The sequence below is a fragment of the Candidatus Nitrospira neomarina genome (assembly GCF_032051675.1).
In the GTDB taxonomy this organism is placed as follows: domain Bacteria; phylum Nitrospirota; class Nitrospiria; order Nitrospirales; family UBA8639; genus Nitrospira_E; species Nitrospira_E neomarina.
Genome location: NZ_CP116968.1, coordinates 806,220 through 863,890 on the forward strand (window position 1 = coordinate 806,220; position 57,671 = coordinate 863,890).

55 protein-coding genes and 1 tRNA gene (2 of these 56 cut by a window edge) are annotated in these 57,671 nt (G+C 50.5%); 38 read left to right on the plus strand and 18 right to left on the minus strand.

Annotated features, from left to right (window positions below; genetic code table 11):
- The 22 genes from bamA to rfaQ form a co-directional block, all read left to right on the plus strand.
- Positions 1–690, plus strand: partial view of an outer membrane protein assembly factor BamA gene (gene bamA, locus PQG83_RS03625; protein ID WP_312746868.1) — the 3' portion only. Its footprint begins 1,647 nt before the window's first position; the window shows 690 of its 2,337 coding nt (coding positions 1,648–2,337); its start codon lies off the left edge, out of view; the stop codon is at positions 688–690.
- Between the two features lie 54 nt (positions 691–744).
- A complete protein-coding gene (locus tag PQG83_RS03630; protein ID WP_312746870.1) occupies positions 745–1,317 on the plus strand; it encodes an OmpH/Skp family outer membrane protein in 573 nt (190 codons plus the stop codon).
- Positions 1,318–1,387: 70 nt separating this feature from the next.
- The gene (gene fabZ, locus PQG83_RS03635) at positions 1,388–1,843 is read left to right on the plus strand and encodes a 3-hydroxyacyl-ACP dehydratase FabZ (protein WP_312746872.1); all 456 of its coding nucleotides are present in this window, start codon (positions 1,388–1,390) and stop codon (positions 1,841–1,843) included.
- 71 nt (positions 1,844–1,914) lie between these two features.
- Complete coding sequence (lpxA, locus tag PQG83_RS03640; protein WP_312746874.1) at positions 1,915–2,724, plus strand: acyl-ACP--UDP-N-acetylglucosamine O-acyltransferase; 810 nt, start codon at positions 1,915–1,917, stop codon at positions 2,722–2,724.
- A 27-nt stretch (positions 2,725–2,751) separates the two neighbouring features.
- Positions 2,752–3,618, plus strand: a complete 867-nt coding sequence (locus tag PQG83_RS03645) for an LpxI family protein (RefSeq protein WP_312746876.1) — start codon at positions 2,752–2,754, stop codon at positions 3,616–3,618.
- 90 nt (positions 3,619–3,708) lie between these two features.
- Entirely contained in the window at positions 3,709–4,665 is a 957-nt protein-coding gene (locus PQG83_RS03650; protein ID WP_312746878.1) for a Gfo/Idh/MocA family protein, read from the plus strand.
- A gap of 48 nt (positions 4,666–4,713) precedes the next feature.
- Complete coding sequence (lpxB, locus tag PQG83_RS03655; protein ID WP_312746880.1) at positions 4,714–5,844, plus strand: lipid-A-disaccharide synthase; 1,131 nt, start codon at positions 4,714–4,716, stop codon at positions 5,842–5,844.
- Positions 5,841–7,595, plus strand: a complete 1,755-nt coding sequence (msbA, locus tag PQG83_RS03660) for a lipid A export permease/ATP-binding protein MsbA (protein ID WP_312746883.1) — start codon at positions 5,841–5,843, stop codon at positions 7,593–7,595. Before lpxB ends, msbA begins: the two co-directional genes overlap by 4 nt.
- Positions 7,596–7,614: 19 nt before the next feature.
- The gene (locus PQG83_RS03665; RefSeq protein WP_312746886.1) at positions 7,615–8,163 is read left to right on the plus strand and encodes a lysophospholipid acyltransferase family protein; all 549 of its coding nucleotides are present in this window, start codon (positions 7,615–7,617) and stop codon (positions 8,161–8,163) included.
- Between the two features lie 183 nt (positions 8,164–8,346).
- The gene (locus tag PQG83_RS03670; protein ID WP_312746888.1) at positions 8,347–9,708 is read left to right on the plus strand and encodes a 3-deoxy-D-manno-octulosonic acid transferase; all 1,362 of its coding nucleotides are present in this window, start codon (positions 8,347–8,349) and stop codon (positions 9,706–9,708) included.
- 55 nt (positions 9,709–9,763) lie between these two features.
- Positions 9,764–10,864 (plus strand): tetraacyldisaccharide 4'-kinase, encoded by a 1,101-nt coding sequence (gene lpxK, locus PQG83_RS03675; protein ID WP_312746890.1) that lies wholly within the window; start codon positions 9,764–9,766, stop codon positions 10,862–10,864.
- Between the two features lie 68 nt (positions 10,865–10,932).
- The gene (gene waaF / locus PQG83_RS03680) at positions 10,933–12,021 is read left to right on the plus strand and encodes a lipopolysaccharide heptosyltransferase II (protein WP_312746891.1); all 1,089 of its coding nucleotides are present in this window, start codon (positions 10,933–10,935) and stop codon (positions 12,019–12,021) included.
- Positions 12,018–12,620: a D-glycero-alpha-D-manno-heptose-1,7-bisphosphate 7-phosphatase gene (locus PQG83_RS03685; protein ID WP_312746893.1), complete on the plus strand. Its 603-nt coding sequence runs from the start codon at positions 12,018–12,020 to the stop codon at positions 12,618–12,620. Before waaF ends, PQG83_RS03685 begins: the two co-directional genes overlap by 4 nt.
- Before the next feature lie 75 nt (positions 12,621–12,695).
- Positions 12,696–13,796 (plus strand): glycosyltransferase family 9 protein, encoded by a 1,101-nt coding sequence (locus PQG83_RS03690; protein ID WP_312746896.1) that lies wholly within the window; start codon positions 12,696–12,698, stop codon positions 13,794–13,796.
- A 30-nt stretch (positions 13,797–13,826) separates the two neighbouring features.
- On the plus strand, positions 13,827–14,594 hold the full coding sequence (locus tag PQG83_RS03695; RefSeq protein ID WP_312746898.1) for a glycosyltransferase family 2 protein: 768 nt from the start codon (positions 13,827–13,829) through the stop codon (positions 14,592–14,594).
- Positions 14,595–14,679: 85 nt separating this feature from the next.
- Positions 14,680–15,804 (plus strand): glycosyltransferase family 4 protein, encoded by a 1,125-nt coding sequence (locus PQG83_RS03700; protein ID WP_312746901.1) that lies wholly within the window; start codon positions 14,680–14,682, stop codon positions 15,802–15,804.
- Positions 15,805–15,861: 57 nt separating this feature from the next.
- The gene (locus PQG83_RS03705) at positions 15,862–16,632 is read left to right on the plus strand and encodes a polysaccharide deacetylase family protein (protein WP_312746903.1); all 771 of its coding nucleotides are present in this window, start codon (positions 15,862–15,864) and stop codon (positions 16,630–16,632) included.
- A gap of 160 nt (positions 16,633–16,792) precedes the next feature.
- A complete protein-coding gene (locus tag PQG83_RS03710; RefSeq protein WP_312746905.1) occupies positions 16,793–17,614 on the plus strand; it encodes a glycosyltransferase family 2 protein in 822 nt (273 codons plus the stop codon).
- A gap of 56 nt (positions 17,615–17,670) precedes the next feature.
- Positions 17,671–18,807: a glycosyltransferase family 4 protein gene (locus tag PQG83_RS03715; RefSeq protein WP_312746907.1), complete on the plus strand. Its 1,137-nt coding sequence runs from the start codon at positions 17,671–17,673 to the stop codon at positions 18,805–18,807.
- Between the two features lie 13 nt (positions 18,808–18,820).
- Positions 18,821–19,153 carry a hypothetical protein gene (locus PQG83_RS03720; RefSeq protein WP_312746910.1) on the plus strand — a complete coding sequence of 111 codons (333 nt, stop codon included), beginning with the start codon at positions 18,821–18,823 and terminating at the stop codon, positions 19,151–19,153.
- A gap of 89 nt (positions 19,154–19,242) precedes the next feature.
- Positions 19,243–19,881, plus strand: a complete 639-nt coding sequence (locus PQG83_RS03725; protein ID WP_312746913.1) for a hypothetical protein — start codon at positions 19,243–19,245, stop codon at positions 19,879–19,881.
- Positions 19,882–19,962: 81 nt separating this feature from the next.
- Entirely contained in the window at positions 19,963–20,961 is a 999-nt protein-coding gene (rfaQ, locus tag PQG83_RS03730; protein ID WP_312746916.1) for a putative lipopolysaccharide heptosyltransferase III, read from the plus strand.
- A 238-nt stretch (positions 20,962–21,199) separates the two neighbouring features.
- Here the strand turns inward: rfaQ and PQG83_RS03735 are convergent, their stop codons facing one another.
- The 6 genes from PQG83_RS03735 to PQG83_RS03760 form a co-directional block, all read right to left on the minus strand.
- The gene (locus tag PQG83_RS03735) at positions 21,200–22,261 is read right to left on the minus strand and encodes a hypothetical protein (protein ID WP_312746918.1); all 1,062 of its coding nucleotides are present in this window, start codon (positions 22,259–22,261) and stop codon (positions 21,200–21,202) included.
- 131 nt (positions 22,262–22,392) lie between these two features.
- Positions 22,393–22,483, minus strand: a tRNA-Ser gene (locus PQG83_RS03740).
- 1,035 nt (positions 22,484–23,518) lie between these two features.
- The gene (locus PQG83_RS03745) at positions 23,519–23,959 is read right to left on the minus strand and encodes an STAS domain-containing protein (protein ID WP_312746920.1); all 441 of its coding nucleotides are present in this window, start codon (positions 23,957–23,959) and stop codon (positions 23,519–23,521) included.
- Between the two features lie 1,052 nt (positions 23,960–25,011).
- A complete protein-coding gene (locus PQG83_RS03750) occupies positions 25,012–25,341 on the minus strand; it encodes a hypothetical protein (RefSeq protein WP_312746922.1) in 330 nt (109 codons plus the stop codon).
- Between the two features lie 137 nt (positions 25,342–25,478).
- On the minus strand, positions 25,479–25,694 hold the full coding sequence (locus PQG83_RS03755) for a hypothetical protein (protein ID WP_312746924.1): 216 nt from the start codon (positions 25,692–25,694) through the stop codon (positions 25,479–25,481).
- A 54-nt stretch (positions 25,695–25,748) separates the two neighbouring features.
- A complete protein-coding gene (locus tag PQG83_RS03760; protein WP_312746927.1) occupies positions 25,749–26,384 on the minus strand; it encodes a DsbA family protein in 636 nt (211 codons plus the stop codon).
- 528 nt (positions 26,385–26,912) lie between these two features.
- On the opposite strand from PQG83_RS03760, the gene PQG83_RS03765 reads away from it, so the two are divergent.
- On the plus strand, positions 26,913–27,185 hold the full coding sequence (locus PQG83_RS03765; RefSeq protein WP_312746930.1) for a cupin domain-containing protein: 273 nt from the start codon (positions 26,913–26,915) through the stop codon (positions 27,183–27,185).
- 299 nt (positions 27,186–27,484) lie between these two features.
- On the opposite strand, the gene PQG83_RS03770 is transcribed toward PQG83_RS03765, so the two are convergent.
- Positions 27,485–29,341 (minus strand): transketolase, encoded by a 1,857-nt coding sequence (locus PQG83_RS03770; RefSeq protein WP_312746933.1) that lies wholly within the window; start codon positions 29,339–29,341, stop codon positions 27,485–27,487.
- Positions 29,342–29,529: 188 nt separating this feature from the next.
- Between PQG83_RS03770 and PQG83_RS03775 the strand changes: the two genes are divergently transcribed.
- Positions 29,530–29,724 carry a hypothetical protein gene (locus PQG83_RS03775; RefSeq protein ID WP_312746935.1) on the plus strand — a complete coding sequence of 65 codons (195 nt, stop codon included), beginning with the start codon at positions 29,530–29,532 and terminating at the stop codon, positions 29,722–29,724.
- A gap of 123 nt (positions 29,725–29,847) precedes the next feature.
- Here the strand turns inward: PQG83_RS03775 and PQG83_RS03780 are convergent, their stop codons facing one another.
- From PQG83_RS03780 to PQG83_RS03795, 4 genes are read right to left on the minus strand one after another with little or no spacing between them, the layout of a single operon-like run.
- Complete coding sequence (locus PQG83_RS03780; RefSeq protein WP_312746937.1) at positions 29,848–31,221, minus strand: DUF4340 domain-containing protein; 1,374 nt, start codon at positions 31,219–31,221, stop codon at positions 29,848–29,850.
- Position 31,222: 1 nt separating this feature from the next.
- Positions 31,223–32,731, minus strand: a complete 1,509-nt coding sequence (locus PQG83_RS03785; RefSeq protein WP_312746939.1) for a GldG family protein — start codon at positions 32,729–32,731, stop codon at positions 31,223–31,225.
- A 5-nt stretch (positions 32,732–32,736) separates the two neighbouring features.
- Positions 32,737–33,507, minus strand: coding sequence for an ABC transporter permease (locus PQG83_RS03790; protein ID WP_312746942.1), 771 nt, complete (start codon positions 33,505–33,507; stop codon positions 32,737–32,739).
- A gap of 27 nt (positions 33,508–33,534) precedes the next feature.
- Positions 33,535–34,503, minus strand: a complete 969-nt coding sequence (locus tag PQG83_RS03795; protein WP_312746944.1) for an ABC transporter ATP-binding protein — start codon at positions 34,501–34,503, stop codon at positions 33,535–33,537.
- Between the two features lie 243 nt (positions 34,504–34,746).
- Here PQG83_RS03795 and PQG83_RS03800 point away from each other — a divergent pair, with 243 nt between their 5' ends.
- From PQG83_RS03800 to PQG83_RS03855, 12 genes are all read left to right on the plus strand, one after another.
- Positions 34,747–35,358, plus strand: coding sequence for an OmpA family protein (locus tag PQG83_RS03800; protein ID WP_312746948.1), 612 nt, complete (start codon positions 34,747–34,749; stop codon positions 35,356–35,358).
- Positions 35,359–35,546: 188 nt separating this feature from the next.
- Positions 35,547–35,918, plus strand: coding sequence for a hypothetical protein (locus tag PQG83_RS03805; protein WP_312746950.1), 372 nt, complete (start codon positions 35,547–35,549; stop codon positions 35,916–35,918).
- 352 nt (positions 35,919–36,270) lie between these two features.
- On the plus strand, positions 36,271–37,062 hold the full coding sequence (locus PQG83_RS03810; RefSeq protein WP_312746953.1) for an ElyC/SanA/YdcF family protein: 792 nt from the start codon (positions 36,271–36,273) through the stop codon (positions 37,060–37,062).
- A 1,392-nt stretch (positions 37,063–38,454) separates the two neighbouring features.
- Positions 38,455–39,042 carry a KdsC family phosphatase gene (locus PQG83_RS03815; protein ID WP_312746956.1) on the plus strand — a complete coding sequence of 196 codons (588 nt, stop codon included), beginning with the start codon at positions 38,455–38,457 and terminating at the stop codon, positions 39,040–39,042.
- A 140-nt stretch (positions 39,043–39,182) separates the two neighbouring features.
- Entirely contained in the window at positions 39,183–40,631 is a 1,449-nt protein-coding gene (locus tag PQG83_RS03820; RefSeq protein WP_312746959.1) for a mannose-1-phosphate guanylyltransferase/mannose-6-phosphate isomerase, read from the plus strand.
- A 23-nt stretch (positions 40,632–40,654) separates the two neighbouring features.
- On the plus strand, positions 40,655–42,052 hold the full coding sequence (locus PQG83_RS03825) for a phosphomannomutase/phosphoglucomutase (protein WP_312746962.1): 1,398 nt from the start codon (positions 40,655–40,657) through the stop codon (positions 42,050–42,052).
- Between the two features lie 265 nt (positions 42,053–42,317).
- Positions 42,318–43,325 carry a class 1 fructose-bisphosphatase gene (gene fbp / locus PQG83_RS03830; RefSeq protein ID WP_312746964.1) on the plus strand — a complete coding sequence of 336 codons (1,008 nt, stop codon included), beginning with the start codon at positions 42,318–42,320 and terminating at the stop codon, positions 43,323–43,325.
- Positions 43,326–43,341: 16 nt separating this feature from the next.
- On the plus strand, positions 43,342–44,367 hold the full coding sequence (locus tag PQG83_RS03835; protein ID WP_312746966.1) for a PIN/TRAM domain-containing protein: 1,026 nt from the start codon (positions 43,342–43,344) through the stop codon (positions 44,365–44,367).
- Entirely contained in the window at positions 44,360–45,064 is a 705-nt protein-coding gene (gene ispD, locus PQG83_RS03840) for a 2-C-methyl-D-erythritol 4-phosphate cytidylyltransferase (RefSeq protein WP_312746968.1), read from the plus strand. The genes PQG83_RS03835 and ispD overlap by 8 nt, the downstream gene beginning before the upstream one ends.
- A gap of 55 nt (positions 45,065–45,119) precedes the next feature.
- Positions 45,120–45,602 carry a 2-C-methyl-D-erythritol 2,4-cyclodiphosphate synthase gene (gene ispF, locus PQG83_RS03845; RefSeq protein WP_312746971.1) on the plus strand — a complete coding sequence of 161 codons (483 nt, stop codon included), beginning with the start codon at positions 45,120–45,122 and terminating at the stop codon, positions 45,600–45,602.
- 47 nt (positions 45,603–45,649) lie between these two features.
- Complete coding sequence (gene cysE / locus PQG83_RS03850; protein ID WP_312746973.1) at positions 45,650–46,300, plus strand: serine O-acetyltransferase; 651 nt, start codon at positions 45,650–45,652, stop codon at positions 46,298–46,300.
- Between the two features lie 122 nt (positions 46,301–46,422).
- Positions 46,423–47,346, plus strand: a complete 924-nt coding sequence (locus PQG83_RS03855; RefSeq protein ID WP_376753568.1) for a class I fructose-bisphosphate aldolase — start codon at positions 46,423–46,425, stop codon at positions 47,344–47,346.
- 64 nt (positions 47,347–47,410) lie between these two features.
- Here the strand turns inward: PQG83_RS03855 and PQG83_RS03860 are convergent, their stop codons facing one another.
- The 3 genes from PQG83_RS03860 to PQG83_RS03870 form a co-directional block, all read right to left on the minus strand.
- Positions 47,411–48,685: a Glu/Leu/Phe/Val family dehydrogenase gene (locus PQG83_RS03860; protein ID WP_312746978.1), complete on the minus strand. Its 1,275-nt coding sequence runs from the start codon at positions 48,683–48,685 to the stop codon at positions 47,411–47,413.
- Between the two features lie 249 nt (positions 48,686–48,934).
- A complete protein-coding gene (gene truA / locus PQG83_RS03865) occupies positions 48,935–49,669 on the minus strand; it encodes a tRNA pseudouridine(38-40) synthase TruA (protein WP_312746980.1) in 735 nt (244 codons plus the stop codon).
- A 143-nt stretch (positions 49,670–49,812) separates the two neighbouring features.
- Positions 49,813–51,057, minus strand: coding sequence for an N-acetylmuramoyl-L-alanine amidase family protein (locus tag PQG83_RS03870; RefSeq protein ID WP_312746983.1), 1,245 nt, complete (start codon positions 51,055–51,057; stop codon positions 49,813–49,815).
- Between the two features lie 139 nt (positions 51,058–51,196).
- Here PQG83_RS03870 and PQG83_RS03875 point away from each other — a divergent pair, with 139 nt between their 5' ends.
- Complete coding sequence (locus PQG83_RS03875) at positions 51,197–51,742, plus strand: NYN domain-containing protein (RefSeq protein ID WP_312746986.1); 546 nt, start codon at positions 51,197–51,199, stop codon at positions 51,740–51,742.
- Here PQG83_RS03875 and PQG83_RS03880 read toward each other — a convergent pair.
- Positions 51,726–52,508: a TatD family hydrolase gene (locus PQG83_RS03880; RefSeq protein WP_312746988.1), complete on the minus strand. Its 783-nt coding sequence runs from the start codon at positions 52,506–52,508 to the stop codon at positions 51,726–51,728. The two genes, PQG83_RS03875 and PQG83_RS03880, sit on opposite strands and share 17 nt — an antisense overlap.
- A 105-nt stretch (positions 52,509–52,613) precedes the next feature.
- Here PQG83_RS03880 and PQG83_RS03885 point away from each other — a divergent pair, with 105 nt between their 5' ends.
- On the plus strand, positions 52,614–53,156 hold the full coding sequence (locus tag PQG83_RS03885) for a phosphatase PAP2 family protein (protein WP_312746990.1): 543 nt from the start codon (positions 52,614–52,616) through the stop codon (positions 53,154–53,156).
- On the opposite strand, the gene PQG83_RS03890 is transcribed toward PQG83_RS03885, so the two are convergent.
- The 3 genes from PQG83_RS03890 to treY all read right to left on the minus strand — a co-directional run.
- A complete protein-coding gene (locus tag PQG83_RS03890; protein ID WP_312746992.1) occupies positions 53,153–54,106 on the minus strand; it encodes a cation diffusion facilitator family transporter in 954 nt (317 codons plus the stop codon). The genes PQG83_RS03885 and PQG83_RS03890 overlap by 4 nt on opposite strands.
- Positions 54,107–54,262: 156 nt before the next feature.
- Positions 54,263–54,571, minus strand: coding sequence for a YtxH domain-containing protein (locus PQG83_RS03895; RefSeq protein ID WP_312746995.1), 309 nt, complete (start codon positions 54,569–54,571; stop codon positions 54,263–54,265).
- A 290-nt stretch (positions 54,572–54,861) separates the two neighbouring features.
- Positions 54,862–57,671, minus strand: the 3' portion of a protein-coding gene (gene treY / locus PQG83_RS03900) for a malto-oligosyltrehalose synthase (protein ID WP_312746998.1). The gene runs 97 nt beyond the window's last position; only the last 2,810 of its 2,907 coding nucleotides appear in the window; the start codon falls outside the window, past its right edge — the gene reads right to left on this strand; the stop codon is at positions 54,862–54,864.

Sequence of the window (57,671 nt, forward strand, 5' to 3'; positions counted from 1 at the left end):
ACCTTTACTCTTGTAGCTGAAAAAATCAAAATTGATGATGTGGAATCTGATGCCAACGATCTCATTAAAGATCAGGAAGGCACGCAGTCCACGACCGGGTTCCGTGCCTCTTTATTCAGGGATTCGCGTGATTATTATTTAGACCCCCGTCGTGGCACTCGAATCGGTGTCATCGCGAGTTTTGGAACGGATGTCCTTGGGGGGTCAAATAATTTTTATAGCATGTCGTTGGATGCCATGAAATTTACCCCCTTGCCCTTTTGGGATTTTCGTCATTCCATTCGGGGACGGATTGGATATGGAGACGGATTTAATGGAGAGGAATTCCCTATTCCTGAGTTTTTTTACGTTGGAGGCATCAACACTGTGCGAGGATTTAAATTTGGCCGTGCCGGGCCCGTGACCTCCGGCAATGATCCTGAAGGGGGCAATAAACAAATCATTATTAATAATGATTTGATTTTCCCGGTGTTGCCAGATGCCAAGTTGAACGGGGTCATTTTTTTCGATTATGGAAAAGGATTTTCTGAAGGAGATAGTTTAGATTTTGATCTTCGAATGGCTGCAGGCATGGAGGTGAGATGGATTTCACCATTTGGTCCTCTTCGGGCGGCGTATGGCCGTCCTATAGATGGACCAAAGGATGACAGAAAGTGGGTATTTGAGTTTTCCGTGGGATCGGTCTTTTAGATGGGATTTGCAACAAGACCATGCGTGATGGCGAGGGAGAGGAGAGAACATATAATGAGGAAGATAGGTGTTGGGGGTGTCGGCGGGTGGATGACTATGGGAAGTCTGGTTCTGACTTTCGCCTGGGGCTGCACGGCGATAGGGCCAACCAATCCATCGGATCTCCCGGTCGGTGTCGTTGATCCTCAGCGGATATTGGCTGAAACGGTCAAGGGAAAACGGCTGTCGGATGCGCTGAATGCCTTTATGAAGGATCGGCAGACACTGGTGGAATTAGAGCAAAAGGAATTACGTAAGTTGGAAAGTGAATTGATGGCCCAAAGTACGGTGTTGAGTCAGGAGGCCAGAGATCGGAAGGAAGAACAGTTCAGAGAAAAAATGGCCGGATATCAGCAAAAGGTAGCCGATTTAAACAGAGAAGTCCAAGAAAAACAACGCGAATTGCAAAACGAATTTCGTCTCCAGGTGCAAAAGGTGGTAACGGAAGTTGCCGGTCAGCGTGGCCTGGGCCTGGTCTTGGAATATGGTGTGAATTCAGGCACGTTGTTTTATCAACCCGGCCTGGATATTTCGACTGAGGTTATTCAGGCACTGGATCGGGAGAGCGGAGAAATCCGTATACCCTAGCCAAAGGGTGGCTCATGGTCATTCATAAGGACCAATGGTGTCAGAGTAACATTGAGAGAAAGGGGTCGGTATGGCTGAGAGCGAGTTAGATATTCTCCAGATTCAGGCATTACTTCCGCACAGGTATCCCTTCTTGTTAGTGGATCGGATCCTTGAATTCGAAGGTGGGATGCGGATTGTGGGCATTAAAAACGTCACGGCCAATGAACAGTTTTTTCAAGGGCATTTCCCCGGGTACCCCATTATGCCTGGTGTGTTACTTCTAGAAGTGATGGCACAGGTTGGCGGGGTATTGGCCAGAAAAACGGCGATGGGGACGGGGCGCCCCACCGTTTTTCTCACCGGAATTGAAAAAGCCAAGTTTCGTCGACCGGTCGTTCCCGGCGATCAATTGCGGGTTGAGGTTGAGGTGATCAGGAGAAAAGATCCATTTTGGAAAATGGCCGGGAAGATCTTGGTCGAATCTTCCTTAGTCTGCGAAGCCGAAATGACCGCCATGGTCAAAGTCGAAGAAAGTGAGGCCTAGCTACAGGCAACAGGATTGTTGCGCGAAGTCTGGCTGTAAATTCATGTTCAACGCAATAAAGTGAGAATTTGATGAATATTCATCCCACAGCAATTGTCCATCCCAAAGCTACAATAGGTGAAGATGTCGTCATCGGGCCCTATTGTGTCGTGGGTGAACATGTCACGATTGGAGATCAAACCGAATTAGTGGCTCATGTGTGTATAGAGGGGCATACGGACATTGGCCGGTGTTGCCGGTTTTTTCCATTTGCGTCTATTGGAACCCCTCCGCAGCATTTGCAATATAAAGATGAGCCCACCAGAGTCTGTCTCGGGGATCATAATATTGTTCGTGAGAATGTGACAATTAATCGAGGGACAGCTTTTGGAAGCGGAGTGACCAGAATCGGGCACCATAATTTTTTCATGGCCTATACTCATGTGGCTCATGATTGTGAGCTGGGTAATTATATTGTGATGGCCAATGCGGCAAACTTAGCCGGCCATGTCTCCGTGGGCAATTCTGTCGTGATCGGAGGCTTAGTCGGGGTGCACCAATATGTACGGATTGGTGAATATGCGATGGTGGGAGGGTGTTCCGCCCTAGGACGGGATGTCCCGCCGTTTGTTCGTGCGGCAGGAGGATATCGTGCACAAATGTTTGGGCTGAATACGATCGCGTTGCGACGCCATGGGTTTTCCGGAGCACGCATGAATACCTTAAAGGCCGCATTTGAACTCCTATTCCGACAGGGACATCGCCTGCAAGAAGCCATTAAACTGGCTCGTAACGAGTACGGGGAAAGCACAGACGTCATGACGTTACTCACCTTTCTGGAGAGTACCAGTCGGGGGATCTGCCAAGTGTCTTCACGGGAGTTGGATGATGAAGAGGAGTAAGGCCGTAGTTGATTTGGTGCGAAGGGTATGATTTCTCCTGAGCAAGATGAGCGGATTGGACTGATTGCGGGTAACGGGCGTTTTCCGATTATTTTTGCCGATAATGTCCGGCGGTTGGGGTTTTCGGTTTCCGCCATTGCGCATGTGGGTGAGACACTTCCGGAACTTGAATCCCATGTTGATCGCATTCATTGGCTCAAGGTCGGGCAGTTTAGCAAGGCCTTGGCGGCATTAAAGGGTGATGGCATCCGCCAGGCCGTCATGTTGGGTGGTATCCATAAAACGCATGTTTTCACGGCACTTCGGCCGGACCTCCGGGCCTTGGCCATTTTTAGCCGTTTGAAACATTGGAAGGATGATGCGATTCTCAGGGCGGTGGCTGGAGAATTAGAGCGGGAAGGGATTCAGATCCGGGAGTCCACGTTTGGCCTGGAAGGCATTCTGGCGAGAGAGGGCAATCTCGCCCATAGGAAACCAACGAGCAAAGAGTGGGACGATATTCAATTTGGTTGGGATACTCTGGAAACCTTGGGTAAGTTAGATATTGGGCAATGTGTCCTGGTGAAAAATCGGGTGATTGTTGCCGTTGAAGCCGTTGAGGGAACGGATGGGACCATTACTCGTGGAGGGACACTTGGTGGCAAGGGAACCGTGGTGGTCAAACGCACGAAACCGCACCAGGATCTTCGGTTTGATTTGCCGGCTGTTGGTCCTCAAACCATTCAGTCCATGGTCGCGGTTAAGGCTTCAGTTCTCGCGATTGAAGCCGGGCGCACGGTCATTCTCGATCGAGAAGAGATGTGTGTAAACGCCAGATCAGCAGGTATCGCGATCGTGGGAATTGCTCCAACAGGCCCTTTACAGCATGCCGCGTCTTCCGATGCTTCACCATAGTAAGGGGACGGATCCCCCATCGTGGTGTTTCGTGTGGTGTAACTGGAACCGCTGTCTCTATTCTCCAATTCCGCGACGACCGATCCCTACATGACACAATCCTTACGAGTTGGGGTGATTGGTGTTGGTCATTTGGGCCGACATCATGCTCGCATATATGGAACCCTGCCTTCTGTGACCTTAGTTGGGGTTTCTGATACCGATACCTCACGCGGGCATCTGGTAGCGGATGAATGTAAAGTACCGTATTTTCAGGATGTGGACGAGCTGCTGTCTTTGGTCGATGCGGTGAGTGTGGCGGTCCCGACCTCGGCACATGGTGTTGTGGTCACGACATGTTTGCAACGCGGATGCCATGTTCTGGTCGAGAAGCCAATTGCCAGCCATGTGTGGGAAGGTGAGCAGTTAGTCGAGCTGGCGAAAGTCCGGGGGACCATACTGCAGGTTGGACATATTGAACGATTTAATCCGATCGTAGAAGTGATGCGTCCTCTCGTGAGTCAACCTGGCTTTATTGAATGTCACCGTCTAAGTCCTTTTCAGCCTCGAGGAACGGATGTCGATGTGGTACGGGATCTCATGATTCATGATTTGGATCTGTTGTTATCCTTAGGGTTGGGTCCTATCCTGCAGGTGGAGGCGAGAGGTATGCCGGTGTTTACCGATCTGCCCGATATTGCCAATGTGCGGATTTTCTTTGAAAGCGGGTGTCTGGCGAATTTGACTGCCAGCCGCATCTCGACTGGACGCCTGCGAAAGATCAGAGTCTATCAACGGGATCGCTATCTCTCGGTTGATTTTGGTGGAAAAGAGGCTGTGATGAACACCAGGAGAAGTTTGGAAGGTGGAACGTTTGAAGTTGAAACGCAACATATCAAGGGTGATGAAGGCGATGCCCTGACTCGTGAATTGGGTTGCTTCGTTCAATCGATTCTGGGAAATCCTTCCGCCCGAGGTGTCTCAGGAGAAGAAGGGGTGGAAGCTCTGCGAGTCGCAACTCAAGTGGTCTCGCTCATTCAACAACATGCCGGGCACTCGCCACGGTAATCCGCGTCAGGGCGGACTAATTGCTATGAGCGGTCTGTTAGAGTCCCGATGCCAAAAATCTTCTTAGTGACCGGTGAAACATCTGGCGATATTCACGGAGCGCACTTAGCCCTGGCACTTCGGGAACTGAATCCCGCTGTGGAATTAATCGGTGTGGGTGGGAGTCGGATGTTGGCAGCCGGGGTCTCGCTTCTTCCCCATGTCAAACGGGTAGATGCCATGGGCGTTCCGGGGATCCGGCAGCTCATACAGGGGTGGAAGACCCTACGAACGCTGACTCGTTACCTCCAACGTGAACGGTTTGACGTCATTATCCTTATCGACAGTCCGGGATTGAATCTTCGCCTGGCCAAGGCCATCGCACAACGGTCATGCAAAATTATCTATTACATTGCCCCTCAGGTGTGGGCATGGGGAAGCCGTCGTATCACAGTCATTCGAAGAGTGGTCAGCCATGTGTTAGCGATTCTTCCATTCGAAGAGGCCTATTTTCAAAAAGCCGGCATTCCCTGCACGTATGTTGGCCATCCATTATTGGATGAGCTAAAGCCTGCCTATGATATGGTGCATGAGCGTCAGGAATTAGGTTTGAACAGAGAGGATCTGGTGATCGGTCTGCTGCCCGGGAGTCGTGTCCGGGAAGTCCGGGAGGTGTTGCCGGCCTTCCTCCGTTCGGTTGAACAGATTCGGAATCAATACCCTAGAGTTCAAGTCCTTCTTGCGCAAGCGCATTCACTGTCCGATTCGATGATGAATGAGTTCCTTGGACATTGTAGAGAACAGGTCAAGGTAGTCAAAGGTCTGTCCAATGAGGTGATGGCGGCGTCAAATCTTTTACTGGTGACCTCTGGGACGGCGACGTTGCAAGCGGCACTGATTGGAACACCGATGGTCGTGGTCTATCGAACATCTCCCTTGACCTATCATATTGCCAAACGGCTGGTTAAAATTCCTTATATTAGTCTAGTGAATATTTTAGCCGGTCAAGAAATTGTTCCGGAGCTAATACAGGATCGTATGACCCCGGATGATATCGCCCACGAAGCCTTAGGCATTTTGCAAGACGCTCGCCGCCAACACGACATGACCCAGGCTTTCCACACCATTCGGACTGCTCTGGGGGGGGCGGGAGCGTCGAAACGGGCTGCAGCATGTATCCTTGCTGAGGCGACCGTATGAAGACCTTCTGGCGAATCGTGTCTTATCTGAAGGGGTACCGCCTGCGGTTGCTTGGCGCGTTTGTCTGTTCTGCCGGGGTGGCAGGATTATCAGCGGTCTATGCGTGGCTTGTCCAACCGGTTCTGGATGGAATTTTCATTGAGCGCAATCAAGAGATGTTGCTCATCCTTCCGTTGGCTGTCCTGGGTGTCGCAATTTTGAAAGCCTCTTTTGCCTATGGACAGGGTTATCTCATGAGTTATGTGGGCCACTGGCTGGTGTCCGATATTCGCCAACAATTGTTTATTCATATCGTGCGCCTGCCTATTCGGTTTCACGATGCGAATACGTCAGGACGGTTGATGGCCAGGGTGATTAGCGATGTCAACGAAATGGCAAATGCCATTCCCAGTGTGTTGAAGGATATCTTTCAACAGGGGCTCACGTTTGTGGCGATGCTGTCCGTGGTCTTTTATCAAAATTGGAAACTCGCGACGATTGTGTTGGTCGTATTACCCTTCTCTTCATTGGTGTTGATCCGCGTCGGCCGGCGGATTCGAAAACTTTCAAAGCGTGGTCAGGAATCCATTGGAAGAATGGCTTCCGTCTTAAAAGAAGCGTTTTCCGGTATCAAGATCGTGAAGGCCTACGGTCAGGAAGAAAAGGAGGCTGACCGATTCTCGTTGACGAATCAAGCCTTTCGGACAGCAAAAGTGAAGTCGTCTCAAACCTCAGCGATGGCCTCTCCACTTCTTGAAGTCATTGGAGTCTGCGGTGTGGCCTTTATTATCTGGTATGGGGGAGGATTAGTCATTGCCGGAGAGATGAAGCCGGGAGAGTTCTTTTCCTTTTTGGCTGCCATGTTCATGGCGTATGCCCCTCTCCGGAAAATGTCCGGGGCCAATGAGTCGGTTCAGCGTGCGCTTGCGGGGGCTCAGCGAGTGTTTCAAGTCCTGGATCTGGAAAGTGAATTAGCGAAAGACGAGGGCAAAAAAATTCTTCCTCCCATGACGAAAAATTTGGAATTTTCCGGTGTCAACTTCAGGTATGAGGGCTCTGACGAGGCGGCCTTGCACGGGATCAATTTCACGATCAACGTCGGGGAAGTGGTGGCCTTCGTCGGGGCCAGTGGTAGTGGAAAAACCACTCTCGTGAGTTTGGTCCCACGGTTTTATCGCCCGACAGAAGGAGCCGTGAAAATTGATGGTGAGGATATTCGCCTGGTTGATCGATCGTCGCTGAGGCGGCAGATTGGCATCGTGTCTCAAGAAACCGTGTTATTTGATGATACGATCAGAAATAATATCGCCTATGGCCGTCTGGATGCGAGTGAAGAGGCGGTCATTGAGGCGGCTCGCGCCGCCTTTGCCTGGGAATTTATTGAGCGGCTCCCTCAGGGGCTGGATACGCTGGTTGGTGAAAATGGACTACGATTATCGGGAGGACAACGTCAACGACTCGCGATTGCCAGGGCCATTCTGCGGGATCCCCCGATTCTGATTCTGGACGAGGCGACGTCCGCTCTGGATTCGGAATCTGAGAAGTTGGTGCAAAAAGCTCTGGCAAATCTGGTAAAAGCCCGAACGACCCTGATCATTGCCCACCGATTGTCCACGGTGCAACATGCCGATCGTATTGTGGTGATGAATCGCGGAAAAATTGAAGAGATCGGCACTCATGCCACCTTGCTTCAACAGGGAGGCCTCTATACTCGATTGTATCAAACGCAATTTTTACTAACTCAACCCGAACCGTTACCGACGACCTCCTAAATTGAAGGGCGCCGTTTCTATGTTGAATTGGATCAAACTGTCCGTCGCTCCGCCATTGGCCGCACACATGATTCGCATGTTGGGGCATACGATGCGTATATCCACTGTCGGTGGGGAAGCCGTGGACGAGTTGTATCGCCAAGGCCGAAAGATCATTATTGCCTTTTGGCATGGCCGTCAGTTGATGATGCCGTTGGCCTACCGTGGGCAACAGGCCTCAATTTTGATTAGCCAACATCGGGATGGAGAAATCATCGCGCGAATCATGGGATATTTCGGATTTCAGTCCATTCGCGGGTCGAGCACACGCGGGGGAATTCGAGCGACCAGGCAATTGTTGAAGGCTGGCCGGAATGGCGGGGATCTGGTTGTGACGCCCGATGGCCCGAAGGGACCGGCCTGCACGGTACAATCGGGAGTGATTTACCTGGCAAAGGCAACGGGATTGCCCATCATTCCTTTAACCTTTGCCTGCTCAAAAAAAAAGTTTTTACGAGTTGGGATCGTTTCCAGATACCCTATCCCGGTGGGGTCGGGTTGTTTGTATGGGGCCCACCCATCTGGGTAAGCCAGGATCTTTCGAACGAGCAGCTGTCCGGTCCGGGGTTGGAGCTGGAAGGTTCGCTGAACCGGCTCACGGCTCAAGCGGAATTGGCTGTTCAGGATTCGGACCCGGTTGAATCATTTCTCCGCCGAATGTCTTCCCGGAATCTGATTGATATAAATGAGACCTTCGATCGGTGACCGAATCATGTATTATGTAATATATAATGTGCTGCTGGTTCTGGCCTTTCCCATTATCATCGGTCTTCTGCTGACAAAAAAACGCAGTCAACGCGGCCTATGGTGCCGGCTTGGGGCCGTTCCTGCCGAATTGCGGGATCTGCAAAAACCGGTCATCTGGATTCATGCCGTCTCCCTGGGCGAGGTGGCCACAATCGTTCCTCTGCTCCACGCGATGAAAGCACGGTATCCTCAATGGCCGTTGGTCGTGTCCACGGTGACGGAGACCGGTCGGGAAGTTGTGATCAAGCGTTTGGAGGGTGTGGCTGTCCATTGTTATGCTCCCGTTGATTTTTGGTGGGCGGTTGACCGGTATATCCGTATACTTCAGCCTCAGCTCTTTATTTTGGTCGAATCCGAATTCTGGCCCAATCTGCTGAAAAATCTTGAACGGCATCGGGTGCCGATCTGTCTTGTCAACGGGAGAATCTCTTCACGATCCTTTGCCAGATATCGCTGGGTCAGAGGTATGATGAAGCAGGTGTTGAGCTGTCTCGATCTGGCCTTAATGCAATCGGAACACGATGCTGAGCGCATCGGCCGGTTAGGGGCCGAGCCAAATACTATTCATGTCACCGGGAATATGAAGTTTGATCAAGGGCTTGGGCAAGGACATTCTGCCGATACTCATGTTTCTTTCAGAGCACTCTTCGCGTGCCAAGCTGCTGAGGTACTCATTGTGGCCGGGAGTACGCACCCTCAGGAAGAAGAGTGTTTGTTGGATGCGTACCGGCAGGTGATTGCCCAACACCCACAGGCGGTACTGGTGATGGCTCCACGCCATATCGAGCGTGCGGCTGCGCTTGAAAAGGTTATTCAACAGTATGGATTCGCTTGTGTCCGTCGCAGCCGGTTGGTGAAGGATGTCGGAGAACAGGCTTTTCAGAAGGGCCCCCGTGTCATTGTGTTAGACACCAGAGGGGAGTTGGCCTTTGTCTACCGGGAGGCCTGGGTCACTTTTGTGGGAGGTACACTGGTTCCGGTTGGCGGACATAATTTGTTGGAACCTGCACAATGGGGTCGCCCCGTTCTATTTGGTCCCTATGTCGATCATTGCCGGGACATTGCCGGACGGCTTCTGAGAGCAGGGGGAGGCATACAAATTCAGAATCAGGAGGATTTGGCCTCTCAATGGGTTCGTTTGATCGCGCATCCTTCAGCAGCCGAAGAGATGGGCCAAAGGGCGTTGGAAATGGTCCGGACCCATGGGGGCGTCATCACCAGGAATCTTCAATGGATTGATCAACTCTTGAACAAGGACAATTCGGCCTTTTTTTCTTTGTCGGCGAAAGGGCCTTCTTCACGCAAATCTCAAGAAGTGCTCCGATAAGCTGCCGTTAGAGCCCAGAATAAGGAGAGAATATGATCTCCGCCATGTGTCCTTCGTGAACACAACGTCTCCTTCCCTTGATGTGAACCCGGAACGGCTCTGGCGTTGGTTGGACCGGCGTTGCCCATGGATTCTCCGGTGGTGTGCCGTTCCCTATGGTGCAGTCGGTCATTTGCGGAGGACGGCCTATCAACGTGGCTGGTTTCCTCAACATCGACTGCCAAAACCGGTGATCAGTGTGGGCAATATGACCGTGGGGGGTACCGGGAAGACTCCATTGGTGATGTGGTTGGCCGCCAGACTTCATGAGCGGGGCAAGCGGGTGGCGATTTTAAGCCGAGGGTATGGAAGGGAATTTTCGGCAGTGAATAGGCTGGTCTCTGACGGGGTTTCGCTGAAGGAAGATTGGCGATCGGTAGGGGATGAAGCCATGCTGATGGCGCGCAAGTGCCCATGGGCGATTGTGGCTGTGGGAACCGATCGGTATCGTCTGGGACAGTGGGTGTTAGAGCAGGCCTCATGCGATTGCTTTCTTCTTGATGATGGCTTCCAGCATCTTTCTCTCTACCGTGATCTGGACGTGCTCGTATTTGATGTAACTGATGTTGAGGGCTTAAGGGGAGTCGTGCCCGCCGGTCGAATGCGTGAACCGCTGTCCGCAGCTAAGTGGGCCACAACATTCGTTTTCAGTCGCACGGAACAAGTTATATCTGTCGCATCACTTCAGAATCGAATTGAACAGAGCGTGGGAACGTCGATTGTTCCCATACGTCTGGAAACCGGACCTGGAATATTCACGCATATTGCGACAGGGAAATCTCAACCGGCCGGGGCCTTCAAGGGGACATCCTGTTTGCTCTTTAGCGGGATAGGCAATCCCGCCTCCTTTCGAACGAGTGTGGTCTCCTGTGGGTTGACGGTGGGTGAGGAGATTCGGTACCCCGATCATTTTGCCTATTCAGAAAAAGATGTTGAAGCGATTCGTGTAAAGATGCGACGTGTAGGGCTCGCTCTGGCGATCACAACAGAAAAAGATGCTGTGAAAATTCGAGAGCACCTGAAATGTGATGATCCTCTATGGTCGTTGGATGTGCAAGTCCGGATAACTCAAGGGGAAGACCAGTTACGTGAACAGGTCCATACCATCTGCCCATAGGACTCGGATATGGTAGGACAGATAGGGTCAAGAAGGTCGGTTCATGTGAGAGGGCATATCGTGTTTCGATGAACATTCTCGTCCGCGTCCCCAACTGGATCGGAGATGCCGTGATGTGCTTGCCGGCACTCATGGATTTACGGAATCATGATCCGCATGCCAAGATCACGGTGTTAGCCAGGCCGATCATCGGAGAATTGTTGGAAGGACATCCGGGCGTGGATGAGGTCATGATGTATATCCATCAAGGGGAACATCAGGGCCTTTCCGGGCTTTGGCACCTCATTCAACTTGTGAAAAGAAAGAAATTTGATCGTGCGGTATTATTCCAAAATGCCTTTGAAGCGGCCCTCATTGTCTGGGTGGCCGGCATCCCATCCCGCATCGGATATGCGACGGACGGACGGCGTTGGCTTCTGTCCGAACCTGTGCCCAGACCGGATCGGGCTCCCCTGCATCATACGGCGTATTATCAGGAACTCGTGAAAACCATCACCCACTCTCCCGGGAAAAACGACGGGACCCCTCAACTTTTTCTCTCTCCTGAGGTGAAGCAGGCATGTGCCAGACAGTTTCCTGAGCTATTTCTTCCATCAGACGGTATGGTCATTGGGATCAATCCCGGTTCGGTGTATGGATCAGCCAAGCGATGGATACCGGAACGTTTCGCGGAGGTGGGTGATCGGCTGGTTGAACAGCTGACAAAAGAATTTCCGGGGGCTCCGTGTGTCCGCTGTGTCCTGATTGGAGGCAAAGGAGAAGAAGTGCTTGCGCAGGACATTGCCAGACGAATGCGGAATGAGCCGGTTGTCCTGTCAGGAAAAACCACCATACAGGAGTTAATGGGAGTGTTGACACGCTGCTCCGTCTTGATTACCAACGACACGGGACCCATGCATGTGGCACAGGCTCTTGGGGTACCGGTCGCGGCGATTTTTGGTTCAACGGATCCCTCCACGACAAGTCCTCATGAGCAATTCAGTGGCGTGGTGACGGGATCGGTCCGTTGTGCACCCTGTTTATTGCGCGCCTGCCCGATTGACCATCGTTGCATGACCCAAGTGTCCGTTGAGCAGGTTGTGGACGTCGCGCTGTCTCAAATCAGGATGTCATCGGGCTATCGGAATGAGGGTCGGATCAGAGGGCATGTTGGATGAGAAATGATTCTGCCGCGCGGGGGAGGGCCGTGTTTTTGGATCGGGATGGCACCTTGAACCACGATACGGGGTATGTCACTTCTCCCCAACAATTGATGTTGTTTTCCGGAGTCCCTGAAGCCATCGCTCGATTAAATGACTTAGGAGTTATGGTGCTTCTGGTCACCAATCAATCGGCTATTGGTCGAGGGATGATGACCATCGAAGGGTTGGAATCGATTCATGACAGGCTGGAGGAGTTGATTCGTCCCTATGGAGCCAGGATTGATGGTATTTTCTTTTGCCCTCATCATCCTCAAGACGGATGTGGATGTCGAAAGCCCAAGGCGGGATTAATTCAACAAGCGGTCACTCGATTTGCTCTCGATGCATCGCAGTGTTATCTGGTCGGGGACAAACGCAGTGATTTAGAGGCGGCTCGCACCGCCTCGGTACCCGGTGTCCTGGTCATGACGAGTTCGTATAGTGCGGATGTGGTGAAGGCGAGAGATGCCGGACAGGTGCCGATTGCCTATGTCGCGGACAGCTTTGTGCATGCCGTTGACTGGATAGAACAGCAGATAATGAACCGTGACAACCGAATCAGACAAAACCGTTGAAGCCGCTCATCCATTCATGCGCGTTATTGGGGTATCGTTTGTTGTCGATGGGCTAACTGTTTCTCGCGGGTACGTATGGACATCACTCCACAGCGCATCCTGGTCATCAAATTAAGTTCGCTGGGCGATATTGTTCATGCTCTTCCAGCAGTGGCTGCGTTGCGTCAGCGGTTCCCGTACGCCCGTCTGACCTGGATGGTTAAAGAGATCTGGGCGCCGATTCTGGAAGGGAATCCCGATATTGATGACATTTTGTCTGTAAATGTGTCTTGGCAGAATTGGCCGCATATCTTTCGTACACTCCGGAGAGGGAAGTTCGATCTGGTTGTGGATTTTCAAGGGCTGTTTCGTTCAGGGATCTTCGGCGGGATGACGGGAGCTCGAACCCGTGTGGGTTTTGCGCGAGCCAGGGAAGGGGCGACCTGGTTTTATACACACCAGGTGCCTTTGCCTGAGACGAAACCTTCCCCCTGGCGTTTGTTGGAGGTTCATGCCGTTGACCGGAATGTCGCGATTACCACTTTTCTGGGCGCACCCTCATCTACTCCGGTGTTCCATCTGCCTCAATCGTCTACCGATTGTTTCACAATCGAAACGATGCTTCAGGATGCACGCGTCCTGGACCATGAATATTTGATTGCTTTGGCACCTTGGACACGGGCTGCCATGAAATCCTGGCCGTTTGAACGGTTTGTGGCCCTGGCCATCGAATTGGTGCAGTGGCCCGATGTTCGTGTTGTACTTTTGGGTGGGGCGTCAGACATTTCTGCTGCCGGTGAATTTGACCGTCTTGTGCCTCAGGGTCTGATCAATCTGGTCGGGCGACTGTCTCTTTCTCAATTACCCTCACTCATGCGAAGAATGCACCTGCTCATTGGAAACGATTCGGCGCCCATTCACCTTGCAGCGGGAGTGGGCATTCCTGTGGTCGCAATCTTTGGCTCCACCCATCCCAAAGCCACAGGTCCCTATCCCTTGGGAAAGCATGTTATCGTACGCACGGAATTGCCCTGCAGTCCCTGTGGAGCACGAACATGCAGAAATCCCAATTATCTGGAGTGCATGGAATCGGTCTCGCTCACGGATCTCCTTCGTGAGATCAAAAAAATCGTCGGGGGCTTCTCTCGTCGAAAAGACGATCGCGTGGCGGCAACCCCATTCCCGGCGAAACCGTAAATCTGTGAGGAGGACGAAGGAAAAAACCGCATGACGGAACAACGCACGAGAGAAAAAGTTTCCGCTGTGGTGATTGCCTATAATGATGCACCGAACATGCGGAAATGTTTAGAGAGTCTTCATTGGGTGGATGAATTGGTCGTGATCGATTCTCATAGCACGGATGGGACCACTGATATCTGCCGTGAATTTACCTCCAAGATTTTCCACTATCCCTTCCAGGGGTTTGGGGTGCTTCGGAATCACGCCCTGACCCATGCCGCGCATGATTGGGTGCTGAGCCTGGATACGGACGAACGAGTGACGCCAACGGTGCAGGAGGAAATCGAACAGTTGCTTCTGGAGGGGCCTTCGGCACAGGCGTATAAGATCCCCAGAAGAAATTTCTTCCTTGGGCGGTGGATTAAGCATTGTGGCTGGTACCCTGATTACCGGCAACCCCAGCTTTTTCATAAGGGACATATGCGATATCGAGAGGAGCTGGTCCATGAGGGCTATGAGCTGAAGGGGAAACTTGGATATCTTCATGCCAGTCTGGAGCAGATACCCTTTCGGGATATCGATCACTACTTTCGCAAAATGGATCGGTATTCCAGCTTGCGGGCGGAGGACATGCATCGTGAAGGCCGGACATTCCGCCCCCATCAGTTGGTGCTTCGTCCTTTATTTACCTTTCTGAAAATGTATGTGTTTCGGGGGGGGATGTTGGACCGAAAACCGGGGCTGATTTTATCCATGTTGTATGCCTATTACACCTTTGTGAAATACGCCAAGTTGTGGGAAATGCAAAAAAGTTGATTCTATGGACCTCCTCTGCGATCCCGTTGATTCTCCAATGACTATGCCGAAGGTAAGCCCAATTTTCTCTCGTCATCAGAGACCCATGCGCATTCTTCACACGGAATCTTCGTCAGGGATAGGAGGGCAGGAATATCGCGTGTTGGAGGAAGCGAAAGGGATGGAGAAGCGTGGCCATACGGTGATCGTGGCTGCCCCTCATGGGAGTCAATTGGCCGCCCTTGCCGAACAGCGAGGACTCCAGGTCAAAACAACCACGGCCGGCAAGCTTGGGTGGTTCACCTTGGTCCCCTCCTATTTGCGAATCCTGAAACACTATGAAATTGATGTGGTCAATACGCATGGGTCTCTTGATAGTTGGACGGCGTCGATTGCCGGACGGATCTCATCCCTACGGCCCATTATTGTCCGGACCCGCCATAAAAGCACACCGGTCTCACGGACCTGGCGGCACCGACTCCTCTATGGGAAATTGCCGCACGTCGTCACCACCACCGGTGAGGCAGTCAGACAAGGATTGATGACACGGACCCGGTTGAACCCTTCCCGGGTCATTTCGATTCCCACGGGAGTTGATTTGGACCGGTTCCATCCTCAACCCCCGGATGCGTCCTTACGAAAGAGCTTGGGGCTTGGAAGCCAAGGTCCTCTGATCGGTGCCGTCACCTTTCTGCGCCCGGAAAAGGGCATGGCGGTCTTGATCGAGGCCGTCCGGTGGCTCACGCAACGCTTTTCCACCGTCCAGTGCCTCATCATCGGAGATGGCGGAGAACAGCCGGCACTGTTGGGTCGCATTCGAGAGCTTGGCTTGGAGCACTGTGTGCATCTCATCGGGTTTCGGCAGGATGTGCCGGCTCTGCTGGCGATACTTGATGTGGTGGTCATTCCTTCCTTTGAAGAAGGGATTCCTCAATCTCTCACTCAAGCCTTAGCCATGGAACGTCCTGTGGTCGCTTCTGCGGTGGGAGGAGTGCCTGAAGTGGTGCAGGACGGCCGGAGCGGACTGTTGGTCCCTCCACGAGCCCCCGAGATCTTAGCCGAGAAAATTGCCTGTCTTCTTTCCGATCCCATTGCCGCGACCCGAATGGGGAAGATCGGGCGACAGATTATTCACGAACGATTTTCCCTGGATCACATGCTGACTCAAACGGAGTCGGTATATCGGCAATTGATACAATCAACCTCCCCCGTTGTCGTGAAGAAGCCTTGAACGGGTGTGGGGCGCGTCCGCGACTTAGCCGGGTTGAGCTGCAAAGGATTCTCGAACATGGTTTGTCTGACAGGGGATGTCCACCAACGCTCGTATCGGGGAACCGATACGCCATTTTCCTCTCAAACAGAAGTCGCATTAGCCGCGAAATATTGTGATATTGCCGGAAAATACGGAGTGAAAGTCACACTGTTGTTTACCGGAAAAGCCTGTCAGGAAGAACCGGACACGGTGAAAATCCTATCGGATCTGCCGCATTGTGAAATTGGTGGCCATACCTTTGCGGCCTTTCGAGATCCGTTATCTCGAATATTCAAGAAAGTGTATGGAACGCCATGGGGAACCACTGCGCACCAACTTCGTGATATTCAGAAGACCATTGCCAGCATTCAACAGGTGACGGGCCAACGAATTCAGACCTGGCGAAACCATAGTTATGTACGAACCGCTGATACGGATCGGTTATTAGAATCCTGTGGAATCCATGTGGTATCCGATGAGGTCTCCGATTTGAAAATATCCGCCGAATGGGTGCGTCCCGGCTATCGTTCGGTTCCGATGAATGTTCTTCCGGATCACGAACATGTGTTACATGGAAAATATCAACATGGGAAAACCAAGCCGGAGCGTCTTATCCACCGAATGCCTATCACGGAATGGGCCGATCGAGTGAAGGCGAGTATACGGTGTATTTGCGAGCAAGGAGGAACCGCGACGGTCCTTGCCCATCCGATGTGCATGGACGTCGCCGATGGCATGGTGGTGTTTGAGGAGCTGTGTCGATATATCCAGCCCTATGGAACGGTTTGGCTATCAGAAGTCCAGTGAAGGAAATGTGCTGAGAAAATGAAATGCCGATTGAGGAGAGGTAGGGTGGGATACCTATGGGCAGAAATCGACTAATTGACGATGATGAACCAGACGGGACTCTGTGCGGGCATAGACTTTTCTTACCCCTGTTGGTTAGCGATAACGGATCATTCATCTTATGAAGAAACAGAATAGTCCTGCCCAAAAGGGTGTCACTTCGGTCAAGCGGGAAACGGTCTCTTGTGCCGTAGTGGCATTTAACGAAGAGAACAACCTCCAGCCGTGTTTGGCAAGTGCAACGTGGATGGATGAAATCGTCGTGGTGGATTCATTCAGTACGGATCGCACCATGGAAATTGCCAGAACGTTTACGGACAAGATATTTCAACGCCCCTGGCGAGGGTTTGGGGATCAGAAAAATTATGCGATGGATCAAGCGACCACGGATTGGGTTTTTATTTTGGATTCCGACGAGCGAATTCCCGCCGAACTTCAGGCTGAGATAGAAGCCGTGCTGTCGGCCGGTTCGAAGGATGGGCCTGTGGCCTATTATGTCCCCCGTCATAATTATTATTTTGGCTCCCTGGTGTTGAACGCCGGGTGTTATCCCGATTATCAATTGCGTCTATTCCGGCGGGGAATCGGTCATTTAGATGATGCCGAGCCCCACAATAAATTCATCTTTTCGGGAGAATCCGCCTATCTCTCGTGTCCTTTGGTGCACCTCACCAGGCCCACGCTGCACAATTATTTTGAAAAATTTCCAAACTTTACCACATTGGCTGCTCAAGACCGGGCCAGAACCAAGCGCCATGTGCGTGGCACAGACCTCCTATTTCGTCCGATCTTTACGTTTTCGAAATATTATTTCGCCCGAAAGGCTTATCGTGATGGCATGGCGGGATTTTTGGTCAGCGCTCTATCCAGTATGTATACCTTTGTGAAATATGCCAAGCTCTGGCATATGAGACAGCTTGAAGCCCAGGGATATTCTCAGTAAATACAATAGCGAGCGGTGACCAGCCCGCCAGAATGACAGTCCATGGCGATAAGACATTGTCCGATGATTCACAACAGTTCAGACACCTGATGCGCGTCGGGTTTGATGCCGGGCCCATGCGTTCTGCCTATAGCGGGATTGGACAGTATGTCCGATGTCTCTTCCCTGCCATGTTTTCCTTTTCTCAGGACATTGAATGGGAGGCCTATGCCTCATCGCGTGGTTCTTCCCAAACCTTTGCGCTTCCTTTCCCGTCGCATGTCTCTGTGAAATGCTCTAAGTCCTCGTGGGGGTTTGGTCGAATGGAGAAAGACCAACCCCCGCTCGATATCTTTCATGGGACCAACTTTAAGGCTCCCGATTACGGCCAACGTCACACCATACTCACGATCCATGATGTCTGGTTGGCACGTCATCCAGAGTATTCGAAGAAACTCTTTGGTCAAGCGCTTTCATCCTGGAAGTTAGGTCTGCGTGCCAGGAAAGTCTCTCGCGTGGTGGCTGTTTCCACATTTTCTTCCCGGGAAATTCAAGAGGTGTGTCATCTCCCGTCGGACCGTATTAGGGTGATCCAACACGGGCCGTCTCCCGACATGTTTCCTGATCGGGATGACCAGAAGTTTCAGGAGGCCCGGACTCGATTGCACATTCCCCCCCGTCCGTTTGTGCTTTTTGTGGGGGGAGCTGAACCCCGGAAAAATCATACCGCAGCTTTTAAGGCATTTGCCCGATCTCCTCGCCTTGTCTCATCGTTCTCTCTTGTGGCCATCGGTGAATTAGAATCACGGGGCGCCAGCCTGATGGTGACGGCCAGGGATGTAGGGATTATGGATTCGGTCTGTTGTCCCGGATATGTGTCCAGTACAGATTTACGTCTCCTGTATTCCCATGCGGAAGCCTTTGTGTTCCCGTCCTTGTATGAAGGGTTTGGGATTCCACTTCTTGATGCAATGGCCTGTGGTGCCCCGATTATTACGGGGACGGGGAGTGCTCTCCCGGAAGTCGCAGGGGATGCTGCTCTTTATGTCGACCCTCACGATCCGGAACAATTGGGAGTGGAAATAGAACGGCTGGTAAGTGATCGGGAATTACACACGCAATTACGCAACAAGGGGTTCGAGCGGGTCAAGCAATTTTCATGGGAGCGGGCGGCACAGGAAACGCTCAATCTCTATAGGGACGTGCTTGGCTAACCAAAGGTGCTTTATGAAAATGGCAATGGCTTGGATCACATCCTGGCCGGCTTGGATGATATTGCTATCGGCAGGTGTCACGGTTGGGCTTCCTCGCGTTCCGTATTATCAGGAGGGGCTTCCGTATATCTATGATCTCGGGGGGATAGCCTTGGTGACGTGGTTTATTGGGCTCGGGTTTCTCATTCTTGGACTCTATTTCGTTGTCATGGGATGTGTGAGTGCCGGGTGGTTCCTGAGCAGGAGGCTCACGGCGGTACTCTTTGGAGGCGTGGCGTTGATTCTTGCCTGTGGCTGTCACTGGTTCTATCTGTTTTTGTTGGAGATGTCAGTCAGAGTCACATGAGACCCGGATTTCTTCAAATGCCCTCGGACAGGCCTTCACTCCTCGAGGATAGCCGTCAAGGACAGGCCCAGCTGTGTTGGAGGAACCTTGTGGAGGCGCTCTTTTTCTGTTTGACGATGACGCTCCTGGCAAAATGGTCGACCGATTTGCCGGCATGGGGGGACGTCATTGCTTCAGAAAACGGACCGGTTGAGATGATGAGTGCGGGCGTATGGTTTGTCGCCATGGTGTGGTGCCTGATTGCGGGCTTTTGTCATTCCCCCCATCGCATTGAGTGGTTGGGGCTCACGGCTCTCTGCCTTCTCTTTGGGCTGCGGGAGTTAGATGCGCATGTCTGGGCGACCGGATGGAATTTTGATAAGTTTGCGAATTATTGGAACCCGAACTTTCCGCTGTGGGAACGACTGTTGGTAATTGGGGGTATGATTATTCCTGTCATGGTTATTGGAATAGTCCTCTGTTCTCGAATCTGGTCACGTCTGGCGGCAGCATGGAATAGTCGTGCGCCCTGGATTGGCCAATTGATCCTGGGAGGCGTGCTGCTGAGTTTCTGTGTGGTGGTGGATAAAGTGCATGGCTATTATCTTCCTATTCTCGGATTGGAAGACGCCCAGCTATTCTTCATGGGGCTGGAAGAATTTGGAGAATATGTACTGGGAATTTATACCGTGTCGGTCTTATGGCCTTACTGGCAAGCAACCATTCCGTTCCATCAGACGGATTTCTGAAATGAAGCCCCCTCGGAGTCTCACCCGGACAGTTTCTCTGTAGGGTGATCTTTTCAGGATAATCTCGAAGTCACGATTCACGTGAAACGTCTTCTTCTTATTAAACTTCGGTATATCGGGGATGTCGTGTTATCCACCCCTCTTCTCCCCATTCTGCACAAGCGATTTCCCGAAGCGTCACTCACCTTTCTGGTGAATCCCGGAACGGAGTGTGTGTTGTTCGGGAATCCCTATCTGGAGACAATCATGGTGTTGCCTCGTGAAGGATGGGGCCAACAATTTGAGTGTTACCAATCGCTGCGTCAGGCTCGTTTCGATGGGGTCGTGGATTTAACGGACGGGGATCGCTCCGCATTGCTGACCTATTGGACCGGTGCCGGGGTCAGGCTGGGGTTTAATCGGGAGAACCGGTGGCGTGGGAAGCTGTATACGCATGTGCTGCCATCAGCCTATGGTTCCATGCACATGGTGGATTATCATGCCCAGGCCTTGCCCGCCTTAGGTATCAGTGAGTCCGTGGGCAATCCGGAATGGTATCTGCGACCTGAAGACCATGAGCAAGGGGATCACCTGATGGCCTCGCTCCAGGTCGGGCAGGCGCCATTGGTGCTCCTTCATCCTCCAGCGCGATATGCCAAAAAAGCCTGGCCTCTTGAGCGATTTGCCGCCTTGGCCGATTGGCTGGCGGCTCAGGGAGCGGTCGTGGCCTTGATCGGGCACCAGTCAGAGATGCTGATAGGGCAACATATTGTCACTCTGAGCAGGTCCAAACCGCGTAATGTGATGGGACAAACCGGTTTGCGTCAACTGGCGGCAGTGATGAAGCGAAGCGCCTTATTTATCGGGAACGATGGGGGCCCGATGCATATGGCGGCAGCCATCGGTTGTCCTGTTCTGGGATTATTCGGTCCCTCTGATCCTCATGTGTGGGGTCCGAGGGGAGAAAACGTTTCCGTGATTTATAAAGGCCTGGACTGCGAAACATGTGTGCATGACGCGTGTTCGCGGGGGGAAGAAGGTTGTATGCGGCAAATATCAGTCGAGGAAGTCTGCCGGGTTGCGGGCCGGTTTCTGGATTGAGTGTTCGTGGTCACGCAGGCACTCGAAACCTTTGTGACGGGAGTTGTTGATTATTCCAAATATGTGGCATTTTCCCATGGGCATATGCCTCACGAAAGCAACCTGAGGACAATGAGGGAATGTTCAAAAAGGCTTGTCCAGCTAGGCCGCAGCTGCTTGGGCGAGCGGAGCGTACGAAGGAGTACGTGAGCACGGCCAAGCGGCGAGAACGCCGCTGGCAGCCTTTTTCAACATTCCCTTACGGGAAGGCGGGTAAGGGTGCATAGATGAGAGGATGACCCACCAATTCCTCCAGCCAATGTTCCGTGGCCTGATGAGGAAGAGGTCGTTGGTTGAGGCGAATCTCCAGACGAAAGTCACCATTTGTCCCCACCAAACCCACTATGGCCGCGACGTCCTCCCCTTCAGGAAGCAGATAGTCGGTCTGGAATTCTGCCAGGCTGCCATACACCCGCCCTTGCGGCTCTAGGAGATGAAGCAACTCAGGCATATCGGACAGGGTGCAGTGAATGCTGCAGCGATACAGAAACCGCGGATCGGGTGTGATGCCGGTAAAATCCATGAGGGCGGGTTCGGGAAATCCCGTGAGATACACACGCAAATGCGCAGGTTTGCCCTGGTAGGTCGCAGCCAGTTGACTCGCTGGAACCAAAAACTCAAAGGGATCCGGCGAGTTGAGTTCAAATTGGCAGGGGCCAAACGCATCCGGCCATGAGCAAAAGAGCGGAGTGTCGGTTCGATCTGTCTGCAGCAGCACTCGTGCGCCTTTTTGCGTCACCTCAATTGGAAGATCCAGGATCTGAATGGCCGTGCGAAAGGCGGTTTCCCGGTCCGTGAGCCAAAACCGGTCCCGCGGTTTGGCAAGTGTTTCCCCAGGCGTGATCACTTCGGTGGTATGAACCCGGATCCGAATGAATCCATGGGTATGTCGAAATCCCAGCCACAGCCAGGCTTCCGGGAGGAGTGTTGTCAGCGGCTGGGTCATCCGCCAGGGATGCGCGATCGAACAGTACGTGTTCACCGATTGATGCGTTTGAAAGATAGAGTGATAGTGGCCTGCCAATAAAAAAAAGTCGCCCTGCCAGTTGTCGAGGCGATGTAATAACGTGACATCCTCGGTGGGCCACGGCGCGAGGGCCTGAATGCGGCGTGGATGGTCCACCTCCCATTCTTCGATATAGCCGATCATCTCCTTATCCTCATGGATGGAGGTCAGGCCTAACTGTCTCAATTTGCCCGCCACCGATAAAATGTCCTCGAAGGAGAGCGTCGATTGGGTTTCCCAACGATGTTCACGCATGGGTCATATTCAGCAAAGCGAAATGCGGGGCAGGTGGATCATTCGGTTTCAACGATACCGGGTAGAGGTGGCCGCAGGAAGGGGTGAAGGTTAAAGAACGAAGGCAGATCCCGAAAATTTGACGAAAAATATGGCGGAGAGGGCGGGATTTGAACCCGCGGTAGGCTTTTGACCTACGACGGTTTAGCAAACCGTTGCCTTCGGCCACTCGGCCACCTCTCCGCGCAAGTGTATGTCAATTGATTGTGACTACTTATAGAGTAACAGCATGGGTAACTTCAAGAGCAGATTGCATCCGGATTGCGGCTAAACCGCTGGTTGGAAAATCCCATCACCAACCACTGTGCCAATGATCCCCTCACATACATGTCCCTATCCATCAGAATGGTGATCCTACCATGCCCAAACTGTTTTTGGATATATTCTGAGGAGGTTTTTGTTGATTGCCATGATATGCATAGATACGCAGCAAGTCGTGAAACCGGATTTGCCTTAATCTCGCGGTTTCTAAAGGCGGGGGCACAATACAGAACGAAAGTAGCATCGGATCTGCGCTCAGAGTTTTGCGGCCATGCAACCCACAGTCTGAGGTCGGAAAATTTTAAAATTGAAATTCGAAAATATAAATTTCCCTAGAAATTCACGAAAAATTTTTGCAACAATAATCTGCAACAGAGGAGTGGTTGATTTTATTGTAGTTCGAAAGATGGGGTTGAACAGAAAATTATGGATTGTCCCTGATAGGCGTGTGCTTAGCAGTCTCATCACCAGGGCCTTTGAGGGGTCCGTTGAGAACGCGGGACCCCTGATTGCCCAACCCGTACCCCTGGGGTGGGGGGCATTGGCAGAGTTTTGATGGAAAAGTAGGGGGTTTTAATCACGGTTCGGTCACGGTTTTGGTCACGATCTAGGATGTAAATCAATCTTAATTGATCGCACTCGAAAGCGGTCAATTGCCTTGTCAGTCAAAAAGATTATCACTCTTGGTCTTACTCAATCATTCTCTAGGGTAATCCTTCAAGTTTGCCCTTTTAAGGCGAGGGTCGTGAATCCAAATAAAAACCTCGAACTCACTGTTTTTCGAGGATGTACCTCCAAACTTTAGCAATCCTTTCCTGCTTGTCTCTGCCCAGCTCTACAAAATGGTCAATCAGCGGCGGATTCCCTATGTGAATCGGCGGGGCGTTAAAATTTAATCTGGCCCAAGTAGAACGATGGGTTCAGGGTCAAACCGTCATGCCCATGGCCAGGAGGTAGTTAGGAAGAAACGGAATTGGGGGCAGGATGGTGGCTGATCGCTTCAGGAACGGAGGAATAGATCGAAATGAGTTCCGTCAAATGAAGAGATTCCATCGTATTGCGGACCATGGGGGACGGGGCCACGATACTGAGGCGCACCTGATTAATATGCAAAGCGTGATACCAGGTAAAAAGGTTGCCTACTCCTCCAAGGTCCATGGTGGCCACGTTGGAAAGATTGAGGATGACGTGGCGGCAGGTTCCTTGGTGGGCCTCCTCAATGAATTTTTCAAGCCTCAGGGTTTGAAGGGAATCCAGGTGTCCAGAAAGAGTCAATACTCTAGTGGTAGGGTGCTTGGAACTATCGAAGTCCTGCATAAGAGGTTTATCGGCAACAGAGAGGGGAGAGTGAAGAGTCTTTGTGGGAAAAGACAAATTATGGATGGAAGGAGCGGGCATATTTGGTCCCGCAAAACAGGATGATTGCATCCAACAACAAACCGTGGGTGTGTGGGGGTAAAATCCTTGGGTTGTGGGGACGGGCTAGTAGATCGTGTCATTATCCCCTCCTGGCATATTTCTGGATGCGGAAGGTAAGGCCGGAGCCAGGTGACCACCGCCGACCTAGGATCAGCTAGCCCGTTGTCTCCCTTGTTTTGGTGTATCTAATTAACAAACATTTTCAATGAAAAATCTTCCTTCTGTGATGGCAATTGGAGAGGCAGTTAAACCTACCGCTCTAGGCAATACGAAACAACAATAAACGACTAAACGCCTTTGGCAGTATTGGCGTTTCTGTGGTTAGGTCTAGGACCGTGTTGACTGGCGTTGCAATATACAATCACCTTTGGGAGCAGGATGTCGGAGGTTTAATCCCATCTGTCTCGACTAATCACTCAAATACTCAGCCCCCCTTCTTCCACCCCAATTTGGTCATCCCAATATTTGGTAAACTGTTGTCCTAAGCAGCTACATACTAGAAAACAATTATTAACAAACTTTTCCTTCCAAAAAGTTTTAAAGGTGGGGTGGTGCTTAGAGTATGGGGCCAACTTTTGGGGCAACAAAAAATGTTAAAAAAATATTTTGATTTCATAGATTTAATCAGATTTTTGGGGAGTCATGCCCTCCACCATCTGGGTTTCTTTTCTAAAGCCGTAAGTATTTTGTGAAAGGAATTATTCATTTTAAGGGGCACTCGGAGCAAAGAGCCATTTACCGCTAGGAGGAATGTTTTTTTGTAAAGGCTTGAATAGATATTCTCGTTTTAGGGTTGCTTCGGATCTATGGTTCGTCCGAAAAACTGTTCCCCGGTGACATCAGTCCCATCTACTAAGGCTGTGTCGAATTTTTCCGGAAAATTTTCTTCCCCAATATTTTTCATCACACTTAATTTATGCAGCAGGATAGACTCTCAATCTGAGTTCATGGCACCCGAACGACTGATAGCGTGGAGTGTTAAAGCTTTTTTAGTTAGCGGTGAGCTGAGAGGTTATATATAGGGGGAGTCATTATGTGGAAGCCAGTTTGGCAAGTTCCATATCAACAAATGTGAGGATTTTTTCGGCATCCTCGACCAGGCCGTCCGTGATGGTGAGACCGAGAGCGAGATCTTCTTCATCCAAGGTATCGGCCAATCCGTTATTTTGTAATAAGCTGACATCCCAAAATAATATCCCTGCGGTGGCTTGTTTCCCGTCGATGGTGGCGACCACGTTGATGTTATCGCCATGCTCAGTCGGGGTACTGATAAAGGTCGGTTCGGCACCTACTTGTTTTGCTCGTCGAATAATGTCCATGAAGGATTTTAATCGTTGAAGACTGGCAGGGTCTGTCCCCATTACTATCTTTCCCCTCTCGTATGAAAATTCAACTGGTCCACCTCCGGTTTCAGATTGACGGATTCGACGGTAGATCTGCAAGGAGTGAATCGAAGGTGGAATTCCAAGGCGTAGTTCCTATGAGCCAATATTAGAAATTACGCGGTTCCGTGTTGGCCTGAGGTCGAAGAACCTTGCTCGTTTCGTTTCCGGGCTCGGGTGGCAATGTTTTCCATAAGCCCCGTCAGTTTTTGATATTGCGGGTGATCGGGAGAGAGCGGTTTGCCATCTTCATCGCACATCAGTTCCTGCATCCCTTCAAGCATTGCGGCCATTTCAGGGAAAAGTTCCTCATCCGATTTTTTTCGTCCCATGGTGTCCTTCCTTTGCTGTCGATTCGAAATAGATTGATACCTTCATCCGTTACGTTAAGATTTACTGTCCTGGTTCAGAATGCTTTCGATCACCGTTTTGAGATTTTCGGCGGTTAAGTTCGCCACGCGAATGTTTCCATCCAAGAGCACGGTTGGGGTATGGGTGACCTTGATGCGTTCCCCCCACGTCCGGCCTTTCGCTAATGTTTTAAAAGGTTTTCCACTGGCGAGTCCTGCTTCAAATTCCGTAGGATCGAGCCCGATCTCTTTCAGAAGGAGGGAACGCATGGTCTTATCAAAGATTTGAATATCTTTTTCATGAATGGACTGAAAAAGAAGTTGCTTCATCTCCGGCCCTTTGCCCATAGTGACGGCCTGATTGTACATTTCAAAGGCGGTCGGTAGTTTACCGGGTATGACGGGAAATCCCACCATTCTTATCTCTAGCTTGTCGCCAAATTCCTTTTTCAGTTTCGTCCCGACCACCCGTTCGAACATGTGGCAATGGGAGCAGTAAAAATCAGCGAATTCAAACAGAATGACCTTGCCGGCTTCATGTTGAGACGGTTCCCCCTCCATCAGTTCGTATTCACCCTGTATCTTGCTCAAGGCCACATTGGCCCATCCGAGCAGGCTGATCAGGAGTATTCCTCCAATGATGCGGGAAATTTGCGTCTGTCCTGATTTCATGCTTGATCCTTTCTTGATTTCGATCTTTTTTTTGAAGGTTTTCTGTCGAATCGCCGAAGTCAGTTCGGGTAACATGGGAGGTCTTTAGAGACACTCTCACGTTAGCCCATCATATCAGACTGAACCTAGGGACGTTCAAGGTTTCTGAAAGGGGCTGTGGAAAAAAGCCGCCAGCGGCGTTCTCGCAATTTTTCCGTGCTCACGTACTGGAAGTACGTTCTGCGCGCAAAACAAAAGTTGTGCCCTTCGGGACACGGCAGGCAATTTGCGGCCTTGCGGGACGAACATTTTTGAACCGCCCCGAGGCCTCTGATATGCACCGTGGCTGTGGGTCAATATGCCCTTGGACATGAGTAGTATTCAACACTACCGGAAAATGAAATGGCCGCGGGGCAGTCCGGGATGGTGAGAGATTATTGAGAATTATTGAGAGAATGGTGGAGGCGGTATCGGCATTGTTCAATTGAGGAGGGCACTGAAGTGAATGTGGTGAATGTTAAAGACTACAGCCAGTTTTCGAAGGAAAAGATGAAGAAGCAGAATGTGTTTCAAACACCGAGATTTTTTTGTGATGTGTATGGATTTGAGCCTGGTCAGGAGCAAAAAGGCCATGTACATGCCGACCAGGACAAAGTCTATCTGGTCTTAGAAGGGGAGGGCACGTTTCGGGTCGGGAGTGAAAGCCGGGTTCTGGGAGAAGGGCAGGGGACGATGGCTCCGGCCGGGGAAGAGCATGGCGTGGTGAACCATACGACGAACCGACTTCGAGTGCTGGTGTTTATGGCTCCCAATCCCGGCTAGCGGAGGAATGATAGATTGACGAGTCTGTGTGAGGTATTTTGAGAAGGGAGCGGGCCTGGTACGGTAGACACCCAGGCCCGTCTGAGAGGTGGATTCTGTTCCAGGGGGCTGCTGGTTGCCTGAATTCATGGGATTAAAAATTGTGAGATTCTCTTTCCTTCTACGGATGAAATCCCTATTGCCCCTTTGGCGACCCGGAAGATGCTGTGATCCGCACGTTCCCTTTGACCGAACTCAGAAAGGCAGGCGACGAGCGGAATGGAGTCCACGATTGGTGGTTGAGGCATCGCTTGGCATACTTAAACCAATTGTTTAACTTTCTCGACGATAGCCCTAGCGCTGATTCCATAATGGTCGAGTAGTTGATCAGGCTTTCCGCTATGTGGGATTTGGCTAATGCCCATTTTCGTGAGCCGTATTCCTTCACCCGCCATCGCACTGAGTACGGCATCACCGATGCCACCATGCAGGTAATGGTCCTCTACCGTGAGGAACCGGCTGTTCGTGGCGTTGGCGGCTTCTAGAAGAGTGGCCCTATCGATTGGAGTCACGCTATAGAGATCGATGACTCTCACTGTAATCCCAGCGGTGTGTAGTTGATCATAAGCGTTTAGCGCTTCGAAGACCGTGACCCCGGCGGCCACGATGGTGAGCTGATCCTTGGCGCTTTGCCGGAGGACTTTTGAGCCGCCAATCGTGAAGGATTCCGCGGCCCCGTAGAGTATCGGTGTTTTGGGACGCCCTGTTCGCATGTACACCATTCCCTTGTGATTGGCCATGGCTTCAACCAGTCGATAAGCGCACATGGCATCGGAGGGATAGAGGACGACCACTCCCGGCTGGGCTGCCATCATCGCGAGATCTTCCAAGCCCATTTGTGAAGGACCATCCTCACCAATACTGACTCCTACGTGTGAACCCATCAGTTTGATATTGGCTTGACTGATGGCTGCCATGCGGATGAAATCGTAGGCACGGGTGAGAAAGCAGGCGAAGGTGGCAACAAAGGGAATTTTCCCGCAAGCTGCCAGACCGGCCGCGGTACCCACCATGTTTTGTTCGGCAATGAAGTTTTCAAAGAAACGATCAGGAAAACGTTTTTTAAATTTATCCGTATAGGTGGAGTTTTTCACGTCGGCATCCAACGCGACTACGAGGGGATTGACTTCTCCGAGTTGGGCTAATGCCTCTCCGAACGCTTCCCGGGTAGCCACGAGATCGGTTGCCCCATACTTGGGGGCCGGTAGTGGTTGGATGGTGCCCTTGGCCCGTTGTACCGGGTCGGGCGGGGCTATGGAAAGCTGGGGAGAGGAAGACGGTAACGTTTGCTTCAATGCGGTGATCACTTCTTCTGCTTGTTGTGCATTGAGAGGCTTTCCGTGCCAGTTAGGATGATCCTCGGCGAAAGGAATGCCTTTTCCTTTAAAGGTTTTGGCCAGAATCATGGTTGGCTTCGTGCGGGTTTGAGCGGCTTCTGCAAAGGCTTTGAGGAGGTCTGTGTGGTTGTGCCCGTCGACGCAGATGGTATGCCAGCCAAATCCCTCCCATCTGGCCTGGTACCTGGTCAGATCATGTTCCAGCATAGTGGGATCCGATTGGCCCAGCCGATTAATGTCCACAATGCCGCACATATTATCTAATTGAGAATTTCGGGCAATATCGGCGGCCTCCCATACTGACCCTTCGACCGATTCCCCATCGCCTAATAGCACAAAGATTCGGGCTGAAGACTTGTCCAGGTATTTATTATTTAAGGCAATGCCGACCCCCACTGACAGTCCCTGCCCGAGAGATCCGGTGGCCATGTCCACAAACGACAGGCGAGGAGTGGGATGGCCTTCGAGGTCCGATTCGAGTGTGCGGAGTTCGAGTAATTGTTGGGGATCGAATAACCCGGCTTCCGCCCAGGCCGCATAGAGCAACGGGGCGGCGTGACCCTTGGATAAGATAAAACGATCGTTGTCCGGGTTGCGAGGATTTTTTGGATCAAATCGCATGACCGAGAAAAACAAGGTCGCCACAATATCCGCCGCGGAACAGCAACTGGTCGGATGTCCGCTTCCTGCTGTGGTGGTGGCGCGAATGCTATGGATGCGAAGTTGATCGGCCTTTTGACGCAGGAGTTCAGAAAGTTGTGATGAAGTATGGGTGGTCACAGATAGCTCCTCCACTCATGGGTGTGATCGTAACATTTGAAGATGGCCAGGACCGTACCAGACACCTAAAATTCAGTCAATTCAATTCTGTGTATTGATCGATGCTCAGTGTCCGATGTAGGGTATGATGGCTTCACGGTTCTAAGAATACCCATCACAGGTTCAATTGATGCTGGAGGCAAACGATTATGAATTGGAGTCATGCCACAACTCAGGTGACTGTCATCATGTGTTCTGTTTTCTTGGTGGGAGCGATGTTGGTGGGGTGTTCTTCCACACCCGAATCTCAATCCGATCCGTCAAAAAAGGACATTCAGCAGGATTCCGACCGGTTCTTCAACAAGATGGGACAGGAAGAAGGCCAACAAGCTCCCGCACGTTAAGAGGGAGGAGCCTGGGGAAGTATAGGGTCGTGATGATTGTGACTATCTGTTGCTCTTGTACTTGCGCAAAAGGCAGTAAACCTTTTAAGGCCTGAAGCGGCGATGGAGGAGTGGGCAGGAAGTCTATTCGGTTGAGCCCGCCTGTCGTATCAGTTGGGTTTTGGAGGGTATTTGATCGAGAATCGTCGATCGCACCTGGTATAAACCCGGGAGGCTTGATCCCTCTGCAAAGACCAGGCCTCCTTCTCTCTTTCCTAACATTAATTGTCCGATTTCCTGTCCCTTGCGGTTCATGCCAGAAATAGTGGCGGTGGGTGAGGCCATCCCATTGTCTGTTGAGGCGGAAGAGGAATCAGGGTGGAATATTTCTGCTGGGACGTCCACGATCCGGCTGACAAAAAGCTTCACAAATTCCTGGTTTATCTCTGCTGAGGGATTGCCATCCAAGATCCACTCATCGTGTTGATTAATGAGGACATAATGATCCTGTGGGGTGTGGACTGTCAGCATCGCAATATCGGCGATTTCCATACCAAAGAGACGCTTATCCTGAAAATAAAACATTCCCTGGGTGACGGGCTGCAAAATGGCCGGGGGGATCTCGAATAAGGGACTGTTGTCGGAGGTGATCGCGTACGCTTTTTCTGCATCCCCAAAGTGATACAGTTCCAGATGGTGAGTGCGCGTTCCTTCTATGACCTGGACTGTAGCATGGGAGCGTATCGGTTGACTGAGAATACGTTGTTTGTCTTCTTCATCATCAATGAACCCTGTTGCCGCAAGCCCTCCTAAGTCCATGAGGAGGGTACCTACGGCGGTTTTATCTGCTGGTCCCTTGACGGGGCTCTTGAACATCCAGTTCGGGGTTAAGCTATGGGCTCCCGCCACTCGCGTCATGACCATGGTGTTTGCCCCGTCCTGAATGTGCAGCTCCAAGACCCGGTCCCGGTCGAAAAACAGCAGGTCTTTCAGGCGGAAGTTCGTGAGGGACTTTTGGGCAAAGGTCATGACATCCAATGTCGTGAGCACGACCTCATTGTCTGGTTTGGTTTGGACATATAAAGATGGGGCAAAAGGACCCGCATCGCCTAAGGCCATTTTCTGCGAATCGGTCGGTGTTTCCAGGGTGAGGGTCAGGTAAGGCGGATCCAGCCCGTAAGCGGGTAAATTGGTCGGGCCATCCTCGATATGCCGTTTAATTTTCCCGATTGTCAGGGCACGCAAGATTCGACGAATTTCACGGGCGTCGGCCGGGGACTGCATGGGTTCGGTTATCATCCACCGCCATTGGTCGTCACGCTTCAGCCGGATGGTTTCCGTATGACCCTCCCAGGTGATGTGCGTAATGTCTCGGTCATCAAACGGCAAAATTTGTCGTTCCTGGGTTTCCTGTTTTTCCAGTTGCCGGGATTGTGGAATATCAACGAGGAGGATATAGCCTCCTAATGCAAGGACGACCAGAGCCAGGACGAGCGTCACTCGAATGGGATTTAACATGTTACAGACTTCGCCGCCTTTTCCAAACGGATAGACCGAGAAATAAAGTGAGGAGTGGAAGGAACAGGACTTGAAAAAACACGAGTACTTGTTCCTGCGAGGGATTCGGTATGAATGGATGAAAGGCCGGATCTTTTGGTGTCAGAGAAACCAGGGCGTCTTCTTGGGCGAGCCAGGCAACGGCTTTTAAGAAAAAGTCCGTGTTGCCAGGATAGGTCAAATACCCATTGGTTGCAAAGGCGGCATTGCCCACGATTAAGACGGCGGGTTGGGCCGGTGGAGTCTGCTCGATGGGTTTGCGGATCAGGAGGCCAGCGACCGTATACGGACCTTTGGCGTCTTCTCCCGCCGTGAATTCCGGTTGAGGACTCTTCAGGTCCATTTCTTCCCAACTTTCCGGAGACGTTTGCGCTAAGGAGACAAACTCCCAGGCCTTTCCTTGTGCCGCGTCAAAAGTGACTGAGCGGGACACGGGAAACAGGATGGGAGTCGTGAAGTCTTCGGTGATGTCATGGGTGGTAAAGGTGCGAACGAGTAAGGCAGTGGGACTGCCACGTCCCAGGCGATCTTGCTCATCAGCCAGGATGCCGGTTCCCAATTGAATGCCCCACGGTGTGAATAGGGGATCTAATGAGGTGCCGCTGCCTGGATCGTCCATCACCAGTACCCGTCCTCCTTTTTCCAGATATTGGCTCATCCGGTGTTGGTCCTCAGGGGATATGGATTCTGTGGAGGAGGCAACGATGAGCACTGCCGCCTCGTGAGAAGCCGTGTCCTGCCAATCCACCGTCCCGACCGCATAGCCTTGTTTGGTCAGGGCATCGCCGGCACGAGATAATCCTGACGATTCGGTATCGGATAGACTTTTTTCGCCATGGCCCGTGACAAAAGCAATGCGCTTTTTCTTGTCCTGTGTGACGCGGAGGAGCGCATTGGTCATGTCGGCTTCAGAAGACCGTTGGAGATAGACCTTTTGGGGGCCACTTTCCACAACGACGGTATCGATGCGCGTCACTTGATACTCTTTTGCCTTGTCTGGTTGGCGTTCGGGATCGATGAATGCCAGTGTGATGAGCGGACTCTCCTTCGCATATGTCGTCAATAGATCCTGGTAGCCGCCATAACCCGGACTCCCTTCATGGGTGAAAACCGTCATTTTCACCTCTCTTGGAAGAGTTCGAAGGACTTGATACGTCTGTCGGCTTAAGGTGAAATTCTGCGTCTCTGAGAAGTCCCATTCCGGCGCATGCTTGGCTGCGAGGAAATTGAGTAAGGCCACGACGACGCCGGCAAGCAGCACCGAAAACAGGCTGTGTGCGCCGAGTCGGGTAGAGCGGGTTCGAGCTAACGCGGTGAGGCTACGAAAATGGAAGGCAAAATAGCCCAGGAGGCAGACGGTTCCCACGCCGAGCAGGATTGAGGAGAGGCTCTCTGCAGCAGGATAGACCAACGGGAGCCCCAGTCCTACCAGGGCGATTATCATTCCGGCTATTCCGAGAATTGAAGACACCCGCGTTATTTCCATCGGTAGGCGTCGACGGCTTGGTGAGCAGCAAACCACATAAACGCTATGCCGGAGACGTAATAAAGAATATCTTTGAGGTTGAACAGCCCACGAATCAATCGTTCATAATGTTCGCTAAAAGAAAGATAGGACAGAATGTGTCCGATTGTGGTGTCCCCAACAATGCCCCCTAATGCCCCAAGCATCCAGAGACCTAAAATGCAGCCAAAGCTTAAAAAAGCCGCAATAATTTGATTTTCGGTCAATGCCGAGGCAAACAGACCAATGGATATCAGAAGGGCTCCTTGGAGAAACAGAGCGACATACCCAAGATAGATGGGTCGCCAATCGAAGGTTGCATAGGCGGAAAGCGTTATCGGGATGAGGCTTGTCAGGGATAACAGGCCGCTATAGACGATAATCACGCTCATGAACTTTCCAGACACAATTTCATTTACGCCAATGGGAGACGTGAGAAGGAGTTCGAAGGTTCGAAGTTTGCGTTCTTCGGCGAAGAGACGCATGGTGAGTAATGGGAGAATAATCATGAGGATGAGGTTCATGCTTCGAAAGAGGGGTCTGAACAGCATATCATTGAGATTGAGTTGTGCGTAGGTGTTTTGTATTTGCATCAGGCGGATAGCCTGGTTACTTGCATTGGCGGCCGCGGAATAGGCCAACAGCCCCACGATAGCTAAAAAGATGGCCGCAATAACATAAACCACGGGAGACACAAACGCACTTCGTAATTCTTTGGCAACAATCGTGTGAACGGGAGTCATAATGAGCGTAATCCGGCTATACAGCAGTTAGTGGGGTCCATCAGGCGTACTAGTCATGCTGGGACCGCTTGGCGTGTTGGTTTGTGTGAGCACCTTAAACGCATCCTCAAGAGTGAGAGGTTGGGTTTTTAATTCCAGAAGGCCCACATTTCTGGAGACGATTAATTGGGTTAATTCCTCCCGGATATCCCGCCCCATTTGCGTGTCCAGAAGATAGGTGTGAGCCGTTGCTCCTTGAGAGACCCGGATGACTCCAGGAATATGGTGCAGCGCCTCCAACAGGTCCGGGTCGGATTGCTTTACGGTTAGACTGAGCGTTTCCGATTCACGGAGTTTGGTCCCTAATTGTTCCGGGGTGTCCACGGCTACAATGCGGCCACGGTGAATGATAATGACACGCTGGCAAATAGCGGTGGCCTCGGCCAATAGATGTGTACTGAGAATGATGGTGTGGGAGCCCGCCAGGCTTTTAATGAGTTCCCGGATCTCAATAATTTGATTCGGGTCCAGCCCTGTCGTTGGTTCGTCCAAAATCAAAACGGGAGGATTGTGCAACAGGGCTTGTGCCAAGCCAACGCGTTGTCGATATCCACGGGATAAATGTCCGATGACTCGTCCCCGGACCTCTGCCAGGCCCGTTTGGGTGATGATCGTATCCATCCGTTCGGTCAATTGGTCCTCAGAAAGTCGTTTAATTCTCCCCACAAAAGTCAAATATTCCGTGACGGTCAGTTCCAGATACAGAGGAGGAGTTTCGGGGAGATACCCGATATGTTTTTTGACCTCCCAGGGGGTTTCCAGGCAATCAAACCCTGCAATGCGGACGGTTCCAAGGGTTGGGGGCATGAACCCCGTCAGAATACGCATTGTCGTAGTTTTTCCTGCGCCATTTGGCCCAAGAAACGCCACGATCTCCCCCTTGTTGATGGAGAAAGAGATGTCATCCAAGGCGGTTGCGTTCCCATAGCGTTTGGTCACATGTTGAACGTCAATCATAGGGATGCCCAGCAAGTTGTGTCGTGAAATGGTGAGAAAAGTGACGTTAAAATGAATAGCTCGACAGGAGTCCGATCATACCTATGTGAAAAAAAATCCGTCAAGTTTAAACATGAGGGCAGTGACGATTGAGATTGACTCTTTTAATGAAAGTTGTATGATAGCTCCAGTTATAGGGATTTATGAGGTATGCGAGTAAGGGACCTTCTACCCTGCCTTGGGAGAGTGGAGTAACGGCCACCATTGAGGAAGTTGTTTCAGGGAAAATATGCGATCCTTGGGCTGTTGGTTGCCATTCTGAGCGGGTGTAGTTCCTGGCATCATGTATCCATCTTCAGCCACAGTGCCGAGCCAGTCGAGGAGTCTCCCGATTCCTCTCCTGCGTCGGTGGTGAATGCCCCTGCCGTTTCTGTGCCCCAACCGGAACCCTCTGTTCCAATCGTTTCCCAACCTCAAATATCAGAAATCCCGCCGGCAACAAATGACATCAGTTCTCAAACTGCCAATCCTTCCCTTCTCCCCTCGACGTTGGAAGATGTTTTTTTTGATTACGACCAATATTATATCCGGAGTGAGGCTGTTCCTATCCTGATGCAGAACGCGGAAATACTTCTGAATCGGCACGCTACTCGTACCGTCCTGATTGAAGGGCATTGTGATGAGCGTGGAACCGAAGAATATAATCTCATCCTGGGTGAGCGTCGCGCGATGGCGGTGAAGAATTACCTGGTGGATTTAGGTGTGAACGCCTCATCTATTCGAATCCTAAGCTTGGGAAAAAATGAACCGTTTTGTCTTCAACCCACTCGTGAATGTTTTCAAAAGAATAGACGGGCTCACTTCGTGTTGAAGTAATACTGTAAAATTTCCACATAAATTATGTGTGTAAGAGGACGTCTTTTTGAACTCATATGACTGGTCCATCATGGCCGTCCATCCTTTTAGGTTATTGAAGGGGTCAAAACCGCGGGATATTTTGGGAGAAAATTTGCAAGTCTCTCAACAATATTTTTGCCCTTTTCCTCAAGATGAGGAGGATGTCTATGCGGGTTTGGTCCTTAATAATCTGGTTCTTCCTGTTGCTTCCCTCGTCCGCTTTCTCGGAAGTATGGGATTTTTCCTGTACCGAGGCTGTCTCCCTTTTGAGGGCTGCCCAGGAGCAGGTCGTCCGGAAGCATGACCAATTGCAAGAAGCTAAATTTAGTCTCCGGCATGCTCCCAAAGAATTTGATGGATGCAGGCGGAGCCGTCGTGGTTTTCAAGGGGGAGAGATTCATTGTGTGACTCATCAATCCCCCCAAGGAAATCTACTGAAAGATATTCTTGTTGCGCAACGAAGCCTTGATGTCTCTATCCAGGATTTCAAAAAACACCAAAAAGGGCTGGTTCTTTCCTGCTCGGAGTCTTCGCCCTAATCCGATATTCTTTTTTCTTACCTCCGATTTGCGCGGTAGGTACCCCCTCTCAGGGTGGCACTGTATCGATCCTGCTACCAAAAGTTTTCTTCCATTGAAACCCGGGACAGCCATTGCTTTTTTCCCCCGCAGTGAGTCGCTTTGATCATCGCCTCGCGCACCCATCCCGTGGAGAGATCATGGTTGTTTTGGGCCTCATGCTCGACGCGAATGATGCTGGCTCCGGGCCAATCCACCTTGTGTCAACCAAGAAAAAAAAATGGAAAAATTCGTATAATCGTCGATCTGTGCCACGAAAAGTATTGGGGGAGTTTTCCAATCATCAATATCGATAGGAGGAATGGAACATTTGATGCTCAGTCTTAAAAAGATTCTGGCCTCATTTTTTTCTCCTCTCTCTCTGTGTATAGAGATCATAGTTTGCGGGCTGGTCTTTTTGTATTTTTCCCGCAAGCAATATCTTGGGAAAGTCCTGGTCTCCCTGGGATTCATTCTGCTTGTCATCAGCGGTTATGAAGGAATCTCAGGGCGTATCATACGTACGTTGGAGTCCCAATATCCTCCTATTAATCTTTCCCAGGTGCTGACTTCTGGGAATATCACAAATACACAAGAATCCCTGAAATGGATTGTTGTCCTGGCCAGCGGCACTGCAGGAGATGCCACGTTGCCTTATCAGCTTCGAGTGTCTCATCATTCCCGTGTTCGATTAATGGAAGGCATTCGGCTTCATCGCATGCTCCCCGGAAGTAAAATCATTCTGACAGGCGGGACGGGGTTTGAGGGGTCTCCTGAAGCGACCACAATGAGTCGAGTTGCCGAGGAATTAGGGGTCAATCGGGCAGATATGGTTCTGGAGGTTGAATCCCGTGATACCAAGGACCATCCTCTGTATGTTCGGGATATCGTCCATGATGAGCCTTTTATCTTGGTGACAAGTGCTTTCCACATGCCACGTGCGGTCAAATTATTCGAGAAACAGGGTCTATTTCCAATTCCGGCTTCCACAGGACAATGGGTTCCTCCTATGCAGTTTTGGTCTTTAGTGAACTTTTTCCCGAGTTCCTCTGGAGTGCGCCTTGCCGAATTGGCTTATCATGAATATATGGGATTATTGGAGGCCTGGGTTCAAGATCAGATTTAAAAGAAGCAGCGGTGAGACCCTGAATCTTGACCTTTTAAGGCGAATAAAAAATCAATTGAGAGGGTGAATGCCCCTGCACTGGATAGGATGAACGAATGGCCTAATTTCTTAGCTCAGGCTATCCGATAGAGATACCAAAGAATGGAGTCTGTGGTTTGGTTCACAATATGGCTGGGACTTTTGGGAGAGTAGCAAAGCAATGATTTGGCAAAGATGGGCGGGAGGAGCCCTCGTGATGTTTCTGAGTGTTTTTTTTCTGGGGGGGTGTAGTATATGGGAATCGTATTATCATCCAAACCATGGTTCCACTCGTGCGGATCGTATTTGCCATCCCTATGGAGACTGCCTACAAGGGGAGTGGGTTTCCACTGAGGGAGGAGTTGCGGATCCAATTGAAACGCATTCAGCCTGTGTTGCGAGGGTTTCTGCAGAACAGGGGAGTGATTGGAAGAGAGATTCGGTTACCCAGGGATTGGAAATAGGTGAGTGTATGGAACGACAAGGGTTTATTCTCAAACCGTGATAATACGAGAAAGCTTTATGAAGTCATTTTCAGCACATGACCTCCCGCTACTCATCTGCACACCGCTCTCCTGGCTTCTCCGTGTTGAATGAGGCTCAGGAAATTGGGGATTCCGCCTCTACAAGCTTAACTCTCCTGGCCATTTGTATCCGTTGCGGTTATGCAAATTGTGGCCTGAATGGTTTCCTCCGGTTTAAGGCTGAACGAAACTTTTTCTCGAATGGTTCCCCCTCCTTTGGGATTGGTCGCCCTGATCTCTTTATATTTGAGTAATCCTTTTCCTATATCCTGGTAAATGGTAGTCTTGGCAAGATTGGTTAATGCCTGGCCGTTGGCTTTTGTTGTGGGTTCAATATACGAAATGCTGACAACAGGATTTGATGCCGTAACGGTGATTTGGGCAGATGTGAGACAGTTCGAGGCATCTCTTATTTCAAAAGACGAAACCTGCGGAGATAGGGGTTGAGACCCATCTGAGGAAACGACTGCGTGAGTTGGCTCTGAGGCTGTATCGGCTTGAGGTAGGTTTTCGCTGGGGGATGGGAGCTCTGAGGGAAGGCAAGATGGGCGTAGCCAACATAGTACAGTGTCCAGTCTTTGCTGAGATTGGGGGGATGAACAGGAAAGAAGACTGGAACAAAGAGCTAAGATCATGAGGAATCGAAAATAACAAATCACAGATAAACCTTGTTTAAGTCGGTTTTACAAAACTGGATTATGGAAATAATAAAAACGGTCGATTGATTGTTAAATTTGGCTGCCTACGAATTTTATCCTTCCTGTGGTCTTAACGGAAGGCCTGCCTTAAACTTAAGCGTATGCTTAGGATTGCCCTATGAATTGTGAATGAGAAAGGTAGAAATGAACAGGTGAGAAAAAACCACGCAATCGCTTCTTTATCCAAATCCAAAGGGGCAAAAACAGTACGTCTTCTCAAAAAAAAGATTGATTCTCCACGGTCGGTAATTAGACCAGAGAAAGTGTTCAAAGAGCTGAGATTATTTGCAACGGATGTGGATGGGGTTCTGACCGATGCCGGCATGTACTATGGGGAATCGGGAGAAGAATTGAAAAAGTTCCATACGCGTGATGGTATGGGGATTAAGCTCTTACAAGCCCAAGGGGTAATCACGGCTATCATTACCATGGAAAACACCAGAATTGTCGCTCGCCGAGGAAAGAAATTAGGCATTCCCGAAGTCTTTCAAGGTGCCAAAGATAAGGTGGCCATTTTGCGCCATTTGTCTGAAAAGTACGGGATTCCTTTTTCACAGATGGCCTACATTGGGGATGATGTGAATGACGTGGAGGCCCTGAAAACGGTGGGATACGCCGCAGCTCCCGCGGATTGTGTAGCGCAAGTCCGTCAGGTTGTGCATTATGTCTGCAAAAAAAATGGAGGTGAGGGAGCTGTTCGAGAAATAATCGATAGAATTTTGGCTGCAAAAGGCTCTTAGTAGCCCTACAAGTATTTAGTGGATTTTTAAATGGCATATTCCGATAATCTTTCTTATGAGCTTTTAACCTTTGTTATTTGAGTATGGTCTTGTATTGGGTCCATTGACTGTTTGAAACGACTGGAGGAGAGGGACCGAACATGAATCCTCATGTCTATGGAGTGATTTTGGCCGGGGGGAGTGGTACCCGGTTTTGGCCGTTGAGCCGGGAACGATTTCCTAAGCAATTATTGAGAATTTTGGGAGAAGGAACCCTCCTTCAACAGACGTTTGAGCGTCTATTACAGAATATCCCCGCGAATCGGATGGCCATTGTCACCAACGCCGTTCAAGCGGAATCCATCAAACTTCAACTCAATCAGTGGAAAGATGACATTGCTGGGAATGTCATCCTTGAGCCGGAAGGAAGAAATACGGCACCGGCGATCGCTCTCGCGGCCCTACAATTGATACATCAAGATCCTGAAGCCGTGATGGTGGTGGTGCCGGCAGATCATGTCGTGAAGGCCTCCAAAAAATTTATGCGAGCCGTGCAATTTGCCAGTGAATTGGCGATGGGTGGGCATCTGGTCACGTTTGGGATTCAGCCGACTCGTCCTGAAACAGGGTATGGCTATATTCAGCCTTTGAGGCGAATGAGGGTTGGAGCCAAGGGCCCCTTCATCGGGTATTCGGTGGCTCGCTTTGTTGAAAAGCCGAACCTCCCAACTGCCAAACGATACTTTCGATCTGGAAATTATTTTTGGAATAGCGGTATTTTTGTCTGGAAAGCTTCTCAAATTTTATCAGAATTAGCCTTTCACCAACCGGCGTTATCCAAATTGTTGAATGGTTTACAAGACAAGATGGGAAGTGAGGATTTTCCCTCCCACCTTCGGAAGGTCTATGCAAAAGTCGAATCGCTTTCTATTGACAATGCGGTGATGGAACATTCTTCTCGAAGCGTGGTGATACCGATAGACTTTGGTTGGTCGGATGTGGGGAGTTGGAGCAGCCTGGAAGAAGTGGTGCCTTTGGATAAAGATGGAAATGTCCGGAATGGAAATATTATAGATCTGGGAAGCCGCGATTCGGTGCTGTTTGCGGATCGAAGGGTCGTAGCAACAATTGGCCTCGACAATATGGTGGTGGTGGATACGCCCGATGCCACCCTGGTCTGTCCGAAAGATCGTGCGCAAGATGTCAAAGCTATTGTCAATCTGTTGAAGCGACAGGGCGCCCCTGAACATTTAGAACATCGAACCGTGCATCGTCCTTGGGGTTCCTATACCGTCATGGAAGAGGGTAAAGGTTACAAAGTTAAACGTATTGAAGTCGCACCTGGAAAACGGCTTTCCCTTCAACTCCATCATCAACGCAGTGAGCATTGGGTGGTCATTGCAGGGACGGCCCGGGTGACTCGTGGCGAAGAAGTCTACGACTTGCAAGCCGGAATGAGTACTGGGATAGCCAAGGAAACGCCGCATCGTTTAGAAAATCCCGGGCAGATCCCTTTAGAGATTATTGAAATTCAAAATGGTCCCTACCTTGGAGAAGATGATATCGTTCGACTTCAGGACGATTTTGGTCGATTACGACCCAGTAGGTAGGATTCAGAAGGAAAGACAGCCGGATGGGAATTTTTCGGGAATATGATATTCGCGGGATTGTTGCACACGATTTAGGTCCTGATGTGGTTGAACGAATCGGCCGTGCCTATGCGACCCTGGCTAGAGCACGCGGTGTCTACAATATCGCGGTGGGGCGGGATGGCCGTTTAACTTCATCAGCACTTCGGGATCATCTTGTTGCCGGCCTGACTCGTTCAGGGATTAATGTACTTGATCTTGGCCTATGTGCGACCCCCTTACTGTATTTTTCTTTGTTTTCCTGTGATGTCGACGGGGGTATCATGATTACCGGCAGTCACAATGCAGCTGAGTATAACGGGTTTAAGATGTGTATAGGCCGGGAAGCACTGTACGGGGCTGATATACAGAAATTACAGGAAATTTATGAGAGCGGCGAGTTCGCATCCGGGTCAGGAACGGTGTTAACGCAAACCATCATTCCGGAATATCTCAAATTTTTACAAGAACATTTTTCTTCTCTGAAAGCCCAGGGACTTCGGGTTGTGATTGATTGCGGAAATGGGGCGGCGTCTCTGTTTGCCAAAGAAGCTTTGGAACAATTGGGATGCGATGTGACCGGATTGTATTGCGATTTAGATGGTCATTTTCCCAACCATCATCCGGACCCCACTGTGCTGGATAATCTCAAGGACCTGATTAAGATGGTCAAAGAAACCGGGGCTGATGTGGGAATCGGGTACGATGGTGATGCCGACCGAATTGGCGTCATTGATGAACAGGGGCAGATTATGTGGGGTGACCGGTTATTACTCCTTTTTGCCCGGGATGTGCTGGATGATCATCCAGGGTGTTCCATTATTTCAGAGGTGAAAGCCTCTCAGGGGTTGTATGACGATATTCAAAAACAGGGTGGACGGGGTATTATGTGGAAGACGGGACATTCCATCATCAAAGCCAAAATGAAAGAGGAAAAGGCGTTGCTTGCCGGGGAGATGTCGGGTCACCTGTTTTTTGCCGATCGGTACTATGGATATGACGATGCCATTTATGCTTCTTGTCGGCTTATCGAAATTCTTGTGAAACGGAAGAAGCCCCTGTCTTCGCTGTTGGCTGATATTCCTCAAACGGTGGTGACTCCTGAAATTCGAGTAGATTGTCCGGATGATCAAAAATTTTCATTAGTCGAAATGGTGAAAATCCGTTTGATGCATGCGGCTAACACGCAAAATTCGAAGACATCAGTTTTGCCCATTCGTGACATCATTACCATTGATGGCATTCGTGTCCGTTTTGACGAAGGATGGGGCCTGATTCGAGCCTCGAATACTCAACCAGCATTGGTCCTTCGCTTTGAAGCCTCTTCCCACACTCATCTCACTCAAATTCAGGCCTACCTGGAAGGACAACTTTCTGAAGCCACGGTAGATCTCACCACCTAAGCTCTCCCCGAATTATTGACCTTTTTATTTCAGATCGTGTCTGTGGGCATTCTCAACCCCTTCTGGTGAAGGCGTCGTCAATTCGATCAGGAACTTTTGTGGTATCCATCACCATAAAAGCTCGGCGTTTAATATGCCAGCGGGATTTATTCGTGAGAATATTTCTTTCCGACCGAAACGCGATTTTCTCTCGAACGTGCGTTGCTCCTTTATGCGGAAAAGCATATAATGAAAAACCTCTAGTATCGTCTATGGATCATGATTGATGACTCCGCGTTTTTCCTTATCGACACATACCTTCCGTGAGCAAGCCCCTATTCCTGGAACCTCCGGTGAATTTTCCCGCATCATCATGCAAATTGCACTGGGCGGGAAACTCATTGCCCAGGATCTTCGAAAAGCCGGGTTGAGTCAATTCCTGGGTTCTACGGGGTTAATTAATGTGCAAGGCGAAGAGGTCCAAAAGTTGGACGAACGGGCCAATCAGATATTTTTGGATGTGTTTGAGCACATGGAACTGGTGAGTACGCTGGTTTCAGAGGAAATGGAAAAGCCCTACCTCATCAAAGAAGCCGATGGTCAAGGACGGTATGCGGTCTTTTTGGATCCTTTGGATGGCTCGTCTAATATTGATGTCAACGCGTCTTTAGGGTCCATTTTTTCCATTCACCGCCTTTCCGTTGAGGGTTTCCCAACTTCTGAAGATGCTTTGCGAAAAAAAGGGTGCGATCAGGTGGCTGCCGGATATGTCTTGTATGGATCGAGTGTGCTTTTAGTGTATACCTGCGGCCATGGTGTGCACCAATTCACGTTGGATCAGGAGGCCGGGGAGTTTTTCCTCTCAGCCAAAAATATTCAAATTCCCAAGCATGGGAAAATTTATAGTGTGAATGAAGGTAATTACCAAAAATGGTCTGCCGGCACTCAGCAATTTCTTGACTATCTTCACGAAGTCGATGTTCAGACAGGCAGACCATACACCAGCCGTTATTCCGGGTGTTTTGTGGCTGATGTGCATCGTGTGTTGTGCAAGGGTGGTCTCTATATGTATCCGGGAGAGCAGAAAAACCCTGAGGGAAAATTGAGGCTCATGTATGAAGCCGCACCCTTATCATTTTTGGTTGAACAAGCCGGTGGTATGGGGAGTACGGGTGTTGAGCCCGTCAATCAACTAATACCGAAAGCCCTTCACCAGAGAGTCCCTTTATATATTGGCAGTCAGGATGATGTGACCAAAGCTGAAGCGTTCCTGCGGTCTGAGTCACCGATCTAGGGAAGGAGAATCTCCTATGGTGTTGCGAATGATATTTATAGGCGTTGGGGTGGTCTTAGGTATGGCCTTGGCATGGGGAGCAACCGAGGGCCAAATAGGTATTCTGCTCATGGGCGGGGGAATCGGGGCAGGGGTTGGTGCAATAATTCTGGCTGTGGAACACCGATTGAAGGCCGCGCCTTTACCATTTGTCGTGTGTGGAGGGGGCGGATTAGTTGTTGGTCTCCTTGTGGCGGGGTTGATTGCTTCGGTGACCGGATTAGTCGCACGCTCTCCTAATACCGTCTTTACCCTTTTGGCCAGCTTGGTGATTTTTTTAGGAATCCCTTATTGGGGATTAATCATGGGAATACGATTTGCCACTGAAGGATGGGCTACATCAGCCATTACAACAGGCGGTACGGAGTCGGTTCGCATCAAAAAATTGCTGGATACCAGCGTCATCATCGATGGTCGGATTGCAGATTTGTGCGAAACGGGCTTTATTGAGGGAACCCTTGTCGTTCCACATTTTATTCTCCAGGAGTTACAGCATATTTCGGATTCTTCTGATGGATTAAAGCGGGCACGTGGGAGACGAGGGTTGGATATTTTAAATGTCCTTCAAAAAGTCAGCAACATTAAGGTAGACCTGGTAGAAGATGATTTTCCTCATGTGAAAGAGGTGGATACAAAACTCATTGAACTCGCGAAGCAAATGGATGCAAAGGTGCTGACCAATGATTTTAATCTCAATAAGGTGGCCGGGATCCAAGGCGTCAGGGTGCTGAACATTAATGACTTGTGTAATGCGTTGAAACCGGTGGTTCTCCCCGGTGAGACGATCCGGGTTTTTGTTTTGAAAGAAGGGAAAGAGGCCGGGCAAGGTGTGGCCTATTTAGATGATGGCACCATGGTGGTGGTTGACCATGCCAAGCGATGGATCGGCAAAAATGCGGATGTGATTGTGACGAGTGTTCTGCAAACGAGTGCCGGCCGAATGATTTTTACCCGCCTGAAAGAAGAAACTGAACACGAGGAGTTAAGCTTTTCGCGTGTTTAATTCCGTTGTGGCGGTGATTCCTGCCGCGGGCCTTGGTACCCGCATGGGAGGAAATACTCCCAAGCAATATCTTACTCTTGGTAATCTGCCTCTCTTAGTGCATTCACTCCAGGTTTTTCAACAACTCGAGGAGATCTGCGAAGTCATTCTCTCCGTTCCGGCCTCGGACCGGGAGTATTGCTGGCGTGAAATAGTGAAACCTTTTGGTCTAGAGAAAGTCGCCAAAGTGGTGGCGGGTGGAGCGCGGCGGCAGGATTCTGTCAGAAACGGACTTGCGGCCATATCCGACCGACCCGATGGGGTTTTGGTTCATGATGGTGTCCGTCCCTTTATTGACCAACGCATGGTCAGGAATGTGATCGATTGTGCCGGAAAAACAGGGGCGGCGGTGGTGGCAATGCCGATCCATGATACGGTAAAGCGGGTTGATGCATCTGGGATCATTCAAGAGACGCTGAAGAGGGAAGAACTCTGGCAGATTCAGACACCGCAGGTATTCCGGTATGACTGGCTGGTTGAGGCACATCAACAGGCGCAACAACACCAATGGGACGTCACCGACGATGCGGCCCTCATTGAACGGATGGGTTACCCTGTTTCCGTTGTGGAGGGGAGTTGTTTTAATATAAAAGTGACCAAGCCGGATGATCTGGTGTTTGGGGAAGCCATTTTGGGAACGATTGGAAGCCGAAGGTGAAATTTCAGGCTAGCCTTCATTTACATGGATTTTTTTCGCTCGTCTTTGATGTGATATGAGAGTTGGTCAAGGTTATGATATTCATCCATTCCGGGAAGGCCGTCCCCTGATTTTGGGTGGCGTGGTCGTCCCCCATTCTCTAGGGCTGGATGGGCATTCCGATGCGGATGCCTTAACCCATGCCGTTTGCGACGCCATTCTAGGAGCCATGGGAGAAGGAGATCTTGGAACACGGTACCCAAGTAGTAATCCAGAATACAAAAATCTCTCGAGTTTGGTTATGCTAGGAAGTGTTGCACAATGCCTTCGTGATAAAGGATTTTACCTGGTGAATCTGGATACGGTCATTTTAGCCCAGGCACCGAAATTAGCCCCGTATACGGCCTCGATGCAAGAAAGTCTTGCGAAAGTGCTGCAGGTTTCCCCTTCTCAGGTCAATGTCAAAGTCAAAAGTGGAGAGGGAATTGGAATGATCGGGCGGACAGAAGGCATTGCGACAATGGCCATTTGTCTCATTGAATGCACCACGCCTTTATGAAATGATGCCGTCTCCTTTTCCTTGGGGTATATCCGTATGGTGGGCGTATGCGATGGGTTAAACGAATTACTGAAGATCTACATGCGGTTTTTGAGCGCGATCCGGCGGCAACCAGTCGCTGGGAAGTCTTGCTGGCCTACTCAGGTTTTCATGCATTATTAGCTCATCGGGTGGCTCACTGGTTATGGGGGAAAAACATTCCGATTGTTCCGCGGTTAATTTCGCAACTGGCTCGATGGCTGACCGGTATAGAAATTCATCCAGGCGCTCAGATTGGACGAGGGTTTTTCATTGACCATGGGATGGGGGTCGTGATTGGCGAAACTGCTGTTCTGGGCGACTTTGTCACCCTCTTTCAAGGCGTGACGCTGGGTGGAACCGGGAAAGAACGTGGTAAGCGCCATCCAACATTGGGAAACCATGTGGTCGTTGGAGCTGGAGCAAAAGTGCTTGGGAATATCACGATCGGAGATTTTGTCAAAATTGGAGCCAATTCGGTGGTTCTTCGGTCAGTGCCTTCGAATTCAACGGTCATTGGGATACCCGGCAGAATTATTAAAACCATTGGAGATCGGGTGCCTGAAGCAACCATGGATCATGCCAATATTCCGGATCCGATAGCTGAACGGTTTGATGCGATGGAACAAGAACTCATCGCCCTACGAAAACAGATGGAACAATCTGAGAAGGAATTGTAATGGACGCGAGGGAATGCTTTATATTGTTTTAGAAGGAGAGGTCTTCTAAACTACCCAACAAGTCTGACCGCTGGGAATATTTTGTTGAAAGGGAGGGATATTTTGTGAAGGGATCCAACGTTATCACACCACGAGTCAAAGAAATATTACGGAATTATGATGGTAATGTTCCTGGAGTTCTTGCAAATATTGCCAGGTTGTTGATGACGGGGCGGTTGGCCGGGACCGGTCGTTTGGTGATTCTACCGGTGGACCAGGGCTTTGAGCATGGTCCTGCAAGAAGTTTTGCCGTCAATTCTGCAGGGTATGACCCCCACTATCATTTTCAGCTGGGAATTGATGCCGGTTGTAATGCTTACGCGGCTCCTCTGGGGTTTCTAGAGGCGGGGGCGGCAGAATATGCCGGTCAAATTCCACTCATACTGAAATTGAACAATAATGATTCACTATTTGAAAGCAAGGATCCCAATTCTGCAATTACCGGGAGTGTCCACGATGCACTACGCTTAGGGTGCTGTGCAGTGGGATATACGATATATCCAGGGTCTGCCCATAGCCAGGAAATGTATAATCATCTGCGGGAAATTGCCCAGGAGGCGAAGTCCCACGGATTGGCGGTGGTGGTGTGGTCGTATCCCCGGGGAGCAGGACTCAGCAAGGAAGGGGAAACCGGAATCGATGTCGTCGCCTACGCCGCCCAAATTGCGGCCCAACTCGGGGCTCACATTGTCAAAGTGAAGGTGCCCTCAAATCATATTGAGCAGGCGGCGGCAAAAAAAGTGTACGAGGCCGAAAAGATTCCTATTAGCACGCCAGCGGAACGTATCCGCCATGTGGTGCAGAGTACCTTTCAGGGGCGACGCATTGTCATCTTTTCGGGCGGGGCCAAAGGGGAAGATCAGAAAATTTTCGATGAAGCCAGAGGAATACGGGACGGTGGAGGTTTTGGATCCATTATTGGGAGAAATTCTTTTCAACGGCCGAGACCGGAGGCTCTTGAATTTCTCTCAACCGTTATGAAAATCTATGCCGGAGAACCTTCATGACGATTGCAGCAGTCAGGTCGAGAAAGCTGTATGCCATACAGACGGGTCCAGGAAGGCCGTGGAATCAGGGATATAACCCTCGGCATTGATGGGCTTGAGCCACTTCCTCAATTCCTGCGATCAATGCGGCGGTTCTCATTGTCAGTTTTTTCTCCTCGGCATGATAGAGTATGCGGTGAAAGGCCGCGGTGATGATGTTCCTGAGTCGGCTGTGGATATCTGATTCCTGCCAAGAAAATCGTTGGGCGTCCTGTACCCATTCAAAATATGAGACAATGACTCCGCCGGCATTCGCGAGAATATCCGGGACAACAAAAATTCCTCGTTCCTGTAAAATGGCATCCGCTTCAAGAGTTGTTGGGCCGTTAGCTGCCTCGATCAGGTACTGGCATTGAAGGCGCCATGCGTTATTGACGGTGATTTGTTCAGACACTGCCGCCGGAATGAGCACATGGCAGGGCAGCAGGAGTAGGTCTTCGTTAAAAATGGGTTCTCCAAATTGTTTAAGAGAAGGAATCGACGCTTTCTCGGTCTCCAGGTGAGAGAGAATACCTGGAATATCCAGACCTTTTTGATTATACAACCCGCCCAACTGATCGCTGATCGCCAGTATTTTTACGCCTTCCTGATGAAGAATTCGTGCAGTATGGGATCCGACATTGCCAAACCCTTGAATGACTACGGTCGTGTCTGAAGTGGACAAACCAAAATGACGTAGGACTTCCAACGTTACATCCACCACTCCACGACCCGTCGCTTCTTCTCTGCCAAGGGTGCCTCCAATTGAAAGGGGTTTGCCCGTGACCACCCCACGGACGGTAAATCCCACCTGCTGACTAAAGGTATCCATTATCCATCCCATAACTTGCTGATTCGTGCCGATATCCGGGGCGGGAATATCTTTGTCGGGTCCCAATAATGGAAAAATTTCTGCGATGTAGCGTCGGGTAACGCCTTCTAACTCAGCTGGAGAAAGCATGGAAGGATTGACTGCGACTCCGCCTTTCGCTCCTCCGAATGGTAGCCCCGCTAACGCCGTTTTCCAGGTCATCCACATGGCCAAGGCCGCGACCTCTCCGAGACTGACGTCGGGATGATAGCGAATGCCGCCTTTTGTGGGGCCGCGGGCTACATCATGATGCACTCGATAGCCACGGAAGACTTGAACTTTTCCGTTATCCATTCGGACAGGGATGCTGACGCAGAGAGACCGCTGAGGGGCTTTGAGGCGATCGAGAAGGCCTGAGTCTAGATTCATATGATGGGCCGCCTGATCAAATTGAGCCACAGCCAAGCGGAATGTTGGATGATTGAACTCTGGAGCAAAGTCAGTGTTCATACGAAGTATCCGGTGAGATGGTTGAAATCTCGTTTTTTAATTATATCAGGAATTTCGGCGTAAGTAGTTTCTTTCCCTGGAAAAAGTTTAGGCCTTCTGAGGGATAAATAGTCAGCTACCAATGGGATTAAATCAAAAAAAATTCTAAAAGGCTTCCGCCGTCCGTGACCTATTGCGGGAATGACAAGCGTTGCAGATGGGCCATTCGGCATGATTCATGGCAGGGGTTTTTAAAATCCTCGTGAGGGTCTAGTAGAACACCTGAAGGAGATAAAGCCCTTGGGGAGGAGCGGTTTCTCCTGCAGCCCGTCGGTCTTTAGCCTGAAGAATATCTTGAATGGACGCCGGTGATCTTTTGTGTCGTCCGACTTCGGTCAGGGTGCCAATAATCGCCCGAACCATTTGCTTCAGGAATCGATTGGCCTGGATCTGAATGATCAGGGAGGTGAGATCCGAGCTGAGGGAAACTTGGGACACGACGCACATGGGGTCCGATGTACTGGCACGTGGGCCTTGAAATGAGGTGAAGTCATGACAACCTATCAATCCAGACATGGCCTGCCGGATGGCCGGGATATCCAGGTCATAGGGTAGGTGCCAGACACGATGACGATCGATAGCCGGGCGGGCGGGATGTCTTGAGATTCGATATTCATACAATTTTTCTTTTGCGCTATAGCGAGCATGAAACGATGCAGGAACCTCTTCACTCGACAGGACAGAAATGTCGTGCGGAAGGGCGCTATTAATGGCGAGTCTCCACTTATGAATGGGAATGGGTCTGTCAGTTTGAAAGCTGACGACTTGTCCACGGGCATGGACGCCAGCGTCGGTTCGTCCAGCGGCGATGACAGAAATGTGTTGTTGGGTGATGCGTGTGAGCGCTGTTTCTAGTGCGGCTTGTATGGTTGGCTGATTGGGTTGTCGTTGCCATCCAACGTAAGCCGTGCCGTCATATTCGATTGTTAGTTTAACCGTAGCCATGATTCGAAGGGGAAGGAGGATGACGAAACGGGATTCGGGGTCATGAAAGCTATGGGCGTGGAAATCATGAGATTACCGTGTGCTGGTAGTTATGGGAGCGTGAGGCCAGAGGAGTCAATTGAAGAAGGCGGAGACCGTCCCGGCTATCGGGAAGCGGTTTGTAAGGGGGTAATGTAGGTTTGAAGTCCCTTAAAGATACCCTCGGCCACTCGCTTTTGATAGGTAGAACTTTGTAAAAGTTTTTCTTCCGTTGGATTGGAGATGAAGGCAATCTCCGCCAAGATGGCGGGCATGGTAGTCATTCGCAGCACAAAAAATGGAGCTGTTTTGATCCCATGATCCTTAATTTTATAAAAGGTATCCAAAAATTTCACCAGGGAATTTTTGGTTGTCCAAGCTAACTCACGGGAATCGTCAATTTTTTTATCGTTAAGTTTGTCGGCAAGGATAAATTGCCAGGGTGCGGCATTTTTTTCAAGAGGGGTGCCATTTTCCCGTGCGGCGACTGCCAGGGCTCGTGGGTCACTGGCTTCACCAAAATGATAAAATTCCAAACCTTTCACGGAACTCTGGGAATGGGAGTTAATGTGAATCGAGACAAAAAGATCCGCTTTGTGTGTATTGGCGAATGTTGCCCGGTCCTCCAATTCGATGAAGACATCCGTTTCCCGAGTCATGAAGACTTTCGTGGAACTTTCCTTGGCGAGCAGGTCTCGCAAATGATTCGCCACATGTAAGACCACATCCTTTTCTCTCGTGCCTTTGCGTCCCAAGGCCCCAGGGTCTTTTCCTCCGTGTCCCGGATCAATCACGATCACCAGATCTTTTTTTATGACAGGTGGTGGCGGAGTTGGCGGAGGAACCACTGGAGAAGCCGGTATGCTGCTATCCGGCGCACGGGCGAGAGATGACGCCTCAGTTATGGGATACAAGTCAAGGACGATGCGAGCAGGATTTTTGAGGACATACCACTTATAGCGTTTCCACCCCTCAATGGGTATGCTGAGAAGAATGGATCCGGAAGAAGTGGTGGAAAGGTCCAATTGTAAAGGAAGGGAGTCTGTTCTTGATTTGGTAACGGCAGGATTCGCGAATTTGGTGTTGGGAAGTTCCAATTCAAATGTTGTGGCCGTTTGATGCTCTTGGGGCGCTGGATGGACAGAACGAGTGAGGTCTAATACAACACGGGTATAATTTTTATGGCGATGAGCACGAATATTGCGGATGGAGGTTGACGATGGTGATTGGGCAATAAGATGAATCTGTGGTTGGGTTTCATCTCCGGCGAACGGTCGAATTTCTGTTGCTCCCCCAGCCAGGGGAAGAGATCCCGACAGGAACACTATGCCGATGCAGGAATAAAGGGATATCATTCGAATGGAAGGCATAGAATAGTAAACCGTTCCTCTCTTTTTTCGCAGAAGATCGCCTTCTTGTCAAGGGAAGAAGCGCTTTCGAGGCAGGTCCTATTGCGGGTAGACTCCATCATTATGGATAAATCATGCATCGCATCATGAAGGAACCACAGTGGCACCGAAATATTTGATCATCGATGGATATAATGTGTTGGGCGCAATGGGCCTCCCGCCCCATCGGGTCGTTGAACAGGGGGAGCATCGCCGAGAGGAGTTTATTGTACGGGTAGGCCTGTATGGGCACAAATTCCACAATCCGATCACCCTAGTTTTTGATGCCTGGCAACAATCGGGAGCGAGTCGGCAGGTCATCCATCGAAATGGTGTGACAGTGATTTATACTGGCCAGGGTGAAAAGGCAGATGGGGTGATTCAGGATTTTATCCGGAGCCATGGGAAAGGGGCTGCAGTCGTCTCTTCGGATCTTGAAGTGATAGCGGTTGCAAAAGCTTTTGGGGCGTTTTCGATCAGATCTCAAGAATTTGTCACACGCCTTGGTAATTCCGGTATTCAAGGCTCACCGGTAAGTCGATCCCGAGGCGGACTTTCCCAAAAGGATAGTGATGAGGAGCCGGTCCGATCCAAGGACAAAAAGGGGAATCCACGAAAACTTCCCAAGAAGTTGCGTCAACGCAATCGGATCATGAAGAAATTTTAAAGAGCTGACAGGCATTATTGGTGGTCAGTTCGGCTACTCGTGCCAATCCTGTGTCAGTGTCACCATATTTAATTTTCGCAATCTGTTCTGCCACATAGGTGACGTAGGACGATTCGTTACGTTTTCCTCGAAACGGCACAGGGGTCAGATATGGGGCATCGGTTTCAATAAGCAACCGGTCATCGGGGACCGTGCGAATCACTTCATGTAACTGAGAGGCATTGCGAAAGGTAATGATTCCTGAAAATGAGAGATGAAAGCCCAGGTCTAAGGCACGTTTGGCAAACGCCAGATCCTCTGAAAAACAATGAAAGACGCCACCCACCTTTTCGGCATGTGCTTCTTGCAGGATGGCCATCGTATCCTCTTGCGCTTCACGTGTGTGAATCACCAGTGGAAGGGAGAGTGATTGCGCCAATTCAATTTGTTCACGAAATCGTTGGCGTTGAGTTTCCCGAGGAGAGTGATCGTAATGATAATCCAGCCCGATTTCGCCGAAGGCGACGACCTTTCGTTGTTGGGCCAGTTTCCTGAATTCCGCATACCAATTGGGCTCAATGCGTTTTACTTCATGGGGATGGACCCCGATCGTGGCATACACATTGGATTGGCTTGTGGCTAATTGCACGGCTGCATGACTTGTAGAAAGATCGCATCCAATAGTGACAAATTTTTCAACACCGGCTTCCTTGGCACGTTGAAATATGGCGTCTCGATCTGGATCATAACGGGGATCGTCCAAATGAACATGAGTATCGATCAGCATGAAAAAGGCCTTTCTTGTTAAAAAACTGTACCGTATCATATCCGTCTAATTTCTTGCAGGATATCGTGTCCGCTGAGGACAAGTAGGGTTAGGTACGGGACAACGATGAATATCGATGAATTATGGTTTGCGTCGATAAATGGGTGGGCCGGTCAGTTTGCTGGATTGGATTGGTTCATGCTTCAGGTGTCGCAGGAAAGCAATCTGGTGATTCCTGGCATCTTGCTCGTGGGGTATTGGGGGTGGATGAAATGGGGCGAAGCCAAACTCGCGATTCCCTGTTTAGGGCTCCTTATCGGCTTGAGTGATTTCCTGGGCGGCCAGCTGAAAGTCTTGATTGGTCGTCCACGGCCTTGCCAGGTTCTTGAGCACATTCATGAATTAGTCGGGTGTGGGGGGGCTTTTAGTATGCCGTCCAATCACGCGTTGAACTCAGGCACGGCTATTAGCTTTCTTGTCATGCTCTATCCCGCGCTAGGGTGGGTATTGTGGCCGCTCCTTGGCCTGATTGGATTGTCCCGTGTGTTTCTGGGTGCGCATTATGTTACAGACGTGTTGGTCGGGGTTGGCCTTGGGGCCCTGTTAGGAGGAGGGATGGGATTTTTACTCAAGACGCGGGTGTTTCGAAGGAAGCCTCTTCCTGGTTAATGATGATGCAGATGAGGAGGTATGGGTTCTGCTCCCGTTGAGCCCGTCAGGTAACTGAGATTGCAATGCAGGTCCTCTTGCTCCTGGCATTCGGTTTCCAATTGAATGGTTAAGTGGTGAATGCCGAATTGCGAAGAGAGTGTTGATTGAATGGGTTGGAGTAGTTGATCTTTATCCGGAACCGCCTCGATGTCTACCAATACGTGACACGTCAACATCACAATGCGGGGTTCAACCGACCAGATATGCAGATCATGAACTTTTCTGACACCAGGAACGTTTTCAATGGTAGCCACAATATCTGATGTTTTGAGGTGAGGGGGCGTCGATTCCAATAAAATATCCAGCGACTCACGAAAGAGTGGCCAACTGCCTTTTATAATAATGATGACTATGAGCAGACTGATCAGAGGATCTAAAATGGTGAAGCCGGTCATGGCGATACCCAACCCGGCGATGATGACGCCAAGAGACATCCAGGCATCCATCACCATATGAAGAAAAGCCCCACGAATATTCAGGTCATCTTCGGCTCCACGACGCAATAACAGGGCGACGGCAAGATTGGCGATCAAGCTGATACCGGCGATCACCATCACCCAAAAGCCAGGTACGTCAACCGGTGAAAACATCCGGTTGAGAGCAAACACTCCAATAATTCCACCTGTGAAAATTAACAAAAGGCTATTGAGAAACGCCGCAATGGTTCCAGCGCGGTGGTAGCCAAACGTCCGATGTTCTGTGGCGGGTTGGGTGGCCAGAATATGTGCATACAAGGCTAACAAGAGAGAGCCTTGATCGATCAAATTGTGCCCGGCATCGCTCATTAGCCCAAGACTATTGATCGCATAACCGCCGATGAATTCAGCGAGAATGATGATGCCATTGAGGACGAGGCCCAGCTTAAGCCGATACGTGAGTGGGGAGGCGTTCAACTCGGAAGGTGTCATAGAATCTACTCTCGCATGAATCTCAATTCTGGACAATGGGAAGGGGCAAGCCTTCCTTCGTCTTGCCACAAACGGAATGGAGCGATCCCGGCACTTGCGAGGTTGAGAATGGTGAAGGGGGATGTCCCCCTCCCTTCTAGGCGGCGGGTGCGATAGTTACACGTCGAAGGAGTCGGTTTTGACGGCCTGTTTGGTGGCATCCACAGCGGAGTTGACTCGCGTGGCCGCTTGTTTCATGGTTTTTCTGGCCTCTTCAGACCAGGCATGCACGGCCTCTTTCGTTTGAGAAGCCATATCTGAAAATTCGTCCTGTGCGGTCTTCGCACCTCGTGCCAATCGATCACGCACGTGAGTCCCTGCCTCAGGGGTTAAGAGTATGGCACTACCGGCGCCCAATAGAAATCCTGCAATGAAGACAAATGTATTAACCCAACATGAGTCGCCTTGCGTTGTATGCTCATCCATCGTGATATTCCTCCCTAGTAATGCTTTGTTTGAGTGTTATGACCGGTCCTCTTGATTCTTCGATGAGACCATTGCCATGATGGCTCCTCCCAAGAGAACTCCAGAGGCAAAGATAAGACTGTAAGATAAGCCCGTTCGGAGTTCAGGCCATGTGTCCAAAACTCGTTTCCATAGTGGGACGTTTTCAGAAAAATGGACATGTCCCTCCCAGCCTAATCCTCCCTCCGGCGTGGACTGCTCAGAGTATGATTCTTGGTTCGCAGCGTGTGCCGTGTTCAATTTGCTCATATTCATGAGGCGGGCTCCAATAGGGCAAAAGGAAAATGTTGAAAAAGCATTCCTAGGGGTAATCCTACCATGCTCAGGCCATTTTGTGGAGTGACAATTTCTTGGGTCAAAAGATTACGAAACGAGTGTGTCGCGAATTCCGGGGGGAGCCGCATCGAAGTTTGTCCCCATATGGATTCGCCGAGCGGACTGATGGTCTGGTCGGGGATGAGAGTCGTTAACAGGCGTGGAAATATGACCAAACAGATATGTGAATGACTTTGTCTCATGAATCCGCACACATGATGGGCCTGCTCCCCCTTGAATTCCAGGGGCAGATACGATCCTTCCAGAAACAGGTGGGGGTGGCTCTTCCGGATATGAAGCGCGGTAGTGGTCAAATACATTTTGATCAGGCCGCTTTCCGCATCTTGTAATAATGTCTGGACAAGGTCGAGAGGAGCAGTGGTCTGTTGCAAATGTTGTAATTGGGATAGCCGTTGTTGTCTGTAGAGATAATCCACGGGTTGTCGGTTGTCTGGGTCGACCAGACTGAAATCCCAAAGCTCCGTACCTTGATAAAAATCGGGGACACCGGGAGCGAGGATTTTAATAAGGACCTGACTCAGAGAATTATAGATGCCGTATTTGGAAATGCGTTGTTGAAAGGGGATGAAATCTTGAAGAAAGACATTTGAAGGCCTGAGAGCAAGAATGCGGGAAAGAAATTCTCCAACGGCGGTTTCCCAGGCTTCGTCGGGGTTTAACCAGCTGGTGTTAACTTTCGCTTCCCGTAAGGCTTTAACCATATATCCCTGCATGCGCTCCAGGAATTGAGGTTGAGCCGGTTCAGAGAGACCACCCAATGGCCAGGTGCCGAGCAGCGTCTGGTAAATCAAATATTCTTCATTCAAGCTCGGTGCCCGTTGATCATTGATTGTTTGCTTGGCTTTTTTATTCAGCCGATTCCAGGTTCGAAGATGGTGCCGCCATTCTTTGGGAATTTCCGACAACACATTGATTCGGGCCCGGACATCCTCGCTGCGTTTGGTGTCATGGGTGGACGTGGAGGAGAGACTTGCCGGCCATTGGGTGGCGCGATCCTGCATATATTGGTGAAATGTTGAAAGCGGGACCCCAAAGTGTTGCGGCTCGCCGCCGACTTCATTGAGCGATGTGAGGCGGTTGTAACAATAGAACGCGGTATCTTCAACGCCTTTCGCGGTGACCGGGCTGGTTGTCTGCTGGAATTTCATAACAAAAGGGCGAATCACCTCCCAATCAAGATCCGGTGAGTTCTGGGGAATTCTCAAGAGGAGATCGCGGATAAAATCGAAGACCAGGTTGCTGATGGCAGGATTGCGCCGTTTAGCTCGGGCTACCGCTAGCCGAATATACGCGCGATCACGATCCAGGACGCCTTCGAGAGGATCGGGTCCAATATAGGTTCGATATACCGGGAAACAGGCAATGATTTCGCGGATCGCGTGGATCAGACTATTGAGCGTAAAGTCCCGTGAGCGCCGGTTTCGCTCGGAGAGGACATTCAGCTGATGCCCCAAGGCATTGATTTCTCCTGACATGGAACTGGTCATGATGAGGTTTTTGCAGTCGTAGATCAGATCGTCATAGTGGAGCGACTGTTTGGTAAATCGGCTGTAGATCTGTTCGATCTGTCGTTGGTGGGTTTCCTGGATGAATAATTGATTGACGAGGGCAAGGTAGTCGTATCCAGTTGTGCCATGGCACAGCCAATCGGAAGTGAGACGTTCCTCTGTACCCAGAATTTTTTCAACGAGAAGATAGAGGGAGCGGCCTTGGGTGTCGGCCTGAACCTTCAAATTTTCAGCCGCCCATTGTTGCCATTGGGCCAGAAAGGCTCTTGGATTATACAGCCCGTCGACATGATCAATTCGCAGTCCATTCACGGCACCGGATGTCAATAATTCAAATATTTTTTTATGGGCCGCTTGGAAGACTTCCGGTTGCTCCATGCGAATGGCCGCCAATTGGTTAATGTCAAAAAACCGGCGATAATTTATTTCTTCAGCGGCGACCCGCCAATAGGCCAGGCGATAGGCTTGGTGACTCACCAGGCTGTCGAGGACATCGAATGTGCGGGGAGAGTTCTTCATGCCATTCAGTAACCGAATGTTCTCCAGCAGAAAATCGCGAATAGTGGAATTGTCGGCAATCACCGTGGAGAGGCGGCGGCGGATCACCTCTTTCTCCCGGTACCGTTCGGCAACACGCTCGGCTTCCGTCTCGGTTCTGGCCGGTAAATGGGAAAGAGCGGTGATAATGCTTTGGTATTCATGCAAGTGCGGATCAGAATTTTCCAGGCTTTGGTTGAGGGTGTCTTGCCTGAAGGTCAGAATGGTACTCCAAGTGCAGGGATCAATGGGCAGACGATTTTCATAGTAGGTGAGGAAAAATTGTCCGTCCTCATAGTGGAGGATGATTTCCTGGTTTTCAAGCACAATGCCGTATTGATCTCCGAGAATGGGAAGAAGCACCTTGTTTTCTAATTCCGGTTTCACCGGTGTCCAGTCAATATCGAAAAATGTGGCGTAATGTGAAGAAGGACCATTTTCCAAGACATCCTGCCACCAAAGATTCGTCGATGCGGCTATCCCCATATGATTCGGGACGACGTCCAGTATCTGACCCATGTCGTGTTGGTGGAGTGCTTGGATAAATGCCTGGTAATCGGCCTCCGTCCCGATCTCCGGATTTAATTCCGTGGGGTCGACCACGTCGTATCCATGGGTGCTCCCGGGAGTGGCTTTCAGATAGGGAGAGGCGTAGCAGTCGGTAATGCCAAGTTGAGACA

What these genes read in the sequence shown, in the direction of transcription:
- PQG83_RS03745 (WP_312746920.1), bottom strand. Translation starts at nt 23,959, where the DNA reads ATGCCCGCTCCTTCCATCCATAATTTGTCTTTTCCCACAAAGACTCTT.
- msbA (WP_312746883.1), top strand. Translation starts at nt 5,841, where the DNA reads ATGAAGACCTTCTGGCGAATCGTGTCTTATCTGAAGGGGTACCGCCTG.
- PQG83_RS03705 (WP_312746903.1), top strand. Translation starts at nt 15,862, where the DNA reads ATGGTTTGTCTGACAGGGGATGTCCACCAACGCTCGTATCGGGGAACC.
- lpxB (WP_312746880.1), top strand. Translation starts at nt 4,714, where the DNA reads ATGCCAAAAATCTTCTTAGTGACCGGTGAAACATCTGGCGATATTCAC.
- truA (WP_312746980.1), bottom strand. Translation starts at nt 49,669, where the DNA reads ATGGCTACGGTTAAACTAACAATCGAATATGACGGCACGGCTTACGTT.
- PQG83_RS03760 (WP_312746927.1), bottom strand. Translation starts at nt 26,384, where the DNA reads ATGAAATCAGGACAGACGCAAATTTCCCGCATCATTGGAGGAATACTC.
- PQG83_RS03755 (WP_312746924.1), bottom strand. Translation starts at nt 25,694, where the DNA reads ATGGGACGAAAAAAATCGGATGAGGAACTTTTCCCTGAAATGGCCGCA.
- PQG83_RS03860 (WP_312746978.1), bottom strand. Translation starts at nt 48,685, where the DNA reads ATGAACACTGACTTTGCTCCAGAGTTCAATCATCCAACATTCCGCTTG.
- PQG83_RS03690 (WP_312746896.1), top strand. Translation starts at nt 12,696, where the DNA reads ATGGACATCACTCCACAGCGCATCCTGGTCATCAAATTAAGTTCGCTG.
- PQG83_RS03885 (WP_312746990.1), top strand. Translation starts at nt 52,614, where the DNA reads ATGAATATCGATGAATTATGGTTTGCGTCGATAAATGGGTGGGCCGGT.
- PQG83_RS03835 (WP_312746966.1), top strand. Translation starts at nt 43,342, where the DNA reads ATGGTGTTGCGAATGATATTTATAGGCGTTGGGGTGGTCTTAGGTATG.
- fbp (WP_312746964.1), top strand. Translation starts at nt 42,318, where the DNA reads ATGACTCCGCGTTTTTCCTTATCGACACATACCTTCCGTGAGCAAGCC.
- PQG83_RS03780 (WP_312746937.1), bottom strand. Translation starts at nt 31,221, where the DNA reads ATGTTAAATCCCATTCGAGTGACGCTCGTCCTGGCTCTGGTCGTCCTT.
- PQG83_RS03720 (WP_312746910.1), top strand. Translation starts at nt 18,821, where the DNA reads ATGAAAATGGCAATGGCTTGGATCACATCCTGGCCGGCTTGGATGATA.
- PQG83_RS03665 (WP_312746886.1), top strand. Translation starts at nt 7,615, where the DNA reads ATGTTGAATTGGATCAAACTGTCCGTCGCTCCGCCATTGGCCGCACAC.
- PQG83_RS03880 (WP_312746988.1), bottom strand. Translation starts at nt 52,508, where the DNA reads ATGCTGATCGATACTCATGTTCATTTGGACGATCCCCGTTATGATCCA.
- cysE (WP_312746973.1), top strand. Translation starts at nt 45,650, where the DNA reads ATGCGATGGGTTAAACGAATTACTGAAGATCTACATGCGGTTTTTGAG.
- PQG83_RS03795 (WP_312746944.1), bottom strand. Translation starts at nt 34,503, where the DNA reads ATGATTGACGTTCAACATGTGACCAAACGCTATGGGAACGCAACCGCC.
- PQG83_RS03700 (WP_312746901.1), top strand. Translation starts at nt 14,680, where the DNA reads ATGCGCATTCTTCACACGGAATCTTCGTCAGGGATAGGAGGGCAGGAA.
- PQG83_RS03695 (WP_312746898.1), top strand. Translation starts at nt 13,827, where the DNA reads ATGACGGAACAACGCACGAGAGAAAAAGTTTCCGCTGTGGTGATTGCC.
- PQG83_RS03820 (WP_312746959.1), top strand. Translation starts at nt 39,183, where the DNA reads ATGAATCCTCATGTCTATGGAGTGATTTTGGCCGGGGGGAGTGGTACC.
- lpxA (WP_312746874.1), top strand. Translation starts at nt 1,915, where the DNA reads ATGAATATTCATCCCACAGCAATTGTCCATCCCAAAGCTACAATAGGT.
- PQG83_RS03645 (WP_312746876.1), top strand. Translation starts at nt 2,752, where the DNA reads ATGATTTCTCCTGAGCAAGATGAGCGGATTGGACTGATTGCGGGTAAC.
- PQG83_RS03810 (WP_312746953.1), top strand. Translation starts at nt 36,271, where the DNA reads ATGCTCAGTCTTAAAAAGATTCTGGCCTCATTTTTTTCTCCTCTCTCT.
- PQG83_RS03710 (WP_312746905.1), top strand. Translation starts at nt 16,793, where the DNA reads ATGAAGAAACAGAATAGTCCTGCCCAAAAGGGTGTCACTTCGGTCAAG.
- waaF (WP_312746891.1), top strand. Translation starts at nt 10,933, where the DNA reads ATGAACATTCTCGTCCGCGTCCCCAACTGGATCGGAGATGCCGTGATG.
- ispF (WP_312746971.1), top strand. Translation starts at nt 45,120, where the DNA reads ATGAGAGTTGGTCAAGGTTATGATATTCATCCATTCCGGGAAGGCCGT.
- PQG83_RS03805 (WP_312746950.1), top strand. Translation starts at nt 35,547, where the DNA reads ATGCGGGTTTGGTCCTTAATAATCTGGTTCTTCCTGTTGCTTCCCTCG.
- PQG83_RS03790 (WP_312746942.1), bottom strand. Translation starts at nt 33,507, where the DNA reads ATGACTCCCGTTCACACGATTGTTGCCAAAGAATTACGAAGTGCGTTT.
- PQG83_RS03870 (WP_312746983.1), bottom strand. Translation starts at nt 51,057, where the DNA reads ATGCCTTCCATTCGAATGATATCCCTTTATTCCTGCATCGGCATAGTG.
- PQG83_RS03670 (WP_312746888.1), top strand. Translation starts at nt 8,347, where the DNA reads ATGTATTATGTAATATATAATGTGCTGCTGGTTCTGGCCTTTCCCATT.
- PQG83_RS03765 (WP_312746930.1), top strand. Translation starts at nt 26,913, where the DNA reads ATGAAGAAGCAGAATGTGTTTCAAACACCGAGATTTTTTTGTGATGTG.
- PQG83_RS03685 (WP_312746893.1), top strand. Translation starts at nt 12,018, where the DNA reads ATGAGAAATGATTCTGCCGCGCGGGGGAGGGCCGTGTTTTTGGATCGG.
- PQG83_RS03775 (WP_312746935.1), top strand. Translation starts at nt 29,530, where the DNA reads ATGAATTGGAGTCATGCCACAACTCAGGTGACTGTCATCATGTGTTCT.
- PQG83_RS03890 (WP_312746992.1), bottom strand. Translation starts at nt 54,106, where the DNA reads ATGACACCTTCCGAGTTGAACGCCTCCCCACTCACGTATCGGCTTAAG.
- PQG83_RS03650 (WP_312746878.1), top strand. Translation starts at nt 3,709, where the DNA reads ATGACACAATCCTTACGAGTTGGGGTGATTGGTGTTGGTCATTTGGGC.
- PQG83_RS03750 (WP_312746922.1), bottom strand. Translation starts at nt 25,341, where the DNA reads ATGGGGACAGACCCTGCCAGTCTTCAACGATTAAAATCCTTCATGGAC.
- PQG83_RS03825 (WP_312746962.1), top strand. Translation starts at nt 40,655, where the DNA reads ATGGGAATTTTTCGGGAATATGATATTCGCGGGATTGTTGCACACGAT.
- fabZ (WP_312746872.1), top strand. Translation starts at nt 1,388, where the DNA reads ATGGCTGAGAGCGAGTTAGATATTCTCCAGATTCAGGCATTACTTCCG.
- PQG83_RS03895 (WP_312746995.1), bottom strand. Translation starts at nt 54,571, where the DNA reads ATGGATGAGCATACAACGCAAGGCGACTCATGTTGGGTTAATACATTT.
- PQG83_RS03630 (WP_312746870.1), top strand. Translation starts at nt 745, where the DNA reads ATGAGGAAGATAGGTGTTGGGGGTGTCGGCGGGTGGATGACTATGGGA.
- PQG83_RS03735 (WP_312746918.1), bottom strand. Translation starts at nt 22,261, where the DNA reads ATGCGTGAACATCGTTGGGAAACCCAATCGACGCTCTCCTTCGAGGAC.